This is a genomic window from Oceanicaulis sp. MMSF_3324 (assembly GCF_030733545.1).
In the GTDB taxonomy this organism is placed as follows: Bacteria; Pseudomonadota; Alphaproteobacteria; order Caulobacterales; family Maricaulaceae; genus Oceanicaulis.
Window position 1 is genome coordinate 1 of sequence record NZ_JASHIU010000017.1, and the last position, 43082, is coordinate 43082.

The 43082-nt window shown below is 62.4% G+C and carries 40 protein-coding genes; 20 read left to right on the forward strand and 20 right to left on the reverse strand.

Features of this window, described 5'->3' with window-relative positions:
* Positions 1-120: 120 nt before the first annotated feature.
* Positions 121-417, reverse strand: a complete 297-nt coding sequence (locus RBA95_RS13675) for an aspartate decarboxylase (protein WP_306017431.1) — start codon at positions 415-417, stop codon at positions 121-123.
* A 202-nt stretch (positions 418-619) separates the two neighbouring features.
* On the opposite strand from RBA95_RS13675, the gene RBA95_RS13680 reads away from it, so the two are divergent.
* Positions 620-1543 (forward strand): DUF4349 domain-containing protein, encoded by a 924-nt coding sequence (locus tag RBA95_RS13680; protein ID WP_306017432.1) that lies wholly within the window; start codon positions 620-622, stop codon positions 1541-1543.
* Here the strand turns inward: RBA95_RS13680 and RBA95_RS13685 are convergent.
* Positions 1540-1962, reverse strand: coding sequence for a secondary thiamine-phosphate synthase enzyme YjbQ (locus RBA95_RS13685; protein WP_306017433.1), 423 nt, complete (start codon positions 1960-1962; stop codon positions 1540-1542). The genes RBA95_RS13680 and RBA95_RS13685 overlap by 4 nt on opposite strands.
* A gap of 94 nt (positions 1963-2056) precedes the next feature.
* On the opposite strand from RBA95_RS13685, the gene RBA95_RS13690 reads away from it, so the two are divergent.
* Positions 2057-2905, forward strand: a complete 849-nt coding sequence (locus RBA95_RS13690; RefSeq protein ID WP_306017434.1) for a methyltransferase domain-containing protein — start codon at positions 2057-2059, stop codon at positions 2903-2905.
* A gap of 4 nt (positions 2906-2909) precedes the next feature.
* Here RBA95_RS13690 and RBA95_RS13695 read toward each other — a convergent pair whose 3' ends face one another.
* From RBA95_RS13695 to RBA95_RS13720, 6 genes are all read right to left on the reverse strand, one after another.
* The gene (locus RBA95_RS13695) at positions 2910-4022 is read right to left on the reverse strand and encodes a serine hydrolase (RefSeq protein WP_306017435.1); all 1113 of its coding nucleotides are present in this window, start codon (positions 4020-4022) and stop codon (positions 2910-2912) included.
* An 82-nt stretch (positions 4023-4104) separates the two neighbouring features.
* Entirely contained in the window at positions 4105-4563 is a 459-nt protein-coding gene (locus RBA95_RS13700; RefSeq protein WP_306017436.1) for a GNAT family N-acetyltransferase, read from the reverse strand.
* 40 nt (positions 4564-4603) lie between these two features.
* Positions 4604-5974 (reverse strand): mechanosensitive ion channel family protein, encoded by a 1371-nt coding sequence (locus RBA95_RS13705; protein WP_306017437.1) that lies wholly within the window; start codon positions 5972-5974, stop codon positions 4604-4606.
* A 140-nt stretch (positions 5975-6114) separates the two neighbouring features.
* Positions 6115-8151: an RNA polymerase sigma factor RpoD gene (gene rpoD / locus RBA95_RS13710; protein WP_306017438.1), complete on the reverse strand. Its 2037-nt coding sequence runs from the start codon at positions 8149-8151 to the stop codon at positions 6115-6117.
* Between the two features lie 62 nt (positions 8152-8213).
* Positions 8214-10052 carry a DNA primase gene (gene dnaG, locus RBA95_RS13715; protein WP_306017439.1) on the reverse strand — a complete coding sequence of 613 codons (1839 nt, stop codon included), beginning with the start codon at positions 10050-10052 and terminating at the stop codon, positions 8214-8216.
* A 58-nt stretch (positions 10053-10110) separates the two neighbouring features.
* Complete coding sequence (locus RBA95_RS13720) at positions 10111-10578, reverse strand: GatB/YqeY domain-containing protein (protein WP_306017440.1); 468 nt, start codon at positions 10576-10578, stop codon at positions 10111-10113.
* Between the two features lie 206 nt (positions 10579-10784).
* Here RBA95_RS13720 and carA point away from each other — a divergent pair, with 206 nt between their 5' ends.
* The 4 genes from carA (at position 10785) to RBA95_RS13740 (ending at position 15035) form a co-directional block, all read left to right on the forward strand.
* A complete protein-coding gene (carA, locus tag RBA95_RS13725) occupies positions 10785-11960 on the forward strand; it encodes a glutamine-hydrolyzing carbamoyl-phosphate synthase small subunit (protein WP_306017441.1) in 1176 nt (391 codons plus the stop codon).
* Between the two features lie 62 nt (positions 11961-12022).
* Positions 12023-13585: a peptide ABC transporter substrate-binding protein gene (locus RBA95_RS13730; RefSeq protein WP_306017442.1), complete on the forward strand. Its 1563-nt coding sequence runs from the start codon at positions 12023-12025 to the stop codon at positions 13583-13585.
* Positions 13586-13833: 248 nt separating this feature from the next.
* Positions 13834-14400 (forward strand): hypothetical protein, encoded by a 567-nt coding sequence (locus tag RBA95_RS13735; RefSeq protein ID WP_306017443.1) that lies wholly within the window; start codon positions 13834-13836, stop codon positions 14398-14400.
* A gap of 2 nt (positions 14401-14402) precedes the next feature.
* A complete protein-coding gene (locus tag RBA95_RS13740) occupies positions 14403-15035 on the forward strand; it encodes a hypothetical protein (protein WP_306017444.1) in 633 nt (210 codons plus the stop codon).
* Here RBA95_RS13740 and RBA95_RS13745 read toward each other — a convergent pair.
* The gene (locus RBA95_RS13745; RefSeq protein WP_306017445.1) at positions 15032-15250 is read right to left on the reverse strand and encodes a helix-turn-helix transcriptional regulator; all 219 of its coding nucleotides are present in this window, start codon (positions 15248-15250) and stop codon (positions 15032-15034) included. The two genes, RBA95_RS13740 and RBA95_RS13745, sit on opposite strands and share 4 nt — an antisense overlap.
* Entirely contained in the window at positions 15247-15777 is a 531-nt protein-coding gene (locus RBA95_RS13750) for a DUF2975 domain-containing protein (RefSeq protein WP_306017446.1), read from the reverse strand. Before RBA95_RS13750 ends, RBA95_RS13745 begins: the two co-directional genes overlap by 4 nt.
* A 341-nt stretch (positions 15778-16118) precedes the next feature.
* Here RBA95_RS13750 and carB point away from each other — a divergent pair, with 341 nt between their 5' ends.
* Positions 16119-19379, forward strand: coding sequence for a carbamoyl-phosphate synthase large subunit (gene carB, locus RBA95_RS13755; protein WP_306017447.1), 3261 nt, complete (start codon positions 16119-16121; stop codon positions 19377-19379).
* Positions 19380-19426: 47 nt separating this feature from the next.
* Entirely contained in the window at positions 19427-19900 is a 474-nt protein-coding gene (gene greA, locus RBA95_RS13760) for a transcription elongation factor GreA (protein ID WP_306017448.1), read from the forward strand.
* Positions 19901-19976: 76 nt separating this feature from the next.
* Here the strand turns inward: greA and RBA95_RS13765 are convergent, their stop codons facing one another.
* Together RBA95_RS13765 and RBA95_RS13770 are read right to left on the reverse strand one after the other, a co-directional pair.
* A complete protein-coding gene (locus RBA95_RS13765) occupies positions 19977-21563 on the reverse strand; it encodes a M56 family metallopeptidase (protein ID WP_306017449.1) in 1587 nt (528 codons plus the stop codon).
* Positions 21560-21961, reverse strand: a complete 402-nt coding sequence (locus RBA95_RS13770; protein WP_306017450.1) for a BlaI/MecI/CopY family transcriptional regulator — start codon at positions 21959-21961, stop codon at positions 21560-21562. Before RBA95_RS13770 ends, RBA95_RS13765 begins: the two co-directional genes overlap by 4 nt.
* A 79-nt stretch (positions 21962-22040) precedes the next feature.
* On the opposite strand from RBA95_RS13770, the gene RBA95_RS13775 reads away from it, so the two are divergent.
* The 5 genes from RBA95_RS13775 (at position 22041) to RBA95_RS13795 (ending at position 27002) form a co-directional block, all read left to right on the forward strand.
* On the forward strand, positions 22041-22982 hold the full coding sequence (locus RBA95_RS13775) for a mitochondrial fission ELM1 family protein (RefSeq protein WP_306017451.1): 942 nt from the start codon (positions 22041-22043) through the stop codon (positions 22980-22982).
* 105 nt (positions 22983-23087) lie between these two features.
* Positions 23088-24065: a thioredoxin-disulfide reductase gene (gene trxB / locus RBA95_RS13780; RefSeq protein ID WP_306017452.1), complete on the forward strand. Its 978-nt coding sequence runs from the start codon at positions 23088-23090 to the stop codon at positions 24063-24065.
* Between the two features lie 48 nt (positions 24066-24113).
* A complete protein-coding gene (locus RBA95_RS13785; protein WP_306017453.1) occupies positions 24114-24836 on the forward strand; it encodes an ABC transporter ATP-binding protein in 723 nt (240 codons plus the stop codon).
* Positions 24836-26095 (forward strand): ABC transporter permease, encoded by a 1260-nt coding sequence (locus tag RBA95_RS13790; protein ID WP_306017454.1) that lies wholly within the window; start codon positions 24836-24838, stop codon positions 26093-26095. The genes RBA95_RS13785 and RBA95_RS13790 overlap by 1 nt, the downstream gene beginning before the upstream one ends.
* A gap of 10 nt (positions 26096-26105) precedes the next feature.
* Positions 26106-27002: a LysR family transcriptional regulator gene (locus tag RBA95_RS13795; protein WP_306017455.1), complete on the forward strand. Its 897-nt coding sequence runs from the start codon at positions 26106-26108 to the stop codon at positions 27000-27002.
* 390 nt (positions 27003-27392) lie between these two features.
* On the opposite strand, the gene RBA95_RS13800 is transcribed toward RBA95_RS13795, so the two are convergent.
* The 3 genes from RBA95_RS13800 to RBA95_RS13810 form a co-directional block, all read right to left on the reverse strand.
* Positions 27393-27860 (reverse strand): Dps family protein, encoded by a 468-nt coding sequence (locus RBA95_RS13800; protein ID WP_306017456.1) that lies wholly within the window; start codon positions 27858-27860, stop codon positions 27393-27395.
* 95 nt (positions 27861-27955) lie between these two features.
* Positions 27956-29185: a pyridoxal phosphate-dependent aminotransferase gene (locus tag RBA95_RS13805; protein ID WP_306017457.1), complete on the reverse strand. Its 1230-nt coding sequence runs from the start codon at positions 29183-29185 to the stop codon at positions 27956-27958.
* A 36-nt stretch (positions 29186-29221) separates the two neighbouring features.
* Positions 29222-29788 (reverse strand): prephenate dehydratase domain-containing protein, encoded by a 567-nt coding sequence (locus tag RBA95_RS13810; protein WP_306017458.1) that lies wholly within the window; start codon positions 29786-29788, stop codon positions 29222-29224.
* Between the two features lie 154 nt (positions 29789-29942).
* Here RBA95_RS13810 and RBA95_RS13815 point away from each other — a divergent pair, with 154 nt between their 5' ends.
* From RBA95_RS13815 to RBA95_RS13825, 3 genes are all read left to right on the forward strand, one after another.
* Complete coding sequence (locus RBA95_RS13815; protein WP_306017459.1) at positions 29943-30107, forward strand: hypothetical protein; 165 nt, start codon at positions 29943-29945, stop codon at positions 30105-30107.
* A gap of 7 nt (positions 30108-30114) precedes the next feature.
* Positions 30115-31122 carry a hypothetical protein gene (locus RBA95_RS13820; RefSeq protein ID WP_306017460.1) on the forward strand — a complete coding sequence of 336 codons (1008 nt, stop codon included), beginning with the start codon at positions 30115-30117 and terminating at the stop codon, positions 31120-31122.
* Between the two features lie 102 nt (positions 31123-31224).
* A complete protein-coding gene (locus RBA95_RS13825; RefSeq protein WP_306017461.1) occupies positions 31225-33564 on the forward strand; it encodes a methyl-accepting chemotaxis protein in 2340 nt (779 codons plus the stop codon).
* A gap of 19 nt (positions 33565-33583) precedes the next feature.
* Here the strand turns inward: RBA95_RS13825 and RBA95_RS13830 are convergent, their stop codons facing one another.
* Positions 33584-34159, reverse strand: coding sequence for a TetR family transcriptional regulator C-terminal domain-containing protein (locus tag RBA95_RS13830; RefSeq protein ID WP_306017462.1), 576 nt, complete (start codon positions 34157-34159; stop codon positions 33584-33586).
* A 65-nt stretch (positions 34160-34224) separates the two neighbouring features.
* Between RBA95_RS13830 and RBA95_RS13835 the strand changes: the two genes are divergently transcribed.
* The 3 genes from RBA95_RS13835 to RBA95_RS13845 all read left to right on the forward strand — a co-directional run bounded on the left by RBA95_RS13835 (position 34225) and on the right by RBA95_RS13845 (position 37022).
* The gene (locus RBA95_RS13835) at positions 34225-35376 is read left to right on the forward strand and encodes a DUF418 domain-containing protein (RefSeq protein ID WP_306017463.1); all 1152 of its coding nucleotides are present in this window, start codon (positions 34225-34227) and stop codon (positions 35374-35376) included.
* Positions 35377-35465: 89 nt separating this feature from the next.
* Positions 35466-35951, forward strand: coding sequence for a DUF2147 domain-containing protein (locus RBA95_RS13840; protein WP_306017464.1), 486 nt, complete (start codon positions 35466-35468; stop codon positions 35949-35951).
* Between the two features lie 51 nt (positions 35952-36002).
* Complete coding sequence (locus tag RBA95_RS13845) at positions 36003-37022, forward strand: low specificity L-threonine aldolase (RefSeq protein WP_306017465.1); 1020 nt, start codon at positions 36003-36005, stop codon at positions 37020-37022.
* 72 nt (positions 37023-37094) lie between these two features.
* On the opposite strand, the gene RBA95_RS13850 is transcribed toward RBA95_RS13845, so the two are convergent.
* Both RBA95_RS13850 and RBA95_RS13855 read right to left on the reverse strand, forming a co-directional pair.
* Complete coding sequence (locus RBA95_RS13850; protein WP_306017466.1) at positions 37095-37382, reverse strand: hypothetical protein; 288 nt, start codon at positions 37380-37382, stop codon at positions 37095-37097.
* Between the two features lie 90 nt (positions 37383-37472).
* A complete protein-coding gene (locus RBA95_RS13855) occupies positions 37473-37982 on the reverse strand; it encodes a response regulator (RefSeq protein WP_306017467.1) in 510 nt (169 codons plus the stop codon).
* A 122-nt stretch (positions 37983-38104) separates the two neighbouring features.
* On the opposite strand from RBA95_RS13855, the gene uvrB reads away from it, so the two are divergent.
* Positions 38105-40291: an excinuclease ABC subunit UvrB gene (uvrB, locus tag RBA95_RS13860; RefSeq protein WP_306017468.1), complete on the forward strand. Its 2187-nt coding sequence runs from the start codon at positions 38105-38107 to the stop codon at positions 40289-40291.
* Positions 40292-40392: 101 nt separating this feature from the next.
* Here the strand turns inward: uvrB and RBA95_RS13865 are convergent, their stop codons facing one another.
* Together RBA95_RS13865 and RBA95_RS13870 are read right to left on the reverse strand one after the other, a co-directional pair.
* Positions 40393-41805 carry an ATP-dependent endonuclease gene (locus tag RBA95_RS13865; protein ID WP_306017469.1) on the reverse strand — a complete coding sequence of 471 codons (1413 nt, stop codon included), beginning with the start codon at positions 41803-41805 and terminating at the stop codon, positions 40393-40395.
* Positions 41805-42920: a DUF262 domain-containing protein gene (locus tag RBA95_RS13870; protein WP_306017470.1), complete on the reverse strand. Its 1116-nt coding sequence runs from the start codon at positions 42918-42920 to the stop codon at positions 41805-41807. Before RBA95_RS13870 ends, RBA95_RS13865 begins: the two co-directional genes overlap by 1 nt.
* Positions 42921-43082: the final 162 nt, after the last annotated feature.

The following is a 43082-nucleotide window of genomic DNA, read 5'->3' on the forward strand; positions in this document are numbered from 1 at the left end:
GGCATGGGAGTCGCGCGAGTCCTGAGAGCCCGGAAAAGAGCCCGATGGTAGTCGTAGTCGGAGGAGTCACCCCCATGCGACTCGCAAGGGGGATAAGTCCTTGAGGCATGCGGGGAGAGTTTAGCCCGGATTCTTGCTGCGCCAGGCTTCCATGGCGAGCGAGATGGCGAAGGTTTCGCGGTATTTCGGGCTACCGGCGGGGCGCGGCGGCTGTTCGCGGGTCAATTCCATGATCTCGGCGAGCTTGTTGTGCGCGGCGCCCGCCTGGCCGGCGCCGATATAGGCGTGCAGCTCGACCAGGGCGTTGGCCAGCGGGTCATGGGCGCGGATGACGAAATAGGGTTCGTCCTCGGCGAGGTCCGGCAGGCAGTCATACTGGCTGGGATTGGCTTTCGAGCCGAGCGGGGCGGTGGTCATGGCGAGCTCCTTGGCAGGCGGGGCGCGAATCACAGGATCGCGCTTTGGCCCAGACTAGCAAACTCCGCCTTGTTCGCATCGGGCCAACTGAAGCGTCCGGCTGCGCCGCATCGTCGCCGCAAAATCGCCTTACACGCTTCAAGACCGGTTCAGCTTCGCCCTGCGCATGATAGGCTGGAACCGGGCAGACAAGGGGATGACCATGGTGCGAATGGCTTTGGGCGTACTGGCCGCCGGCGTGTTGCTGGCCGGCTGTGATCAGGAGGCGACGCGACCGTCACAGGGCGGCGCCTATAACGAACAGGCGATGATGGAGGCGACGCCCGCCCCCGCCGCGCCCCTGCGGGTCGCCAATGACTCGATCCGGGTCACCGGCGCGCGGGTGGACCGGGCGGATGTGACGCCCGACGCCGTCGAAGGGCCATTGCTGGCCTATACCTACCAGACCAGCCTGGAACTGCCCGCCGACGTGCTGGGCGATACGCATGCCGCGCATGTGGAGGCGTGTCAGAGCGCCGCGGCGAATGCCTGTCAGGTGATCCGGGCGCAGGTGAACAATGCCGACGGGCCGCGCCCCAGCGCGCATCTGCAACTGCGCGCCGCGCCGGACTGGATCGCCGACTTCCGCGCCGGGCTTGAACCTCAAGCCGAGGAACTGGGCGGGCAGGTCTTGTCCGACCAGACCTCGGTCGAGGATCTGACCACGCGCATTGTCGACACCGCCGCCCGGGTCGAGGCGCAGACCACCTTGCGCAACCGCTTGCAACAATTGCTGGAAACCCGCGACGGGGATTTGTCGGACCTTCTGGCGGTGGAGCGGGAGCTGGCCAGCGTGCAGGCTGATCTCGACGCCCAGGCCAGCGTGCTCGCCGCCTTGCGCCAGCGCGTGGACACCTCGCTTCTGACGCTGAACTATCAGGCCGAGCGCCAGGTGGTGGAGCCTGAAACCTTCAATCCGATCGGTCGGGCGTTCAAGGAGATGGGCGATGTGTTCGCCAATTCGGTGGCGAGCCTCATCCTGTTCCTGGCGGGCGCCCTGCCCTGGCTGGTGATCGCGGTGCCGGTGATTTCCGGCGTCATCATCGGCTTCCGCCGCCTGCTGCGCAAACGCAAGGCTGCAAGCTAGGCCGACAGGTGCAGGACCATTTGCCGGGTGTGCGGCCGGTCGCGATGTTCGAACAGGTAGAGCCCCTGCCAGGTCCCGAGCATCAACCGGCCGCCGCTCACCGGCACGCCCATTGACGACGCGGTCAGCGCGGACTTGATATGGGCGGGCATGTCGTCAGGGCCTTCGGTGGTATGGCTGAGCCAGCTCATGGATGGATCATCCGAGCGCGGGACCAGACGGGCGAAGAAGGCCTGCAGATCGCGCTGCACATCCGGATCGGCGTTCTCCTGGATCACCACCGAGGCCGAGGTATGGCGCACGAAACAGGTCAGTAGCCCCTCGTCCGCGCCGGACGCCCGGACAAAGCGCTGCGCCGCATCGGTGACCTCGTACAGCCCCGGCCCCCGGGTTTCGATCTCGATGACCTGTTGCGGCATGTCGGCTCCTTTATGCGATCTCACCAATCCGTGTATCGACCCGTCCGCGCAAATCTGAAACAGTCCGACCGCATACAGAACAATCGAGGTCGAGATGCGCGAACAGGTTCGGGATTATTACGGCGATGTGCTGCAGTCGAGCGGCGATCTGAAATCGGATGCCTGCTGTGAGATTTCAGCGCCGGAGCCCCATATCCGCGACGCGCTCAAGAACATCCATCCCGACGTCGCCAGCCAATACTATGGCTGCGGCCTGATCGCGCCCGAGGGCCTTGCTGGCAAACGCATCCTCGATCTGGGCTGCGGCACGGGCCGGGACGTCTACCTCTTGGCCCAGCTCGTGGGCGAGGACGGCGAAGTCGTCGGCGTGGACATGACCGACAAACAGCTCCAGGTCGCGCTGGAGCATGAGCAATGGCACGCCGAACGGTTTGGCTACGCCAAGCCCAATACCCGGTTTCTCAAGGGCTATATCGAGGAGCTCGATCAGCTTGATCTCGAACCGGGCAGCTTTGACCTGATCATCTCCAACTGCGTGATCAATCTGTCCACCGACAAGCCGGGCGTGTTTGCGGGCGTGCGCCATCTGCTCAAGCCCGATGGCGTCATGCATTTCGCCGATGTCTACGCCGAGCGCGAAGTGCCGGCCGAGCTGCGCACCGACCCGATCCTTTATGGCGAATGCCTGGCGGGCGCGCTGGCCTGGTCCGATTTCCTCGCCATCGCCGAAGAGAGCGGTTTTGACGCGCCGGAACTTGTGGACCATCGCCCGCTGGCGATCACCGATGAGGCGCTGATCGCCAAACTCGACGGTCTCAAATTCGTCTCCGCCACGGTGGAGCTGCGCCCGGCCCCGGCCAATGACGCGCCGCGCCGCGAGACGGGCGATCCGTTCGTGCTGAAATCACCGCACGCCCCGTCCAGCGGGTCTTGCTGCGGCTAGAGCGCTAGCGCCAGCAGGTCAGGCCGGTTTCAGGAACGTCCATCACCGCGGCATGGCCTGCGGCCCAGGCGATCGCCAGCGGGGAGACCAGCCCCTCCCCATCCTCGCGATTGGTCAGCACAATCACCGACTGACCCGACGTCATGTCGCGCACATAGGCCGTGCCCGAATACCCGGCATGGCTGGTGATTTGATGCCCGTCGACGTCATGGCTCCACCAGCCGCGCGCATAGCCCCAGCGCTCGCATGTTTCACCCGTATCAAAGGCGCGCTGAATCTCGGCGGCCTGGGCGATCACGTCCGGGGCCAGCACCTGCGGATCGTTGAGCTCGGCTTCCCAGACCATGAGATCGTCAAGCGATGAGGTGACGCCGAAATGAGAGGTCAGGCCGAACTGCCAGACCCGGCGATTGCGCAACAGCTCTCCGTCATAGACGCCATAGCCGTCTGCACGATGGGGGACGATGGCGGACTGGTCGAGCATGCGTGTCTGGTCCATGCCCAGCGGCGCCCAGAAGCGCGCTCTCAGGGCGTCCTCAAAGGACTGCTCCGTAACCGCCTCGATCACCAGCCCCAGCAGGAAATAGCCCTGATCGGAATAGCGCCAGTCCGTGCCGGGCTCAGCCTGAAGCGGTGTCGCCATGGCCGAAGCCAGCATCTCGTCTGTGGAATAGGCGAGCTGGAACTGCCCGTTCGGCATGGCTTCGAACCGATGCGTCAGCCCGGCCATATGGCTCAACAGCTGATCAATCGTGATCGCGGACCAGGCCTCGGGCGTCTCCGCGACGTATAGCGAGAGCGGATCATCGAGCGACAATTCCCCGTCCTGAGCCAGGCTCAGCACCATCAGGGCCGTCATATGCTTGGTCAGCGAGGCCAGCTCGAACACGGTTTCAGGACTGGCCGGCGCCGCATGTTCAAGGCTGGCGAAGCCGTACGCGCCCACATGCACTGGTGCGCCGCGATCCATCACCGCGACAACGACGCCGGGGAACTGACCCGCCTCCATGAGGGGCCCGACCGCCGCATCCACCGTTTGCAGGCGGGGCGTTGCGGGCTCCTCCGCCAGCGCGGGCATGCCCGACAGCGCCAGCATCATCAAAGCGGTTCTGAGCATGAAATCCCCCTGTTCGGCACAACCCTAAACCGGTGGCGGCCCGCCCCCTAATGACAAAGCCTCAAGGTGGGTTGCGGCGAACTTACAGCCCGTTGAGCTCCCAGCGGCGCACCGGCTTGGCGAAGCCGCCCGAGCTTTCATAGAGCGCTTCGGCGGCTTCGGTTTCCGAACTGGTCCACATCAAAAAGGTGGCGGGACTTTCGCGCACATCCTCAACCACCGCTTCAAACAGGGCGCGGCCCGCGCCCTCGCCGCGACCGGCCTTGCCGACGCAGACTTCAGCGAGCCAGGCGCCCGCGCCGCCATGCCCGCTATCGTAATAGGCATGCCAGACCGCATAGCCGATCGGCTCGCCATCGGCCGGCACGGCGACCAGGATATGAAAGCTGGTATCGTGCCCGAACAGGGTGCGCTTGATATTCTCGGGCGTGCAATGCTCGGTGGAATCGCCCACGACTTCATTGAGCTCACGCGAGAGGCGGGCAATCGCCGCGGCATCCCGGGGTCGGGCGGACCGAACGGTCAGGTCAGACTGGCTCATTGAAACTCCTTTTCAGTTCAGGGCTGGAAGGCCCCACGGGCTATTCGCTCGGTGCGTCTTCGGACAACAGATCCCCGGCGCCGTCTTCGCGGCGTTCTTCCTCGACCCGATCCGCGAGGGAGTGATCCGGCGCCACATCCGTCGCCTCCCCGGTCGGGGTTTTGGCGGGCGCGGATCGGGCCGATTTCGTCGAGCGCGATTGCGCCGGCTGGGCGGCGTCTGTTGGCAGAACGCCACTATCAATCCGCAAGCGATAGGTGGGATCAGGCAGGGTGAAGCCGGCCGCATCGAGCGCGGCCTTGACCGTGGCGATGGCGACCGAACGCGATTTGAGGAAATCGGCCTGGTTCTGGTCGACCCAGCCGGAGAAGAACAGATTGATGGTGGAATCACCCACTTCCCGAATGCCCGCCGCCGGGTCCGGGTCGGTCATGACAAAGCCCAGCGATTTGAGCGCAGCCAGACCGGTCTCCACAGCGGACAGGGGGTCGTCATCGGGATCCACGCCCAGGACAAAATCGAACCGGCGCTCTGGATTGCGGGTATAGTTCAGGATCACCGCCTTGAAGACCAGCGCATTGGGCAGGCGCAGATGATTGCCCTCCAGCGTCATCAGAACCGTGGCGCGCGATGTGAGGCGGATCACCCGGCCTTCCTGGCCATCAATCACCACATGGTCATTGGGCCGGAAGGGCTGGCGGATCGAGAGCATGATCGAGGCGATGTAATTTTCGATCGTATCCTTGACCGCAAAGCCCACCGCCAGGCCGATCACACCGGCTGCGCCCAGAAGCGCGCCCAGGAAGGCGGTGGCGTCCAGAAGCGTCAGCGCCGAGATCAACCCGAACACCAGGAACAGGCCGAAGACCGTGGAGCCGACCAGCTCGGCGACAAACCGGTTGGGTGTCAGAACGCGCCAGAGCGCGTCCCAGCGGCTCAACAGCCAGCCCAGCACGCTCAGCGCCACGAACACCGCCGCCGCGAGAGCCAGGAGCGGCAGGACGCGGACGAGGTCCTGGACCGTGGTTTCCAGCTCGCCCACGGCCGGGGCGACGCGGGTCGCGACAGAAACATCGCGATCAATCCGGTTCTCCACCGTCACCACGCCCTCGACCCGGCTCGCCAGCGCTTCGGCGCGGTTCGCCGCCTCAGCCGTCAGGGTCTGGCCCGACAGGGTCACAACCCCGGCCTCGACACTGATCTCGACACCGGAGAGTGTATCGATCTCACCGAAGATGGTCGCGATGCGTTGGGCGATCGCCGCATCAGTCGGCGCGTCCGTCTGCAGGTGGATCTCGCCGCTCGCTTCGCCGCCCTCGGTTTGCGCCAGAGCCGGCGCGGTCAGAGCCAGCATCCCGCTGGCCAGAGCGATGAGGAGCGCAAGGGTAAGCTTGAAGATCAATCGGGTCATCAGATCAGCCTTGCGCAGAGCGCGACAAAAGGGAAGTCACTGAAAACCAAACGCCTCGCGCCCCCATTGGTTGCCGCCCCCACAGCAAAAAGCCCCGCTGAAACCAGCGGGGCTTTTCGGATTTGTCTGTGGTCAGCGCTCTAGCTGTCGAGGAAGGAGCGCAGCTTGCGGCTCCGGCTCGGGTGTTTGAGCTTACGCAGGGCTTTCGCTTCGATCTGACGAATCCGCTCGCGGGTCACCGAGAACTGCTGGCCCACTTCCTCAAGGGTGTGGTCGGTGTTCATGCCGATGCCGAAGCGCATGCGCAGCACGCGCTCTTCACGCGGGGTGAGCGAGGCGAGGACCAGCGTGGTGGTTTCACGCAGGTTGGAGTGGATCGCCGCATCAATGGGCAGAACCGCGTTCTTGTCCTCGATGAAATCACCCAGATGGCTGTCTTCCTCATCCCCGATCGGGGTTTCAAGGGAGATCGGCTCCTTGGCGATCTTCATCACCTTGCGCACTTTCTCAAGCGGCATGGAGAGCTTTTCCGCCAGCTCTTCCGGGGTCGGCTCGCGGCCAATCTCGTGGAGCATCTGACGGGAGGTGCGCACGATCTTGTTGATCGTCTCGATCATGTGCACCGGAATACGGATGGTGCGCGCCTGGTCGGCGATCGAGCGGGTGATCGCCTGACGGATCCACCAGGTGGCGTAGGTGGAGAACTTGTAGCCGCGGCGATATTCGAACTTATCGACCGCCTTCATCAGGCCGATATTGCCTTCCTGGATCAGGTCGAGGAATTGCAGGCCGCGATTGGTGTATTTCTTGGCGATGGAGATCACCAGGCGCAGGTTCGCCTCGACCATTTCCTTCTTGGCCACGCGGGCTTCGCGCGCGCCTTTCTGGACGGTGGCGACGATGCGGCGATAGTCATCGATCGGAACGCCGGATTCCTGGGCCAGGGTGGCGATCTGTTCACGCAGCTCGCCAGCCTCTTTTTCCTCACGCTCGACAAAGCGGCCCCAGGCCTTGGACTTGCCGGCCATATCCTTGAGCCAGTTCGGATCCAGTTCATGGCCCTGATAGGATTTCAGGAAGTCGGTGCGCGGCACGCCATGGGCTTCGGCCATGCGCAGCAGCTTGCCCTCAAGGCCCATCAGCTTCTTATTGATCGCATCCAGCTGCTCGACCAGCGCCTCGATCCGGGCATTGTTCAGGTGCAGCGAGTTCAGATTCTCGACGATACGCTCGAAGACGTCGTTATACGCCGACTGGTCCTTGTCACTCAGATGCTTGCCGGACAGGCGCGAGGACACCAGACGGTCCTGGAGCTGGCGGAAGACGTCGAAATCGGTGGCGATGGCGTCCAGGGTTTCCATGACCCCGTCGCGCAGCTCGGCCTCCATGGCGGCGAGAGACATGTTGCCGCCGTCATCATCATCGTCGTCGTCTTCACCCTCGCCTTCGGCCTTCTCACCCTCTTCGCCCTCTGACTCATCATCGTCAGACTTGGCTTCAGCGTCCGGCTTGGTCTCTTCCTCGTCGCTCGCGCCCTCTTCTTCCTCGTCAGAGGTCGCGGTGGCGTCTTCACGCACGCCGCCATAGGTGGCGTCCAGGTCGATGATGTCGCGCAGAAGGACCTGGCCTTCCTGCAGCTCGTCACGCCAGACCATGATGGCTTCAAAGGTTAGCGGGCTTTCGCACAGCCCGCGGATCATCGCATTGCGGCCCGCCTCGATGCGCTTGGCGATGGCGATCTCGCCTTCGCGCGACAACAGCTCCACCGAGCCCATCTCGCGCAGATACATGCGCACCGGGTCATCGGTGCGGTCCTGGGCAGAAGTGGTGTTCTGGCCCGCGGCGACTTCGCTCTTGGCTTTCTTGGCGACGGCGGTGGACTTTTCCTCGTCCTCCTCCTCGTCGGACTCGTCCGCCGCGGACGCCTCGTTGTCCACATCCTCTTCGGAATCCACGACCGTGATCCCCATTTCGGAGAGCTGGGCGAGAATGTCCTCGATCTGCTCGGAGCTGAATTCCTCGCTCGGCAGGACCTTGTTCAGTTCGTCATGAGTCACATAACCGCGCTTCTTGGCGGTCTTGATCATCGCTTTGACGGTCTGATCCGTCAGGTCGAGCAGCGGCCCGTCCTGGTTTTCAGAGGTCGCTTCGGCGTTTTCAGCGGCGGCTTTGCTCATTCGGTGATCATGCTCCCGGAGGATTTCATTGCTGCGCGCACAAAGGGCGGCGGGGGCGCGCGCTAGCGCTGGCGGCCTCGTCGTTCGGCAACGAGGTAATTCTTGAGGGCGTCGGAATCGCCCTCTTCAAAAAAATCGGCGTGTCGTGGTCGGTCCTGAGCGTCTTGCGCAACTCTTTCCATATAAGAAGCCGAAAGCCTGCGCCAAGCCTCAAGCCGGCTGTCAGCATCCGCCTCACTCCCCCCGAGACTGGCGCGCATGGGCACTTTGTCCACGGCCAAACGTGTCAGTTGGGAGGCAAAACCCCGTCGAGACAACGCATCGCGCAGTCCGCCGACAGGCAGAGGCTCCCCAGAGAAACACGCGTCTAGAATCGCGTCCCTAAGGCTGTCAAGCGTTCCGAAGGACATTTGCAGCAATGTCTCCGCCTCAGCCTCAGCGATTTCAGGGTATTCGATCACCGCCAGCAGCAGTTGTCGAGCGCTTGCGGGCGGCGGTTTCTGTTTTCGTTGCGCGACCAGCTCGGCTGTGGGCGGTTGCAGCGCGTTGAACCGGCGCCCGCCCCCGCGGCCCTGATAGCCGCCGCGCGGCCCGTCCGCGCGCAGGCCCGATTGCGGCGTGCGCCCGAACAGGACCTCGATCCGCTGGTCAAGCTCGGCTCGATACTCCGCCTTGATGTCGGGATCCTTGATCTTGGCGACCAGCCCCTTGAGACGCTTGCGGAATCCGGCCCGACGGTCGGGGTCATCCAGCGGTTCAAGCTCCACTTCGCGCCGCCAAAGCACATCGATAAGCGGCTTGGCGTCGCTGATCGCGTCCTTGAGCGCTTGCGGGCCTTCTTCGCGCAACAGGTCATCGGGGTCCTGCCCGTCGGGCAGAAAGACAAAGCGCAGGGTCCGGCCCGGTTCGAGCAGTTCCAGCGCCCGCTCCGCAGCGAGCGCCGCCGCACGCGTGCCCGCCGCATCGCCATCCAGGCACACCACAGGCTCGGGGCCGGCGCGCCACAGAAGTCGCAGCTGATTCTCGGTCAGAGCCGTGCCCAGCGGCGCCACCGCCTGGCCCAGGCCGGCGCGCGCGAAGGCGATCACATCCATATAGCCCTCGGCCACGATCAGGCCCTTGGCCCTGATCTTGGGATCATGGGCGAAGGCCCGCGCTTCGGGATAGCGATACAGAAGCGAGCCCTTGTGAAAGAGTTCGGTCTCGGGCGAGTTGAGATATTTCGCCCGCACCTCCTTGCTCATGGCCCGGCCGCCAAACGCCACAAGGCGATCGCGTGCATCCTTGATCGGGAACATCACCCGACCGCGGAAGCGGTCATAGGGCTCGCCGCCATCATCGGGCAGGATCGACAGGCCGGCGTCCGACAGTTCTTGGGCGGTCGCGCCCTTCTGGATGAGCCCGCGGGTCAGGCCGCGGCGATTGTCCGGCGCAAAGCCCAGCCCGAACCGCTCCATGTCCGACCGGCTGAGGCCGCGGCGCTCGAGATACATCCGCGCCTCTTCGCCCTCGGGCGCAAACAGGGCGCGGGTGAAATAGTCCTGAGCCAGCGCGATCCAGTCCAGCAGCGTCTTGCGGTGCTCTTCCTGCTTGGGGTCGCGCTGCTCCATGCGCGGGACTTCAAGACCGGCCTCCTGGGCCAGGGCCTCGATCGCTTCCATGAAGCTCAGGCCCTGGGTCTTTTGCAGCCAGGTGAAGATGTCGCCATGCTCCTGGCTGGCGAAGCAATGGTAGAAGCCCTTCTCGTCATTGACGAAAAATGAGGGCGTGCGCTCTTTCTTGAAGGGGGACAGGCCCACGAATTCGCGGCCCTGACGCTTGAGCGCCACCGTTCGCCCGATCAGCTCGGATGGGCGGATGCGCGCCTTGATCTCGTCTTTGAACCCGTCGGGAATCGCCACGTGCTGAACATCCTCCAGCCCGACAGCTTACGCTCAGGCAGGCGCAGGCGCTAGAAGCCTAGGCCTGACCTTGCAACAGAGTTTTGACTTCCTGGCCCGCCTTGGCGAAATCCATGCGACCGGTATAGCGCTCTTTCAAAGTCGCCATGCAGCGGCCCATATCCTTGAGACCGTCGGCGTCCAGCTCGCTGACCACCGACTTGGCGGCGTCGGCGATTTCACCGGGCTTCATCGGTTCGGGCAGATAGGAGCGGACGATTTCCGCTTCCGCGCGCTCACGTTCGGCCAGGTCGAGACGCCCCGCCTTCTCATACGTCTCCGCGCTTTCTTCACGCTGCTTGAGCAGCTTTTGCAAGATCGCCTGGATCTCGTTCACGCAACAGCCCTCGCAGCGGTCTTCCGCCCGCGCCGCGATGTCACGATCCTTGATGGCGGCCTGGATGAGGCGCAGCGTGGAGACGCGCGTGTCATCCTTGGCGCGCATGGCGTCTTTGAGATCTTCGAGGATGCGGTCGCGAAGCGACATGGGAGCACCTATTTCCGGCGGCGCTGCAGATAAGCGCCAAGCCATTGTAATTGCACAGTTTTGCAGCGCGGCCTTTTGCTTGACCCGGCCCGGCTGCTCGCCTACTTTCCGCGCGTTTAACCGCCCGCCGCTGGAGCCCAGCTCGCGGCCCCGCGCGTGTCAGGAGGCGAGCACCTATGCCGGAAGCAATCAAGAATCAAGCACCGATGCAATCAGATTCGGCGAACGCGAAGCCTGAATGGGCCACTGCCGCGCTGGTTCTGGCTGACGGAACAGTGTTTTACGGCAAGGGCGCAGGCGCGACCGGCGCTGCTGTGGCCGAGCTTTGCTTCAACACCGCGATGACCGGGCACCAGGAAATCCTGGCCGATCCCTCCTATGCCGGGCAGATCGTGTGCTTCACCTTCCCCCATGTGGGCAATGTGGGCGCCAATGCCGAGGACGAGGAAGCCTCCAGCGCCACTGCCCGCAAGGCCGCTGTGGGCATGGTCAGCCGCGAGGACATCACCCCGCCCGCCAGCTGGCGCGCCGAGACCAGCTTCAATGAATGGCTGGCCGCGCGCGGCGTCATCGCCATTACCGGCGTCGACACCCGCGCCATCACGCGCCGCATCCGCGAGACCGGCATGCCGATGGCGACCATCGCCCATGCCCGCGACGGCAAGCTCGATATCGACGCGCTCAAGGCCCAGGCTAAAGACGCGCCCTCCATGGAAGGCGCGGAGCTGGCGAGCGCCGTGGCGTGCAACGCCGCAAATGACTGGACCGACGGCGACTGGGGCTGGTCGGAAGGCTTCGCCAAGGGGCCCGAAGACGGCCCGCTGGTGGTCGTGCTCGATTACGGTGTGAAGGCGAACATCCTGCGCCGCCTCGTCTCGGCAGGCGCGCGCGTTCAACTGGTGCCCGGCAAGGCCACCAAGGATGACGTGCTCAAGCTCAACCCGGCCGGCGTTCTGGTCTCCAACGGGCCAGGCGATCCGGCCGCGACCGGTCAGTATGCGCTCGACACCATTCGCGGCGTGATCGACGCCGGCGTGCCGGTGCTCGGCATTTGTCTGGGGCACCAAATGCTGGCGCTGGCGCTTGGCGCCAAGACCGCCAAGATGGTCCAGGGCCATCACGGCGCCAATCACCCGGTCAAGAATACCGAAACCGGCCAGGTCGAGATCGTGTCGATGAACCATGGCTTCTCGGTGGACCGCGACACCCTGCCTGAAGGCGCTGTGGAAACCCATGTCTCGCTGTTTGACGGCACCAATTGCGGCTTCAAGCTGACCGACAAGCCCGTCTGGGCGGTTCAGCACCACCCCGAAGCCAGCCCCGGCCCGCAAGACAGCTTCAAGGTGTTTGAAAGCTTCGTGAGCGCGCTCAAGCGCGCCTAAGCCGCTGGCGGCGCAAGCCGACGCAATGCTACCCTTCTCTCCTGACACTGAGGGAGGGGAGCATGGCGGGTCTGACACGACGCCAGGCGATGGCATCAGGCACGGCGGGCCTTGCGGCCGTCTCACTGAGCGCCTGCGCCGGGGATGAGAGCGCCCCTGAAGACCTGTTGCGGGTCGCCATTGAAACAGAGCCTGACAGCCTGGATCCCCTGCGCGGTCAGTTCGCGTCGGCCGCCCTCCTGTACAAACAGCTACATGCGCCGCTGACCGAGTATTCGCCCTCGGGCGGGCTCGCGCCTGGACTGGCCCTGACCTGGCGCAGCGAGGATGCAAGAAGCTGGCGCTTCACCCTGCGTCCGGATCTGGCCTGGTCGGACGGCGCCCCGCTGACGGCAGAGGACGTGGTGTGGACGGCGCGTCGCGCCGTGGACCCGACCACGGGCTTTGCCGATCTGGGCGACTTCTTCGCCGTGATCGGCGCGCGTGAGGCGCTGGCGGGCGAGCGCGATCCGGACACGATTGCGGTCACCGCACCCGATCCGCGCACCGTGGTGTTCGAGCTCGACCGGCCCGTGGGAAATTTCCCGGTGCTGATGCGCGAATTCTATCCGCTGCCCCGCCATGCCGTGGAGGCCCATCCCGACAGCTGGACGCGGCCCGAACACTGGGTCTCGGCGGGCCCCTATGTGCTTGCGAGCCATGAAGCCATGTCGCTGGAGCTGCGCAAGAACCCCTATTTTCCCGCCACCGACAGCGTCGCTATCCAAACCATTGCGGTGGACGTGGTGGACACGCCCGCTACTCGCGCCCGTCGCTTCCGGGCCGGTGATTATGATCTGGCGGAACGTCCGCCCAGCGATCAGATCGGCTTTCTTCGCGAGACTGTCGGCGACGAGTTGAAGGCCTATCCGGCGCCCACCCTGACCTATCTCAAGATCAACTGCGCCCAGCCCTATCTGTCAGACCCGGGCGTGCGGCGCGCCCTCAGCCTGGGGCTAGACCGGGCGTTCCTGAACACGCACTTCTTCAATGGCGAGGCCCAGACCACCGATGTGGTGATCCCGCGCCAGGGCGAAGCCCGCATCGAGCCCCGCCATGATGCCGAAGCGGCCCGCGCTCTGCTGGCCGACGCCGGCTATACCGACGCGTCTCCCCTGCGCGTGACTATTCGCGCTAGCGCAGGCGATCGGGACCGGCTGGCCATCGCCATACTGGATGACTGGGCGCGTATCGGGGTGCAGGGCGAGCTGCTGGCGAGTTATCCGCTGGATCTGTACCAGGCCGTGGACGCCGGGGACTTCGACATCGCCCTCGCCCGCTTTGACCGCGGGCTGAAAACCGATCCTGATTTCATGCTGCAGCCGTTCAGCCGCAATGGCTTTGCGGACAACACCAATTGGAGCGGTCCGGCGCGGGATGAGTTCGACGCCATCATGGCCGACGCCTTCGCCGTCATGGACGCCGAGGCGCGCGCCGCGCATTTCCGGCGCGCCGAAGTGGTGTTTCTCTCCGCCATGCCCAACATCCCGCTGCTGCATGAACGCGCCTACTGGCTGGTGTCGGACCGGACACGGACCTCGGCCGAGATCCAGCCCCAGCTCTGGCGGGATTTGTCGCTACGATAGCGCCAGAACAGGCACACAGGTTGCAAGGCTCCAGGCGCGCTCGTCACGCCGGCGCCGAACCGGCAGGCTGAGAGCGCGGATGAGAGCCTTGAAACAAGGCTCCAAAGCGTAGGAGGGCGACCTCTACGCCGCTCCATCAGGGGCGAGACACAAGGCGGAAGAATCTGCCGCTCAGCATATTTTGATAGGCAAGGTCTGCCTTTACAGCCCTCCGGCTGGCTCGGCAGACCGCATATCGGGAGAGACTGATGAGCGCCAGCGCCATTACCGGCCCGTCATGGACGCCCTGGGACAACACGCACGCCAAGGGCGCCGCCCTGGGCGAAATGTCCCTGCCCAATCCCGATAAAACCCCCGAAGACGCGCGCAAGACCGAAGAAGCCGCCGCCGCGCCGGAACTGTCCTTGAAAGACCGCGCAGGCCAGCTCAATGAGAGCCTGTCCTCCCAGCTCTTCGCCGCGCTTCTGGATCAGCAGGATTTCACCCGCGCCAACCCCGGCGACACTGCAGCGCCAGGTAATGAACCGGCCAATGGCGCGACCAGCGTGAAGGGCGGCAGCGCCAATCTGACCGATACCGACGCCGCAGCGGGCGGCGCGACCGGCGAAACCGCCCAGCAGGCAGACGAGAACGATGCCAAGCGCGGCGTGACGGCCCAGCAGGCCGCCTCAGCGACCGTGATCGGCGCTCAGACCGGCTCCGCCCATGAACTGGACGAAAGCGCGCTGTCACCGGCCCTGCTCGCCCAGCTGGAAGCCACGCGCAATCCGCAAGCCGCTTCCAGCCGGCTCGCCCGCTTCTTCGCCTACAGCTAGTTATGAACCGCGACTACGCCCTGACCCTCTGGCGCGCGGATCTGGTCCGCTTTGAACTCGAGGACCGCCAGCTGGCGACCGGCAAGCGCGTGATCGCCAATCATGCAGGGTGGCTCAGGCGTTATCACGGCCTGAGCCACCCTGCATTTCTGTTTCAGGAGATCGAGGCGCTCACCGACCAGATCCGTGATCTGCCACGACTGACTTATGCCGCCTGGTTTCACGACGCGATCTACAAGAGCTGGCGGAAGGATAATGAAGCGCGCAGCGCAGACTGGGCGCGTATGGCGCTTGAAGAGATGGGCGCTGGCCCAGAGCTCGCCGCCCGGGTTCATACACTGATCCTCGCCACGGCGGATCATGCGCGTGGCGGGCAGGATCACGATGACGCGCTGTTCCTAGATATGGATTGCGCCATCCTGGGCGCACCGCCAGAACAGTATGACCAGTACGCCAGACAGGTTCAGCAAGAGCATGTCTGGCCGCTCGGCGGCGACTACCGCAAGGGACGGATCGCCTTTCTGACCGCACGGCTCAATCGCCCCGCGCTGTTTCAGACGGACCATTATGCCGAACGCTATGAGGCGCAGGCCCGCGCCAATCTCGAACGCGAGCTGGCGGCCCTGTCGCGCTAGTCCTCGTCGCGCACCAGAACCAGCAGATCGCCCGGCTCACAATCGAGCACCTCACACAGGGCGAGTAGCGTGGAAAAGCGCATGCCCTTGATCTTGCCGGTCTTGATCTGGGAGAGCGCCACTTCGGACACCCCGATCCGCTCAGCCAGCGCTTTTGACGTCATGCCGCGTCGCGACAGCATCACGTCCAGGCGCACCTCGATGCGTGCGCTCATATAATGCTGTCCAGCTCGTCCTGCTGGGCGCAGGCGCGGTCCAGAAGGTGCGCCACGCTGACAAACACCAGCGCCACGAACAGGGTCGTCAGATCATCAGAGCCCAGCTCGAGCTGAAGCTGTCCGCCCTCGCCCGGTGCGCACCAGGACAGAAACGCGCTCAGGGCCGCCCCTTGCAACGGCACGAGTATGGCCAGAGCCGCCACGGACCAGGCGAACACCTTGAAGCCCACCAGGGCTCGCCGTGAAAACGTCCGGCCATGGGAGGTGTGCCGAAAGAAGCTGCGCAAATTCAACAGCGCGTAGCTTGTGACCAGTGCGACGGGCAGACAGATCGCCATTCCGCCCAGACGGATCGGAAGCTCGAGCCAGGACAGGTCCTGTGTCCCGCTGGCGCTCATGATCAGGCGTTCGATAAAGTCTGGAAAAACCAGCCAGCTCAAGGTCTGAAACAGTGGCGCCGCCGCCGCTCCGAGAAGGCAGGCCCAGGCCAGGACAGTCGCAAGCGCGGATCCTTTGACGGGCAAGGCCTCTATGGCACCGGAACTCTCGGACATTTGCGCCTAGCTCACTCGCGTTAAAGTCTGACTTTATCTCCTTAGCGTCGGAGCGAACCGGGATGCAAGAGACCAGGCTGTTTCAGTCAGGTCTCTTGTCTGCCTTCCAGGCTGATGCCGGCGTCATGCGCGCGCTTTCTTGCAGCGACAGATGTTACAAACGCGGCAATCGCCTCTCGCCAAGCGGTCGATTCCGGTCTAAGGACGGGTTTCAGCGTACATCATCAGCGCCGCACGCCGCCTCCGCCCCGATCGGGGCCCGTCAGAGGCTGCGTTTTCGCGCGCGCGTGCAAAACTCAAAGAGGCCGGCCATGCCCAAGCGCACAGACATCCAGTCCATCCTGATCATCGGCGCCGGTCCTATCGTGATCGGCCAGGCCTGCGAGTTCGACTATTCCGGTGTTCAGGCGGTCAAGGCGCTCAAGGAAGAGGGCTACCGGGTCATCCTGGTGAACTCGAACCCGGCCACGATCATGACCGATCCCGACCTCGCCGACGCCACCTATGTCGAGCCGATCACGCCTGAAATGGTCGCCAAGGTGATCGAGAAGGAACGCCCCGACGCCCTGCTGCCCACCATGGGCGGGCAGACCGCGCTCAATTGCGCGCTGGAACTCGACAAGCGCGGCGTGCTGGACCTGTTCAATGTGGAAATGATCGGCGCCCGCGCCGACGTCATCGACAAGGCGGAAAACCGCGAGCGCTTCCGCGTGGCCATGGACTCCATCGGCCTTGAAAGCCCCAAATCACGCACCGTGCACACCATGGCCGAAGCCGAGGTGGTGCTCGAAGAGCTGGGTCTTCCGGCTGTGATCCGCCCCTCCTTCACCATGGGCGGCACCGGCGGCGGCATCGCCTATAACGTCGAAGAGTTCCGCGAGATCGTCACTTCGGGCCTGTACAACTCCCCGGTCACCGAAGTGCTGATCGAGGAAAGCGTGCTGGGCTGGAAAGAGTACGAAATGGAAGTGGTCCGCGACAAAGCGGATAACTGCATCATCATCTGCTCGATCGAGAATATCGACCCGATGGGCGTGCACACCGGCGATTCCATCACCGTCGCCCCCGCCCTCACCCTGACCGACAAGGAATACCAGCGCATGCGCTCGGCCTCGATCGCTGTGCTGCGCGAGATCGGGGTGGAGACCGGCGGTTCGAACGTGCAATTCGCCGTGAACCCCAAGGACGGCCGCATGGTCGTCATCGAGATGAACCCGCGCGTGTCGCGCTCCTCGGCGCTGGCGTCCAAGGCCACCGGCTTCCCCATCGCCAAGGTCGCCGCCAAGCTGGCGGTGGGCTATACGCTCGACGAGATCGACAATGACATCACCGGCGGCGCGACCCCGGCGAGCTTCGAGCCGACCATCGATTATGTGGTCACCAAGATCCCGCGCTTTGCGTTCGAGAAATATCCCGGCGCTCAGGCGACCCTGACCACCTCGATGAAGTCCGTCGGCGAAGCCATGTCCATGGGCCGCAGCTTCACCGAAAGCGTGCAGAAAGCCCTGCGCAGCCTGGAAACCGGCCTGTCCGGCTTTGACGAGATCGAGATCGAGGGCCTGGACCAGGCCGAGGACGAATCCGCGCGCCACCAGGCTGTGCTGGCCGCCCTGTCCCGCCCGACGCCCGATCGCCTGCTGGTGATCGCCCAGGCCTTCCGCGAAGGCCTCAGCGTGGAGCAGATTCACGCGGCGTGCGCGTACGAGCCCTGGTTCCTGCGTCAGATCGAAACCCTGATCCATGCCGAGGATCAGGTGCGCATGCTGGGCCTGCCGCAAAATGGCGACGAGCTGCTGACGCTCAAATCCATGGGCTTCTCCGACAAGCGGCTCGCCACCCTCGCCAAGGTCGAGGAGACCGAGGTGAAAGCCCTGCGCAAGCAGTTCGGCGTGCGTCCGGTCTACAAGCGCGTGGACACCTGCGCCGCCGAGTTCTCTGCGCCCACGCCCTACATGTACTCAAGCTATGAGCGCGGCGGGGAATGCGAGAGCCAGCCCACCGGCCGCAAGAAGGCGATCATTCTGGGCGGCGGCCCGAACCGGATCGGTCAGGGCATCGAGTTTGACTATTGCTGCTGTCACGCGGCCTACGCCTTCGCCGAGATGGGCATTGAATCCATCATGGTGAACTGCAACCCCGAAACCGTCTCCACAGACTATGACACCGCCGACCGGCTCTATTTCGAACCGCTGACGGCCGAAGACGTGCTCGAGCTGATCGAGACCGAGCAGCAATCGGGCGAGCTTCTGGGCGTGGTGGTCCAGTATGGCGGTCAGACGCCGCTGAAACTGGCGCCGGAGCTGGAAGCGGCGGGCGTGCCGATCCTGGGCACCGCGCCGGACGCCATCGACCTGGCGGAAGACCGCGAGCGCTTCAAGGCGCTGCTGGATGATCTGAAGCTGAAACAGCCGCCCAACGCCATCGCCCATGACGAGGCGGAAGCCCGCCAGATGGCCGAGGAGCTGGGCTTCCCGCTGGTGCTGCGCCCGTCGCACGTTCTGGGCGGCCGCGGCATGGAGATCGTGCGCGATATCGAGAGCTTCAGCCGCTATATTCGCGAAGCCGTGCATGTCTCGGGCAAGGCCCCGCTGCTGCTCGACCGCTATCTGTCGGACGCCTCCGAAGTGGATGTGGACGCGGTTTGCGATGGCGAGAATGTCTGGATCTCCGGCATCATGGAGCATATCGAGGAAGCGGGCGTGCACTCGGGCGACAGCGCCTGCTCGCTGCCCCCGCACTCGCTGTCGGATCAGACCGTGAGCGAACTGCGCCGCCAGACCAAGGCGCTGGCCAAGGCCATCGGCGTGAAGGGCCTGATGAACGTGCAGTACGCGGTCAAGGGCAATGATGTGTATCTCATCGAGGTGAATCCGCGCGCCAGCCGCACCGTGCCCTTCGTGGCCAAGACCATCGGCGCGCCGGTGGCCAAGATCGCCGCCAAAGTGATGGCCGACGCCAAGCTGACCGAGTTCGACACCCCCGCCATGCCGACCCGCCATATCGCGGTGAAGGAAGCGGTGATGCCGTTCTCGCGCTTCCCGGGCGTGGATCCGATTCTCGGCCCGGAAATGCGCTCCACCGGCGAGGTGATGGGCATTGACGAACGCTTCGAGGCGGCCTTCGCCAAGGCCGAGCTGGGCGCGGGCGTGAACCTGCCGAAATCGGGCACCGTGTTCATTTCGCTCAAGGAATCCGACAAGCCGATGATGATTGAATCCTGTCACCGGCTGACCGCCCTGGGCTTCAAGATCCTCGCCACCACCGGCACCGCCAAGACGCTCGAGGAATCCGGCGTCAAGGTCCAGCGCATCAACAAGGTGTTCGAAGGCCGTCCCCATATCGTGGACGCGATCAAGAACGGCGAGGTCCAGCTGGTGTTCAACACCACCGAGGGCCAGCGCTCCATGATCGACAGCTATTCCATCCGCCGCACGGCGCTGGAAATGAAGGTTCCGTGCTATACGACGGCTTCCGCCTCGCGGGCGGCGGTGAAGTCAATTGCGGCGATTGATGCAGGCCAGCTTGAACCGCGCTCATTGCAATCTTATCGTAATGGGCCATCTGGCGGCTGAGCGTAGTTGTCAGTTCGCCAGAGCACTGATCACGAGACCGGACATTCATGCAGAAAATTCCGATGACCGCCGAGGGCCATAAAGCGCTCGACGAAGAACTCAAGCACCTCAAGAGCGTGGAACGGCCCGCCGTGATCGCCGCGATTTCCGAAGCGCGCGAACATGGCGACCTGTCCGAGAACGCCGAGTACCACGCCGCCAAGGAGCGGCAGGGCTGGATCGAAGGCCGCGTGCAGGAGCTCGAGGACAAGATCGCCCGCGCCCAGGTGATCGACGTCACCAAGATGTCGGGCATCCAGGTCAAGTTCGGCGCCACGGTCACCGTCGTGGACGAGGACACCGATCAGGAAAGCACCTACAAGATCGTCGGCGATGACGAGGCCGATGTGAAATCAGGCAAGATCTCGCTGTCTTCCCCCATCGCCCGCGCGATGATCAACAAGGAAGAAGGCGATGTGGTCGAGGTGAACGCTCCCGGCGGCGTCAAGAGCTACGAGATCCTCAAGGTCGAGTGGAAATAGGCTCGACTGCACCGCTCTGAACACAAGACGGTCGGCGCGATGCGCCGGCCGTTAGTCTATCCGGATATGGGAACGGTCATTGAAGAACGATTGAGTCCGGATGGTTCTCTTGCAAATAGGCGCGCAAGGCCTCCATCTCCGCCTCTCGTCCAGTTTCCTGGTACAGGAAGTAGAGAAGGTGCAGCAGGTCCAGATCGTCCTCGGCTAACTCCGCGCGGGCCGCCTCGGCATAGGGGAGTGCGGACTCATGCTCGACCATCTGCACCAGGGCCTGAGCAACCGTTCGCTTCATACGCGGCGTCATCCGTTCGTCGTGCTGCGTGAGATATTGGAGCGACTGACGCACGGCGTCGTAGTCTTGAAGGACAAGATTGAGCTGGAAAATGGCCGTTTCCACGCTGTAGCGCTCCTCCTCATTGGCGCCGCCACTCATCAGAGCCGCTTCAAACGCCTCAACAGAGCCGGGCAGATCGTCAAGCTCGAACAAAGCCCTTGCTCGAAGCTGATCAATGACAAAGCGCTCATACGGTGAGGTCGGCGGGATGGCGTTCAGGATGCCCAAGGCCCGTTGATGGTCATTCGCCTGCGCCGCTTCCTGCGCGGCCCGCACTTGCTCGCCTACGGCTTCCGTCAGGACACGACGGTCTTCGCCCTGTGCGGCCTCCTGCCCGCTCAGCACGACTGCCAGCGCTGCAGAGGGCGCGCCCGCCAGCAAGATCGCAGCACCCGCCATCATCGCGACCAGCATCCGCGGTTTGCGGCCCGTATGGCTCAAGGCCGCCCGGACCCGGCGACGACGCAGGCGTTCAAGGTCCGTGAGAAAGCCCGTCGCCACCGCCGGCATGGGCGCCAGACCGGCGATCGCTTCGGCGTAACGCTGGCGATGCTCCGGACCCATGGCGTCCAGAACGTCCGCATCGCACGCCAGCTCCCGCGCGGCCGCGAGGCGACGCTCGATGGCGCGATAGACCGGGTTGAACCACATCAGCGCGGTCAGAGCCTCTCCGATCAGACGGTCGCGTTCATCGCCGCGCTTGATATGCATCAGCTCATGAGCGATGGCGGCTTCGGCGTCGTCACGCTTTGCCAGCGTATCGGGCGCCAGGATGACCGGCTTGATGCCCACCACGAAGGGCGAGATCGTCGCATCCACCACCCGCACCGGAGCCAAGGTTTGCGGCAGTCCAAGATGCGCCCGCCAGCGATGGGCGAATTCTGACAAACGTCCATTGTCGCCGATCGAGGCGCGGATCAGGGTGCGGATCTGGCTGCGTTGCATAACGCCTCGAGCAGCCATGACCGCAAGACCCGCCAGATAGAGAACCGCGATGAGCGGCAGGAGCGCTGTCGGCACGGAAGAGACCGTCAGCTCGGCAAAGTCGAGAACCGGCTGGAACAGGGGCGCAGCGACGGGCACGGCCTGCTGCGCTCCATCTTGCAGAGTCACCGGCACGCCCGGTGCGTTGACGCTCTGCAGTTGAGGAATCAAGCCTGCGCCCAGCACCACCAGGATCGGGGCAAAGGCGGCCAGACGGGCCGCCTGCCACAGGCGCACGCCCAAACGCGATGAGAGATGCGGCTCCAGCGCCCGCGCAGCGAGCCAGGCGGACAGGGTTGCGGGAAGGGTGGCCGCGCTGGTCCAGATCAGGTCGATAAGGGTCATTGCCCTGCCTCCTTGTCGGTATCACCGCTAGAGGGTCCCGCCTTCAAAAGCGCGTCGAGTTCGGCGCGTTCGGCGTCGTCAAGCAGACGGCTGCCGGCAAACGCCGATGCGGGCAGCGCACTTGGATCCGCTTCAAGAACGCGGGCGGTGAAGCTGCGAACCAGACGTGAAATCAGATCGACCTTTCGGTCTGCGGCAGCGAACACGGAGAGGCCATGAACGCTGTCTTTCGTGACAAGCCCCTTGTCGACCATGCGCTGAACAACGGTGCGGGTTGTGGAATAGGACCAGCCCTGCGCGTCGCCGATCCGGTCATGAAGTTCTCGCGCACTGAGCCTCTTGGAGGACCAGAGCGCTTTGAGCACTTCGAGCTCACTTGGATTGGGTTCGGTTGTCATGCGACACCTCGTTTGCTTGTGCTACAACTGTCGCACTATTCTGACAAACGTCAACTCACATTCGTTCAAACCGCCCTTCATGCTTGACGCTGCAGGCATTCCGATCACGATGACGGGTATGGAAACACGCTCATGCATTGTGGTGTCCGACGGGCGTCGGGGCATTGAAAATCAGGCGCTTGGCCTGGCCGAAGCCGTGGGGCGACTGACGCCTCTGCAAACCCTGCCCATCCATGTGCCGCGCACGGGCGAATTGCCGGACGCCGGCATGATCGAGCCTGACCTGTGGATCGGCTGCGGCCGGGCGGCGGTGCGGGCGGCCTCATTGCATCGCAAGCAATGGCGCCGGACGCGCTTTGTCTATGTGCAGAAGCCGCGCAGCCATGCCGATCTGTTTGATCTGATCATCGCGCCCCGACATGACCGGATGCGCGGGCCGAAAGTGCTCAACATCCTGGGCTCGCCCAATCGCATCACGCCCCAACGCCTGAATGAAGGCGCCAGCACGTTTGCAGATCGGCTGGAAGCCCTGCCCGGCCCGCAGGCTGCGATCCTGATTGGCGGGGACAGCAAGCATCACCGCTTCACCGACGCCGCCTGCACGCACCTGTTGGAGGAGGTGGATACAATCCGTCGGCAGGCCGGCTCGCTCATGATCACGGTCTCCCGCCGCACGCCCGATACGCTGACCCGGGCCCTGCGCGAACGCTATGCTCAGGCCGAGCGCGTCTGGTTTCACGAGGGCGACGGCCCCAACCCCTATTTCGCCTTCCTGTCATCGGCGGACTGGATCTGCGTGACTGAAGACTCCACCAACATGCTGTGTGAAGCTGCGGCCACAGGCGCGCCGGTCTATCGGCTGGGCGTTGACGGCGATCCGGGCAAGTTTCGCCATCTTTATGCGGGACTTGAGGGCGCGGGCGCCGTGCGGCCCTATCTGGGCCGGCTCGAGAGCTGGGACTACGAACCGCTTCACGAAACCGACAGAGCAGCGCAAGCCGTGCTTGAAATCCTCACCTAGGAAGGCGACATCAGGGGCGATCAGATACACCCGCCTGCGCGCCGCCCGACTCAGGGCCCCGAATCTGGGCACTGTGCGCGGCCAACACAAACGAAGGAGCCGGCCATGGCCGAGACCCGCCACGCCAAGCTTGTCATCATCGGTTCCGGCTCCGCCGGTTACACCGCCGCGATCTATGCCGCGCGCGCCATGCTGGAGCCGCTGCTGATCTCGGGCATGCAGCCGGGCGGTCAGCTGACCATCACCACCGATGTGGAGAACTATCCCGGCTTCGCCGACCCCATCCAGGGCCCCTGGCTGATGGAGCAGATGAAGGCGCAGGCGGAAAACATGGGCACGGCTTTCGCCGATGACCTGATTGTCGAGGCCGATCTCAGCGCGCGCCCCTACACGCTCAAGGGCGATAGCGGCAACATCTACACCGCCGACGCCGTGGTGATCGCCACCGGCGCCAGCGCAAAATGGCTGGGCCTGGACAGCGAGCAGGAATACCAGGGCTATGGCGTGTCCGCCTGCGCCACCTGCGATGGGTTCTTCTACCGCGATCGCGAAGTCTTTGTGGTCGGCGGCGGCAACACCGCGGTCGAGGAAGCGCTGTTCCTGACTAATTTCGCCTCCAAGGTCACGCTGGTGCATCGCCGCGATTCCCTGCGCGCGGAAAAGATCATGCAGGACCGCCTGTTCAACCACCCCAAGGTCGAAGTGGTCTGGGACAGCGTGCTTGAAGAGGTGACGGGCGAAGACAAGCCTGTGAAAGCGGTGACCGGCGTCAAGCTCAAGAACGTCAAGACCGGTGACGTCACCGAGCACAAGGCTGACGGCGTCTTCATCGCCATTGGCCACGCCCCGGCGACCGAGCTGTTCACCGGCCAGCTGGAAACCAAGGAAGGCGGCTATCTGGTCACTGCGTCGGATTCCACGGCCACCTCCATTCCCGGAGTGTTCGCCGCTGGCGATGTGACCGACGACAAATACCGTCAGGCGATCACCGCAGCCGGCATGGGCTGCATGGCGGCGCTGGAAGCCGAACGTTACCTGGCGGCGCTCGATGCAGCGCGCGACAAGGCGTCTGACGCAGCGTAACCGGTTCTTCACTTGGCGGGGCGCAGCCCGGGCGTTACACAATAGCGTATGAGCACCAAGACTGCGCCCCCCGCCCTCGCCCTGTCCAATTTGCATTTCGCCTATACGCGCCGTCAGCCCGACGTCATCGCGATCGAGGCCTTGCGCGTCGAGGCCGGTGAGCGGATTTTCCTGCGCGGTCCCAGCGGGTCGGGCAAGTCCACGCTCCTGGGGCTGATTTCGGGCATTCTCGAGCCTCGCTCGGGTGAGGTGGAGATTCTGGGTCAGGCGATGCAGACCCTGTTCTCATCCCGTCGCGACGCTTTCCGGGCGGCCCATCTGGGCGTCATCTTCCAGATGTTCAACCTGCTGCCCTATCTGCCGGTGGGCGAGAACGTCATGCTGCCCTGTCGCTTCTCCGAAGAACGCGCGAAACAGGCGCAGGCTGCAGGCGGCGAACAGGCTGAGGCGCGGCGGCTCCTGGAACGTCTGGGTCTCGATGCCAAAGAGGTCTGGTCCCAGCGCGCCTCCAATCTCAGCGTCGGCCAGCAACAACGCGTCGCCGCCGCACGCGCCCTGATCGGCAAGCCGGGCCTGATCCTGGCCGATGAGCCCACCTCGGCGCTGGACGCGGACAGCCGCGACGCCTTCATCTCGCTTCTGAAAGAGGAATGCACGGCGTCAGGCGCGGCGCTTCTGTTCGTCAGCCATGATGGCGGGCTGGCGGACCAGTTCGACCGCGCGCTTGATCTTCAGACCATCAACACCGCCAGCGTGAAGGAGACGGTCTGATGGCGCGCCTTCCCATCCTCAATCTCGCCTTGCGTTCGATTGGCAATCGCCGCGCCACCGCCATCCTGACCGTCTTGACCGTCGCCATTTCGGTGATGTTGTTTCTCGGCGTCGAAAAAGTGCGCCATGGCGCGCGGGAAAGCTTTGAGAACACGATCTCGGGCGTCGACCTGATCGTCGGGGCGCGATCGAGCCCTGTGAACCTGTTGCTCTATTCGGTGTTTCACATTGGCAACGCCACCAACAACATCACCTGGGAAAGCTATGAGACCGTGGCCAGCGCGCCGGGCGTGGCCTGGACCGTACCCATCAGCCTGGGCGATTCCCATCGCGGTCATCGGGTGATCGGCTCGACCCCGGGCCTGTTCGAACACTACGAATATGGCGGCGGACGCACGCTTGAATTCGCCAGCGGCGAGCCCTTTGACGATCTGTTCGACGCCGTCATCGGCGCGACGGTCGCGCGGGAGCTGGGCTATCAGACCGGGGATTCGATCGTCGTCGCCCACGGCATGGGCGAGGTCGGTTTTGTCGAGCATGACAACAACCCCTTCACCGTGGTGGGCGTGCTCGCCCCCACTGGAACGCCGCTGGACCAGTCCGTCATGGTGACGCTGGAGGCCATCGAGGCGATCCATATGGGCGGCGCCACAGGGTCCGGCGCGACCGTGCCCGCCGAACAGCTGCGCGAAATGGACCTGACGCCCGATCAGCTCACCGCGTTTTATGTGGGGCTGAACAGCCCGGTCGCCGCCCTGCGCCTGCAACGCGCGATCAACACCTATCCCGATGAGCCGCTGCAGGCGGTGATCCCCGGCGTGGCGTTGTCACAGCTGTGGAGCATTGTCGGGGTCGCCGAGCGGACGCTGGCGGCGGTGGCCGCCTTTGTCGTGCTGACCGGCCTTGTCTCGATCCTCACGGCCATCCTGACGAGCCTGAATGAACGCCGGCGCGAAATGGCCATCCTGCGCGCCCTGGGGGCCCGCCCCCACCATGTCTTTGTGCTGTTGGTCGCCGAAGCGGCGCTTGTCGCGCTGGCGGGCGCCGTCATCGGCACGCTCGCCACCTATGGCGCGCTCAACATGCTGGCGCCGCTCCTGGAGGCGCGGTTCGGTCTTGTCTTGCCCGGTTTGGCGCCGGGACTTTACGATTTGGCCATTGTCGGCGCCGTTACTGGGGCCGCCGCCGTGCTGGGCTTTTTCCCAGCCTGGCGAGCGTATCGCAATTCGCTCGCAGACGGCATGACGATCAGATTGTAGAAGGCCCGACATGGACTGGGACAAGCTCAAAACCTTCCACGCTGCGGCGGAGGTCGGGTCACTGACGGGAGCGGCGGAGTCGCTCGCCCTGTCGCAATCCGCCGTCAGCCGTCAGATCTCGGCGCTGGAAGGCGAGCTGGGCGTGAAGCTGTTTCATCGCCACACTCGCGGCCTTCTCCTGACCGAGCCGGGCCGGGTCCTGTTTGAAGCCAGCAAGGATGTGGCGGGCAAGATCGCGCTCGCCGAAGCCAATGTGCTCGATTGCCGGGACGAGCCCAGCGGACTGCTGCGCGTCACCGCGCCCACCGCCATGGGCGCGACCTGGCTGGCGCCGCGTCTGGCGCGGTTCAATGCGCTCTTCCCCCAGATCCGGGTGCGGCTTCTGCTGGTGGATCACGAGCTCGACATTTCCAATCTGGAAGCGGATGTGGCGCTGCGCCCCTGGGCGGCGACCCAGAACGACCTGATCCAGCGCAAGCTGATGGTGGTGGACCAGCACCTGTACGCGTCCGAAGCCTATATCGAGCGCAAGGGCGCGCCCGAAAACTTTGAGGATCTCGACCGGCATGACTTTGTCGGATACGGGCCGCGCAATCTCGCCCCGATCCCCAATCTGAACTGGCATCTCGATCTCGGACGCGAGCCAGGCGACAAGCCACGTGAAGCGCTGGCCGAAGCCAGCACCATTCACGGCATGATGCGCCTGGCCGAGGCCGGGCTGGGTCTGGTGGGCCTGCCCGACTATGTGGCGCGCGAGAATGACCGCCTCAAACGCCTGTTCGAGGCCATCGAGGGCCCGCCTTTCGAGGTCTATCTCATTTTTCCCGAAGAATTACGCGCGTCGCGCCGGGTCAAAGCCTTCCGTGATTTCATCATGGAAGAGGTCAAACTCTGGCGAGACGAGTAATTTCGTCCCGTTTCGAGACGGTTTGAGCCAATTGCGACAGCAATGCGGCAAGGAGCTGACGCAATTGTTGCAGGCCCGCAAAAACGCATAGCGGCTATGGCGAAGGGGCTGTTGTCCCGCCTGCGCGAAAGGGGCATATAGCCCCCCGACAGCGGGTGCTTCATCTGCTTTCCCCTTTTAGCGCATACCGTCTCCTCCCCGATTAGGTATGCTAAACTGAGCTGGTCACCGCGGATGCGGGGCCAGCTCTTTTCTTTTTATAGAAGGCTGTTTCAGCCGCTCCGAACGTCATGGGCGTGCGCCTCCTCCCCCTCGTGCGCACGTCATAAAGAACCCCGCCAGTACAAGCGCTGGCGGGGTTTTTCTTGGTCGGTATGTGACGGGCGAGACCTAGCCCAGCGTGGCGCGCAGCATCCAGGCCGTCTTCTCATGCTCGGTGATGCGTGGGGCGACCAGATCGGCCGTCGCCTCATCGCCATGCTCCTCGGCCAGCTTCAGCGCCTCGCGCGCGGTGCGCACGACCTGCTCATGGCCGGCCACCAGATTGGCGACCATGGTGTTGGCGTCCGGCGTGGCGCCGTCATGCTTGATCTTCGCCGCGGACGCCATTTCGTCATAGGAAATCGGCGCCAGCACGCCCAGCGCCCGGATCCGCTCGGCGATGTCGTCGGTTGCGGTCCACAACGCGGTGTACTGCTCCTCGAACATGGCGTGCAGATCGTGGAAGCGCGGACCGGTGACATTCCAGTGATAGGCGTGCGTCTTGAAATAGAGCGCATAGGTGTCCGCCAGCAGCGCCGTGACCGCCTTGGCCATGGTTTCGCGCTGTTCCTTGCTCAGACCCATATTGATGTCCATTGCCGCCTCCTTTGCGGTGAAACCCATACTTGGAATGTGGGGATGAAGCGCCCGAAACGCCAACTGAGTTTCTCGTCAGAAGCTATAGATTTTATCTATTTGCCCGAGGCGGCCTGACAGAAACGGACAATACGCTTGCCCGCCTCCTCCAGCGCCGCGTCATCGGTGGCGTAGGACAGGCGGAAGCCGGCCGAGGCGCCAAAGGCCGTGCCGGGCACGACCGCCACGCCTTCCTCGGTCAGAAGCGCTTCACAGACATCAAGATCGGTCTTCAGGACCTGGCCGTCCCGCGACGTCTTGCCGATCAGCCCGCCGCAATCGGCGAAGATGTAGAACGCGCCCTCCGGCGTCGGCGCGATCAGGCCCGGCGCGGTTTCGAGCTTGGACAGCATGGAATCGCGACGCGCCTTGAAGGCGGCGTTGCGCGGCTTCAGGAAGCCGTGATCGCCATTCAGCGCCGCCACCGACGCCCACTGGCTGATCGAGCACGGATTGGACGTGGTCTGGCTCATCACCTTGGCCATCGCCTTGATGAGCGTTTCCGGGCCGGCGGCATAGCCAATGCGCCAGCCGGTCATGGCATAGGCTTTGGACACGCCGTTCATGGTCAGGGTCCGCTCGTAAAGGTTCGGCGCGACCTGGGCGATGGTGGCGAATTCGAAGTCGTCATAGACAATGTGCTCATACATGTCGTCGGTCATGATGAGCACATGGGGGTGACGCTCCAGCACGGCGGCGAGCCCTTTGAGGTCGTCCGCGGTATAGGCGGCGCCCGTCGGGTTGGAGGGCGAGTTTAGGAGCACCCAGCGCGTTCTGGGCGTGATGGCGGCGTCCAGCGCCTCCGGCGTCAGCTTGAAGCCGTCTTCCACCCCGGCCGAGACAAAGACCGGCTTGGCCCCGCACAGCGCCGCCATTTCGGGATAGCTCACCCAGTACGGCGCGGGGATCACCACCTCGTCGCCCGGATCCAGCGTTGCGACGAAAGCGTTATAGATGACCGGCTTGCCGCCCGGCGACACGTTCACCTGAGAGGGCGTGTAGTCCAGTCCGTTATCGCGCTTGAACTTGGCGCAGACCGCCTCCTTTAGCTCGGGTATGCCATCCACATTCGTGTACTTGGTCTGGCCCGAGCGAATGGCGTTCATTGCCGCTTCCTTGACATGGTCCGGCGTGTCGAAATCGGGTTCGCCCGCGCCCAGACCGATCACGTCCTTGCCTTCCGCCTTGAGCTGACGCGCCTTCTGGCTCACCGCGATCGTCGCAGAGGGCTGAACGCGCGAAAGGGCTTCAGAAGACCGGAACAGATCAGAAGCGGAAGCGGACATGGAGATCTCCTCGAACAAAACCGTCGCTGCGGCGCATCATGCCGACTTACGCTGCAATAAAACAAACCGAGTCACCAGCTGTGACGGCGCCTCGAGCGCGCGTTCGGCCACCCGCAATCCATAGGCCTGCGCCAGACCCGCCGGCCCCACGGCGCCCCAGCCCGGTTCGGACTCAGCTGCGATCGCGCTCAGGCCGGCAGTATTTGAAGCAAAAGCGCGCGTACGCAAGCGCTTGTCAGCGATATAACCGCCCAGCTGGGCCAGCGCCTTCTCATGACCGACCACGCCGGTCAGCGGGCCATCGTCATCCCTGCGGCGATACAGATCAAAGCTGACCGCAATCTCATGCTCGCCCAGCACGTCGGCCCAGCCCGCGTCCACGGCCTCGACCGTCTGCGTGATCGGCCCCGCGGCACTGTCGATGGCGGCCACCGCATAACGCGCCGCGCCAGACCGCAACGCCTCAAGCACCGCTGTCAGATCCGGCTTGGGGTCGAGATGCGTGGGCTGGGGCGCCAGCGACAGCGCGGCCTGATGGGTGAAACTGCCTTCAGGGCCCAGATAGGCGGTCAACATGGCGGCATCCTCGACGAGTTCGGCCACAGCCTACGCCCCTGTCAGGCGCGAACAAGCGCCTTGCCCGCAAATCATCACAATTGATCATGCCTGCGCCCGATTTGAGCCCCAGACGCGCCTTCAGCGCGCAGGACCGTCTCTTCATCGCAGGTTCAGAAAACCGCAATGGGGAGGCCGCATCATGAAACACGACACATCCAGCGCCGGTCTGCTGGGGCTCTGCCTGGCCGCCCTGTGTCTGCTCGCCATCGGATGGACCCTGCACGCCGGACCGGCCAGTGCAGACTCCCTCTATCTCGCCAGCGACTCCTTTCACACCGCCGCGAACAACACAGTCTCTGACTGATTGGTGATTGAAAGCCCGGCGCAATGGCCTCATCTGTTGCGTCGTGAGCCTGTCCTCGACTTCGTCTTCCGCCCTCAGCCCTGACCGGCTCAGCGATGCGATGCGGCGCAGCCTGCCGTACATGCTGGCGCTCGGCCTTCATGGCGGCGCGCTGGCCTTCCTGATCAGCACCCCGCCCGGCGAATTGCTCCGGATCCGCGGCGAGGTCGAGCGGCTGGATGTACGGTTCTACACCGTCAGTGCGCCCGATGCTGAAAGCGACGCGCAACTGGTGGAGCCGCCGCTGAACGAGGACACGGAGCCATCAGGCGATGACGCGCCCGCGCCCGTGGTCGAGACCACGCCGGACGAACCGCCCGCCCCCGAACCCGAACCGGCTCCGGCAGAGCCTGAAGCGGCGCCTGCGCCGGACACAGACCCGGTCACGCTGTCTGAAGACGCCCCTGCATCACCGGCCGACGCAGAGTCGGGGCGCACCTCAAGCGGCGATGGCGACAGCCGTGTGTCCCGTCCGACGGCGCCGGCCGGAACCGGCGCTCCCATCACGACCACCCAGCAAAGACCGAACCCTGTGCGCAGCGCGCCGCCCCCGCCCAGCTTCGCGGATATTCTGGCGCGCGCCGAAACTCGGCTGGATCCGGATGATTTCCGGGTTGTTCTATCTCTGGGCGGCGTGCGTGGAACCGTGCAGGAAAGCTTTTGCCTGTCCTCCTCCGCCGCCAATCTGGACGCGGGCGATTGCCCGGACGGGCCGAACCCGAACACCCCCGAGCTGGCGCAATACGGCTTGCAGGGGCTGGGCGAGGAAGCCCCGGAATTCCTGGAGGATCTGGATCGCATGGAATTCCAGCTGCGCCAGCTCGGCGCCAATCCCTCCCAAGTTGACCGCATCATGCTCGCCCTGCGCGAATCCCGGCGCGACGCCATCAACACGCCGGGCGTGAACCGCGCCATGCAGCGCGATGTGGACAACCGAACCGACAATCTGGGCAATCTTATCCCCGATCAGGACTAGGCCCTGACAGCCCCGGATCGGTTCGCCTGTGACGCGCGTGATTAATTGCGCGGCAACCCGAACGGTGAAGGCTCCTCTCCTGCGTTCCTGGAGGGTCCATCCATGCTGTCGAACTTTCCGATCACCTGGCGCATGATTGCGTCGGTCCTGCTGCCGATCCTGGCCTTGCTGTTTTTCGCCTCGAGCCTCGTCCTCAAGGATTGGCGCCTGGCCGAGGACATGAAGGTCGCCGAGGAAGCGACGGAATTCACCCGCGACATCAGCCAGCTGGTGCATGAACTGCAACGTGAACGCGGCCGCTCCGCCGGGTTTGTGGGCAGCGGGGGCGAAACCACCTATCGCCGCCTGATGGACGAACAGCGCAACGCCACGGACACCGCATTGGCGGCCTATAGGGCGGCGCGCCGAGAAGTCACAGACACCCTGACCGACCCGGTCCTGCAATCAAAACTGCAGGAAATCGATGCCCAGCTCTCTGAACTTGAGGCGCACCGCAGCCAGGTCAATACGCTGTCCTTCGGTCTGGGCGATACGGTGCGGCCCTACACCCAGACCATTTCCAACATGCTTGAGACCGTTGCGGAACTGGCTCATTCTTCGAGGTCCGGGGAGCTGTCCACGCGCATAATCGGTCTGTTGAACATCATGAACGCCAAGGAGAATGCCGGCATCGAACGCGCGGTGGGCTCCAATATTTATGCATCCGGTCAGATCAATCCCGCCCTGCACCAGCGCGCCCTGCGGCTGATCGCGAGCCAGGACGCCTTTTTCCTGGAATTCCGGGAGCTTCTGGGCCGGGAATGGGCCCAGCGTCTGGATGATGTCCTCGCCCGGCCTGAATCCATCGCTGTTGCCGATGCCCGGGAAAACCTGATCGCCGCAGGGTATGGTGCCCCGCTGGCCGACATGGCGGGCACCGAATGGTTCAACCTGACCACCGAACGCATTGAATTGCTGATGAACGTCGAAGTGGCGCTGGCGCAGGACATCATCGTCTATGCTCGAGAAGTTCAGGACCGAGCGCGTAACAACGCTCTGATTGCATTGGCCCTTACTCTCGTCGCACTCATCCTGACCATTGCCGGGACCAGCGTGCTGATGAGCTCAGTGGTCGTCCCCCTGGGCAAGATCACCGAAGCCCTGAGCCGACTCGCCGCCGGTGAGAATGATGTCGAGATCCAAGGCGCGCGCCGCAAGGATGAAATCGGAGTGCTCGCCCGCACTGCCGTGTCCTTCCAGCAGGCTATGGCGGCCCGTGAAGAGGCGGTGCGCGAACAGACCCGCCTGGAGCAGACGGCCATGCAGGAACGGCGCAAAGTCCTGAACGAAATGGCCAAGAAAGTGGAAGCGGCCACGCTGGAATCAGTTGGGTCGGTGGCCAAATCCGCCCAGACCCTGACCACCAGCAGCGAAGCCATTCGCGCCAAACTCGCCAATGCCGGACAGACGGCCGAGCAGGTCACCCGGGCCACCGAACAGAATGTGAAACATTCCGGCCGCGCTTCCGAGCTGGCCTCGGAGCTGACCTCCGCCATCGGCGAGGTGACCCAGCAGATCACCCGCGGCGACCAGATGGCGCGCGACGCCATTGGAGAAGCGGATCGCTCGCGTCAGAGCGTGGAAGAGCTCAATGAAGCGGCTCAGCAGATCAACGACTTCATCGGCCTGATCACCGACATCGCCGAACAAACCAACCTGCTGGCGCTGAACGCCACCATCGAAGCTGCGCGCGCCGGTGACGCCGGCAAGGGCTTTGCAGTGGTCGCCAGCGAGGTGAAGGCCCTGGCGGCGCAAACCAACCAGTCCACCACCCAGATCGCCGAGCGGGTCGCGCATATCCAGAGCCGCACCCAGTCCACAGTGGACGCCATGAACGCGATCACCAGCTCGATCGAGACCATTGGCGAAGTGACCGCTTCGGTCGCGGCGGCCATGGAGGAGCAATCCGCCTCGACCGGCTCCCTGTCTGACTTCGTGGAACAGAACAGCCAGGCCATGACCCGCGTCAGCGAGCATATCGCCGAGCTGGTGGAGATCAGCAATCAATCGAGCCAGGACGCCGAGGAAATGGTCAAGCTGGTCGGCACCATGTCGGCCCGTGCGGAAGACGCCAACACCAATATTCCCAAGATCGTCCAGGACGCTGTGAAAGCAGCGGACAATCGCAAGGAAGGTCGCATTCCGACCAATTACAATGCGACGCTTCTGATCGACAACAACGAACAGGATATCTGCATCCTGAACGCTTCCACCAACGGCATGCGGGTCATTTGCGCGGGCATCCGGAAGGGGCAGACCGTCAAGCTGACCAGCCCGGTGGTGACCGAATCCGCCACGGTCGCCTGGACCAAGAACGGGGAAGCCGGCCTCAAATTCATTACCCCGATCACCGCCGACGCCCTGCAGGCGCTGCTGGATGCGGGAGCGGAAAAGGCGGCCTGATGACGGAAGCGCGCGGGTCCTAACCCAGCTCCTTGATGAACTGGTGCTTTAGAAGAGCCTGGGCTCGCGCGTTATCCATATCGGGATCTTCAGCCATAATCAGGCCCGCCAGACCGTCACGCAAAGCTTCCAGTCTGATAGCTGTGGTCTGCGCATCCTGAATCGTCCAGACGCCTGCCTGTGCACCGGCTTGCAAGACCTCAACAAGCCGCTCGCGCAGCTGTCTGCGAATCCTCGTCAGCGCTGCGCGTATGGGCGCATCTGCGGGAGCCAGTCGCTCCGCCTCTATCCAGAGCCTCCAGAACAGACGCGCTTCTTTCGTAAAAGCCTCACTGACAAACCGATCCATGGCGGCCGCCGGGGCTTCTCCTGCGCGCCACAGATCGCTCACTGCGGCCTGGAAGAGTGTTTCCCAGGCGGCAGCGCGCAGCTCTGGCCATTTGAAATAATGGTTGAGCAAGCCACGACCGACCTGGGCGCGTTCTGTGACCATGCGTGTCTGCGCCTTCTCCAGGCCCCTTTCGTACACGATTTCGGCAGCCGCCTGGAATATCCGCGCGCGTCCCTCCCCGCGTGACAGTTTCGTATCATTCATGTCTGCCTCGTTGACCGTTGAGCAGTGGCTCAATAAGATTGAGCCACTGCTCAATTGGAGTTCACATGACCGCGCCAAACCGCAACGCCGTCGTCGACACCTTACGCACAGCCGCCCTCATCGGCATCTGTGTTGTGAACCTGCCCTATATGGGTCTCGCTCCGGCGCAGACCCTGACCTGGCCAGACAGCGCGCCGGATCAGATCGCCGTCCTGGTCACGGCTGTCTTCTTTGAAGCCAAGTTCTTTGTCTTGTTCTCCTTCCTGTTCGGTTGGGGCATCGAGATACAACAACGCGCCGCCCAGCACGCCGGAGCGAACGCCGGTCGCCGGTATCGACGCCGCATGGTGATGCTGGCCGTGTTCGGCATTCTGCACGCCCTCCTGGTTTTTTCAGGCGATATCCTCTTGCTCTACAGCCTGGTGGGCAGCCTGATCTGGTTTTTGAGACGCGCGTCTCCCGCCCGCCTGATCGGCGTTGCACTGAGTCTGATCGCACTGAGCCTGTTGGGCCTCACGCTTGTTGGCATGGTCTTGAGTCTGGCTCCGCCCCTGGCTCAGGATCTGACACCGGGTCTGTCCGGAGACTATCTCGATACCGTGCAGGCGCGAATTGAGGACTGGCCTGAAACCTTCCTGTTCCTGATCCTGTTTCAGGGCCCGCTGGCCGCCAGCGCTTTCGCAGCGGGCCTTGCGGCGGCTAAGCTGGGCGTGCTTGATCCCTCTGCCACACACTGGCGGCGGCGTTGCGGGACCGCCCTGCCGATTCTACTCGCTGTGGGTTTGCCCCTGAATATCGCCTATGCTCTGGCCGCCAGCGGTCCGGGACTGGGCTGGGGCGAAATTGCTGAATGGCTGGGCTTCATCTCGATCGCTCTGGGCGCGCCAGTGCTGACACTGGCCTATATCTGCGTGGTTCGACTCGCCCAGGATCGGTTGAAACTGCCCCCTCTTCTGGTACTGGCGGGGCGCAACTCACTGTCGAGCTATGTCCTACAAGGCGTCTTGGCCGGATTTATTTTTGGTGGTTATGGATTGGGTCTATTCGGGCAGATGAGTCAGCTTGGCCTCTACCCGCTGAGCATTGCGGTCGCCCTGGTCTCAATGGTTTTGACCGGTCTTTATGCGCGCGTCTCGGGCCGTGGCCCGCTCGAAACCCTATTACGACGCGTAACCCATGCCCCATCTCATCAGCACACGCTCGGGGCACAATCATGAGGGCGCGACTGACACTCTGGCTCGGATGCATCGTCCTCGCCAGCTGCGCCACGCCCCCTGCTCCCCACACGACCGCTGAAAGGGCGGCTTTGTCCGGAACCTGGCGTTTGCCCGACACTCAGGGATGGGTCGAGCTGGGGCCCTGCCCGGAGGCGCAGCACAGGCTCTGCGGCATATTGGTCGGGTTTGACGGGGATCATGCAGCGCGTGATTTCATTCATCCCGATTTCCGGTCCTGGGGCGAGCTTGCCTGTGGCTCTGAAATCGTTTTGTCAGCCGAGCATTATCCGATGGCTGACGTCTGGCGCGGCCAGGTCTACCAGCGCTCGGAGGGGCGGATTGTGGATGCGGAGCTGAAACTCACCTCACCAAGGACGCTGGATGTTCTGCTTTATGAAGGGGCGAACCTGGATGAGGGCGTGTCCTTGGCGATCTTTGCAGCGCTTGGCAGTCCGCCAGATCTGATCGATCTGGGCGATTACGGGCTCCGGGTCATCATGGGACGCGAACTGTTCGGACAGTCCCAGATATGGAGACAGAGCGCCCTGCCCGACACCATGGCGTGCCCGCCTTGAGCGCCCAGGCAGACCATTGACGACGCTTGAAGATTGCGGCTCATTGGCCGCATGAATTTTCTCTCCGACACCACCGCCCCCGCCCATCCCGCCATACTGGACGCCCTTGGCCGGGCGAATGAGGGCTTTGCCCCCAGCTATGGCGCCGATCCGGTCAGCGCGCGTGTGAAAGCGCAATTATGCGAACTGTTCGAGACCGATCTCGACGTGGTGTTCACCACCTCGGGCACCGCATCGAACGCGCTGGCGCTCTCTGTGCTCTGCCCGCCGGATGCCATGGTGCTGTGTCACGACGAAGCCCATATCCATCGCGATGAACGCGGCGCGCCGGAATTCTTCACCAAGGGCGGCAAGCTGCTGCCCCTGCACGGGGATCACGCCAAGATCAGCCCGGACTCGCTGGCGGATGCGCTCAAGCAATGGCCGAACGATTTCGTCCACGCGACCCCGCCCGCTGTGCTGAGCCTGTCCCAGCTCAATGAATCAGGCTGCGCCTACAGCCTGGACGAGCTGGACGCGCTGATCCGCCCGGCGAAAGCGCATGAGCTGCACATCCATATGGACGGGGCGCGATTCTCGAACGCGTTGGCCACGCTGGGCTGCAGCCCGGCCGAGATGACCTGGAAGGCGGGCGTGGACATTCTCAGCCTGGGCGCGACCAAGAACGGCGCCATGGCGAGCGAGGCCGTGCTGCTCTTCCCCGACATGCAGGACCGCCTGCCGCGTCTTCTGGCCAATCAGAAACGGGCCGGCCTGATGCTGCCCAAGATGCGCTATGTCTCCGCCCAGATGGGCGCCTGGCTGGAGGATGAGCTCTGGCTCGACCTCGCCCGCAAGGCCAATGCCGCCGCCAAGCGCCTGTCTGACGGGCTGGCGGCGCTGGAGGGCGCGGAGCTGGTCCACCCCACCCATGGCAATGAGGTCTTCATCCGCCTTGAGGACAGCCTGGCCGCGCGCCTGCGCGACGCCGGCGCCGGATTTTACAGCTGGCCCGATGGCTCGGCCCGGTTTGTGGCGAGCTGGTGCACGACCGAAGCGGATATCAGCGCCGTGCTGGAGGCGGCGCGCTAGAGAGCGCCCGCACCGCAAAGCTGGCGGAACAGGCGCACCGACTAAGCTGCGCCTGCCCGTCAATTCGCTGGCCTAGAGCCCGAATTCCCAGCATTCATGCAGGGACCAGAATCCGCCCGGCGGCCGACAGACCACATATTGGCATTGCTGGTCGCCCGTCACCGGGTCGAGTCCGGAATAGGCCTCGCAATAATCCGGCAGGCGCCCCGGAAGCAGGCGGGCAATCTCGTTGGAACTCAGTCGCTTGGACAGATCCACACTCTGTTCGGCCGAGGGGGCCGGCTCCGGCGTCTCGACCTTGGGATCCGCCTCCGGCGCGCTGAAAGCCAGCGCTGCGGAGACCGTGATAAGCGTAAGCATCGTGTCACTCCCCTTTTCAATCAACAGGAGAAGCGTGACACGGAAAGCGCGAAATAAAAAGCCTGAGGCGCGATTTTTGCAACCCAGAGGCTAGCTTTTATCGCCTTCCTTGTCGCTGATGCGGCGCATCGGGCCTGAATAGCGCGGGTCCTGACGGCGGCGGCGGTCCGGACCGAAATAGCCCGGCGTCTTCACGAAGCGCCGCGGCCGCTCGATCAGCGTCACCAGGCGGTTATACAGGTCCACCGGCCGCACCGGCTTGGCCAGGTATTCGTTCACGCCCGCATTGATCGCCTCGAGCACCTTGGAGCGGTCGGTATGGCCCGACACCATGACGATGGGCAGATACTTGTTCGGGCTGTCGGATGCGGTGCGGATCAGCCGGGTGAATTCCAACCCGTCCACATCGCCCAGCATGTAGTCCACCAGCGCCAGATCGGGGTTGGCGTTGCGCATCAGCTCGAACGCGTCCGCCGCGTCGCGGGTCTCGATCACCGAGCGCACGCCAAACCCTTGCAGGATGGTGCGCAAGATCGAGGACATGTGCGCGTTATCTTCAACGATAAGCACCCGGATGCGTTCGAAACTGCCTTGGGACATGGCGCTTTAGCGACCCTGCTGATTGAATTGTCTGCGACGCACAGTGCCTCACAAACGGTTAAACAAGACTTGCAGCCCAGCGCCCCCTGTTCAAGCGGGTTTGACAATCCCATATTGCCCCCATGCCCAAACTGACCCGAGACGACAGCGCCCTCACCCCGCAAGGCGTCGAGGACATGGCCCAGGCCGATTTCGTGATGGACAAGCCCGCCCAGGGCGCCATCAAGGATCCGCTGAGCCTGCCCGCCAACTGGACCCCGCACCGCCCTGACCGCCCGGACAAATCCGAAGGCGGTCAGAAATTCCAGATGGTCTCCGACTACGAACCCGCTGGCGACCAGCCCCATGCGATCGCGGAGCTGGTGGACGGCGTTTCCCAGCAGGAGAGAGACCAGGTTCTCCTCGGCGTCACCGGCTCGGGCAAGACCTTCACCATGGCGAAAGTCATTGAAAAGGTTCAGCGTCCGGCCCTGATCCTGGCGCCGAACAAGACGCTGGCGGCGCAGTTGTACGGCGAATTCAAGGATTTCTTTCCCCATAATGCGGTGGAGTATTTCGTCTCCTACTACGACTACTACCAGCCCGAAGCCTATGTGCCGCGCACCGACACCTACATAGAAAAAGAATCCACCATCAACGAGGCCATCGACCGGATGCGCCACGCCGCCACCCGCTCCATCCTGGAGCGCGACGACGTCATCATCGTCGCCTCGGTGAGCTGCATTTACGGCATCGGCTCGGTCGAGACCTACACCGCCATGGTATTCGATCTGGAGGTGGGGGCGGAAAAGGATCCGCGCGAAGTGATGCGCGACCTCGTCTCGCTGCAATACACCCGCAATGACGCCGCTTTCCAGCGCGGCACCTTCCGGGTGCGCGGCGATGTGCTGGAAATCTTCCCGGCCCACTATGACGCCCGCGCCTGGCGGATCAGCTTCTTTGGCGACGAGATCGAGCGCATCCAGGAGTTCGAGGTCCTCACCGGCGCCCCCATTGGCGATCTGGAGAAGGTCCGCGTCTACGCCAACTCCCACTATGTCACCCCGCGCCCGACGCTGAACCAGGCCATCGCCAGCATCAAGACCGAGCTTGCCGAGCGCCTGGAATGGATGGAGGCCAATGGCAAGCTCTTGGAAGCCCAGCGCCTGCAACAGCGCACCGAGTTCGATCTTGAAATGCTCGAGGCCACGGGCTCCTGCATGGGGATCGAGAACTATTCGCGCTATCTCACCGGCCGCAAGCCCGGCGAGCCGCCCCCCACCATGTTCGAATACCTGCCCGACAATGCGCTGGTCTTCATCGATGAAAGCCATGTCACCGTGCCCCAGCTGGGCGCGATGTACAAAGGCGACTTCAACCGCAAGCGCACCCTGGCCGAGCACGGCTTCCGCCTGCCCTCCTGCATGGATAACCGCCCCCTCAAATTTGAGGAATGGGAGGCCATGCGCCCGCAGACCCTCCACGTCTCCGCCACGCCCGGCAAATGGGAGCTGAACCAGACCGGCGGCGTCTTCACCGAACAGGTGATCCGCCCCACCGGCCTGATCGACCCGCCGGTCGAAGTGCGCCCGGTGCAGACCGACACCTCCTCCCAGGTCGATGACATCATCGAGGAGGCGCGCCAGACCGCCGAGGCCGGCTATCGCACCCTCATCACCACCCTCACCAAGAAGATGGCCGAGGATCTGACCGAATACATGCACGAGCAGGGGCTAAAGGTCCGCTACATGCACTCCGACATCGACACGGTGGAGCGGATCGAGCTGATCCGCGATCTGCGCCTCGGCGAATACGACGTCCTTGTGGGCATCAACCTCTTGCGCGAGGGCCTCGACATCCCCGAATGCGGCCTTGTGGGCATTCTCGATGCGGACAAGGAAGGCTTCCTGCGCTCAGAAACCAGCCTCGTGCAGACCATCGGCCGCGCGGCGCGGAACGCCGATGCGCGCGTGATCCTCTATGCCGACCGCATCACCGGCTCCATGGAGCGGGCCATGCAGGAGACCGAGCGCCGCCGCGAGAAACAGATCGCCCATAACCAGGAGCACGGCATCACCCCGCGCACCGTCACCCGCGGCGTCAGCGATATCCTGCAAGGCGTGATGGAAGAAACCGCCAAGGGCCGCGGCAAGAAACGCGACAAGAAGCGCGACCGCGCCGTCGCCGAGGATCAGGCCCGCTTCGAACCCAACAATCTCAAGGCCACGATTGCGGATCTCGAAAAACGCATGCGCGAAGCCGCGGCGGATCTGGAGTTTGAAGAAGCGGCGCGCCTACGCGATGAGATCAAGAAGCTGGAGGGGGGTTAGGGGAGAATATAAACAAACACTCAAGAAAATTAGAATTCACCATAAAATAACACCCAAAAACAAGCGACACACTTAATAGAAGAACACCAAAACAAATACAATTAGATGCCATCAATTAGTCTTTGAAAGTCTCTATTGAAGTAACTTTCCTTGATCAATTGGCTGACAAAAATCCTTATGACTGTATCCTCATCGAGCCCTGCCCCACCTTTTAATTCCTCAATCCAATCATGCGGATCTGCGCCCTCAATACTAGCACACACTGCATCGAATTCGCTTAGTGAGAATGACGCCTCTATTTCACGGGAACCTTTTTTAACTAGACTTTTAATCAAAGTTTCAGGCCCCGAACTCCCAGGCAAAAATCGAATTCTCTCGTCATCTGGTAGTGAAGGATCTTCGCGTAAATCGCCATCATATATACCCCAGATTTTTAGCTTCTTATTAGTGGATGCAGGCAGCGTCTTTAAGAGTTTAGAGATGTTACCAGAACCACCAACAGCGAATATTTCAGACCTGTGAGCAAGAACAGGATCCTCGTTGTAAAGAAGCTGCTTCAAAAATCTTTTAGCCCTATTGTCTTCAACAAAACAAACTCGCTCAATACGTGTATTTACTCCCAACTGATTGGTTACTGCGAGTTTTCCTGGGCCACCGACCAGATTCACGCCCTCTATACTTCTTGATAACACATGAAGATTTTCATCTAAGAATAATTCAACTGCTTGCGTAGAATGAGTACTAATGAAAACCACCCAATTTAATGTACAAGCCTTCATGACAATATGTTCAAATAATCGAGTTTGGGCACCGGGTGAAAGAAAGGCCTCTGGCTCTTCTAAAAATACAATAGATCCTTTATCAACGGTCCTTAGAAACCACCACATGTAAAGAGCTATGTACTCGCCGGCACCCATGGCCGTGCTATCATAATTTACATCGCCATACACAACTTTAAAAAAAGGTCGAACTCCATCTAAATCCAGCTCATACATAGAGATAGAACTGTAGTCGCGCCCAAATATTCTAGCTACCTCTTCAAGCTCTTTATCAGTAAGTAAATACTCACCAATTCCATTTAAAATATCGTCTATATCGTAAAGTAAAAATTCATCTAAGGCACGCCGAGCATCATAAGATGCATTCAAATGATGAACCCTATCATGAACTATTGGGCAATCCATTTCATCCGATAGAGGCAGACAGACGTCGGCAACTACTTCTTTCTCATCAATCTCTAAACCACTCTGAACCTGCCCTTCCAACCTTACAGCCTCTGCTGGGTTTCGCTCCATGAAGTCTTCTGGAGAAAATGATGCCCATAAAGCACTCAATAGCGTTGTTTTTCCAACTCCGTTCGCGCCCACAAACACATTGATTGGAGAGCTAAACACAATTTTTAAATCCCCCAGTATTGGAAAATTTTTGAATTCAACGAAATTAACTTTTATTGGATAATTATTTGGGTAAGCCTGCGCACTACGCAAATAATCCGAGAGCTTTGCAGCACGCATTATAACCGCCCCCAATTCTCAATACTAATAAATTTGAGTACGATCTGCTCAAAGTCCGCTTCTTTATTGTGGCCTCTATAATCTAAAATTGCGTCATATAACGACCTTTCCTGATATCCGCTTAACCCGTACATAAGATACAAAGCAAATTTCAACGAAAAGTCCCGCAAAATGACAGAACTCACATCAGTTACTCTTAGACTAGCACGATCAGAAAACAAATCGTAACAGTCTGACAGTATTACATAACGATCACTTCTTTTCTGAATATTATAGAAGTCTGCCATGAAACTATCTGGAACTTCCATTATTTCTTTAGAGAAAAGCATGAGCCAAGAAAGCAAGGATGCCTTATTTAGCTTTACATCTTTTGCACTACCTTTTATCAAGCTAAAAGAATTTATACAATGTTCAACTTTATCTATTACTCTACCGCTAAACGGCTCTCTACTTCTAAACCTTTCAGATATTCTTGATTCCGTACCTTTGATAGAAAAAGAGCCACTCTCGACAAAATACAGCATCCTTGCCAATACATCATCATAAGCTAACCGCACATTTGAAAACCCAAGCGCCTGCCTGTCATTTCCTGCGCTTATAAAATATTCAACCAGATTTTTGAGCTGCTCTCTTGCTGGGCCGTATAAAGCGTTTCTCTGTTCGCCAGCAGTTAATATTGCAGGCTGATTTAGTCGATAAAAGAGCTCACTTGGCTCTTCTGGAGTAAAGTCCGTTATACGGAAGCATCTGATAGTGAAGTTATTAAAACCCCTCCTTATGTCAGAAGGAAGTCTTTTATATGTATACCTGTCCAAGTTTAGAATCTTTTGATCTATAGGAGTGAACTTACCAGATATTGTAAATTTATTATGGACAAAATCTCGTAAAGACGCCAACCTTTGTTGACCGTCCAGAACTTCCATCCGATTGTCTTCAGTTACCACCAGATGTATGGGAGGTATCGACCACTGCCTAAGCACTGTATCAATGAGTTTTTTCTTCTTTGTGCGTGACCAAATTTCCTGCCTTTGGAAATCGGGTTGAAGGTCGATATCTCCTTCATCAATACGATTAACCAACGACTGAATATCTGGCTCGAATGGTGAAAGCTGCATCTTTTTCCCTCTCTAAGTGAGAGCATCTGTGAGTCGTAAGAAATTACAATCTCAATCTTGATGCAGATTACCTGTCCATCGCAAGATTGGCAGAATGAAATACCTTATTGCACTGACCTACGCTCTGGTTTGAGATGTCCCCCTATCCCCCACCCCGCCCAC

Excerpts from the sequence above, each read along its gene's own strand:
- RBA95_RS13675 (WP_306017431.1), bottom strand. The coding sequence starts at position 417 with ATGACCACCGCCCCGCTCGGCTCGAAAGCCAATCCCAGCCAGTATGAC.
- RBA95_RS13680 (WP_306017432.1), top strand. The coding sequence starts at position 620 with ATGGTGCGAATGGCTTTGGGCGTACTGGCCGCCGGCGTGTTGCTGGCC.
- RBA95_RS13685 (WP_306017433.1), bottom strand. The coding sequence starts at position 1,962 with ATGCCGCAACAGGTCATCGAGATCGAAACCCGGGGGCCGGGGCTGTAC.
- RBA95_RS13690 (WP_306017434.1), top strand. The coding sequence starts at position 2,057 with ATGCGCGAACAGGTTCGGGATTATTACGGCGATGTGCTGCAGTCGAGC.
- RBA95_RS13695 (WP_306017435.1), bottom strand. The coding sequence starts at position 4,022 with ATGCTCAGAACCGCTTTGATGATGCTGGCGCTGTCGGGCATGCCCGCG.
- RBA95_RS13700 (WP_306017436.1), bottom strand. The coding sequence starts at position 4,563 with ATGAGCCAGTCTGACCTGACCGTTCGGTCCGCCCGACCCCGGGATGCC.
- RBA95_RS13705 (WP_306017437.1), bottom strand. The coding sequence starts at position 5,974 with ATGACCCGATTGATCTTCAAGCTTACCCTTGCGCTCCTCATCGCTCTG.
- rpoD (WP_306017438.1), bottom strand. The coding sequence starts at position 8,151 with ATGAGCAAAGCCGCCGCTGAAAACGCCGAAGCGACCTCTGAAAACCAG.
- RBA95_RS13720 (WP_306017440.1), bottom strand. The coding sequence starts at position 10,578 with ATGTCGCTTCGCGACCGCATCCTCGAAGATCTCAAAGACGCCATGCGC.
- carA (WP_306017441.1), top strand. The coding sequence starts at position 10,785 with ATGCAATCAGATTCGGCGAACGCGAAGCCTGAATGGGCCACTGCCGCG.
- RBA95_RS13730 (WP_306017442.1), top strand. The coding sequence starts at position 12,023 with ATGGCGGGTCTGACACGACGCCAGGCGATGGCATCAGGCACGGCGGGC.
- RBA95_RS13735 (WP_306017443.1), top strand. The coding sequence starts at position 13,834 with ATGAGCGCCAGCGCCATTACCGGCCCGTCATGGACGCCCTGGGACAAC.
- RBA95_RS13740 (WP_306017444.1), top strand. The coding sequence starts at position 14,403 with ATGAACCGCGACTACGCCCTGACCCTCTGGCGCGCGGATCTGGTCCGC.
- RBA95_RS13745 (WP_306017445.1), bottom strand. The coding sequence starts at position 15,250 with ATGAGCGCACGCATCGAGGTGCGCCTGGACGTGATGCTGTCGCGACGC.
- carB (WP_306017447.1), top strand. The coding sequence starts at position 16,119 with ATGCCCAAGCGCACAGACATCCAGTCCATCCTGATCATCGGCGCCGGT.
- greA (WP_306017448.1), top strand. The coding sequence starts at position 19,427 with ATGCAGAAAATTCCGATGACCGCCGAGGGCCATAAAGCGCTCGACGAA.
- RBA95_RS13765 (WP_306017449.1), bottom strand. The coding sequence starts at position 21,563 with ATGACCCTTATCGACCTGATCTGGACCAGCGCGGCCACCCTTCCCGCA.
- RBA95_RS13770 (WP_306017450.1), bottom strand. The coding sequence starts at position 21,961 with ATGACAACCGAACCCAATCCAAGTGAGCTCGAAGTGCTCAAAGCGCTC.
- RBA95_RS13775 (WP_306017451.1), top strand. The coding sequence starts at position 22,041 with ATGCTTGACGCTGCAGGCATTCCGATCACGATGACGGGTATGGAAACA.
- trxB (WP_306017452.1), top strand. The coding sequence starts at position 23,088 with ATGGCCGAGACCCGCCACGCCAAGCTTGTCATCATCGGTTCCGGCTCC.
- RBA95_RS13785 (WP_306017453.1), top strand. The coding sequence starts at position 24,114 with ATGAGCACCAAGACTGCGCCCCCCGCCCTCGCCCTGTCCAATTTGCAT.
- RBA95_RS13790 (WP_306017454.1), top strand. The coding sequence starts at position 24,836 with ATGGCGCGCCTTCCCATCCTCAATCTCGCCTTGCGTTCGATTGGCAAT.
- RBA95_RS13795 (WP_306017455.1), top strand. The coding sequence starts at position 26,106 with ATGGACTGGGACAAGCTCAAAACCTTCCACGCTGCGGCGGAGGTCGGG.
- RBA95_RS13800 (WP_306017456.1), bottom strand. The coding sequence starts at position 27,860 with ATGGACATCAATATGGGTCTGAGCAAGGAACAGCGCGAAACCATGGCC.
- RBA95_RS13805 (WP_306017457.1), bottom strand. The coding sequence starts at position 29,185 with ATGTCCGCTTCCGCTTCTGATCTGTTCCGGTCTTCTGAAGCCCTTTCG.
- RBA95_RS13815 (WP_306017459.1), top strand. The coding sequence starts at position 29,943 with ATGAAACACGACACATCCAGCGCCGGTCTGCTGGGGCTCTGCCTGGCC.
- RBA95_RS13825 (WP_306017461.1), top strand. The coding sequence starts at position 31,225 with ATGCTGTCGAACTTTCCGATCACCTGGCGCATGATTGCGTCGGTCCTG.
- RBA95_RS13830 (WP_306017462.1), bottom strand. The coding sequence starts at position 34,159 with ATGAATGATACGAAACTGTCACGCGGGGAGGGACGCGCGCGGATATTC.
- RBA95_RS13835 (WP_306017463.1), top strand. The coding sequence starts at position 34,225 with ATGACCGCGCCAAACCGCAACGCCGTCGTCGACACCTTACGCACAGCC.
- RBA95_RS13845 (WP_306017465.1), top strand. The coding sequence starts at position 36,003 with ATGAATTTTCTCTCCGACACCACCGCCCCCGCCCATCCCGCCATACTG.
- RBA95_RS13850 (WP_306017466.1), bottom strand. The coding sequence starts at position 37,382 with ATGCTTACGCTTATCACGGTCTCCGCAGCGCTGGCTTTCAGCGCGCCG.
- RBA95_RS13855 (WP_306017467.1), bottom strand. The coding sequence starts at position 37,982 with ATGTCCCAAGGCAGTTTCGAACGCATCCGGGTGCTTATCGTTGAAGAT.
- uvrB (WP_306017468.1), top strand. The coding sequence starts at position 38,105 with ATGCCCAAACTGACCCGAGACGACAGCGCCCTCACCCCGCAAGGCGTC.
- RBA95_RS13865 (WP_306017469.1), bottom strand. The coding sequence starts at position 41,805 with ATGCGTGCTGCAAAGCTCTCGGATTATTTGCGTAGTGCGCAGGCTTAC.
- RBA95_RS13870 (WP_306017470.1), bottom strand. The coding sequence starts at position 42,920 with ATGCAGCTTTCACCATTCGAGCCAGATATTCAGTCGTTGGTTAATCGT.